The organism is Citrobacter sedlakii NBRC 105722 (assembly GCF_000759835.1).
GTDB classification, from domain to species: Bacteria; Pseudomonadota; Gammaproteobacteria; order Enterobacterales; family Enterobacteriaceae; genus Citrobacter_A; species Citrobacter_A sedlakii.
Genome location: NZ_BBNB01000013.1, coordinates 1 through 57,671 on the forward strand (window position 1 = coordinate 1; position 57,671 = coordinate 57,671).

54 protein-coding genes and 3 pseudogenes are annotated in these 57,671 nt (G+C 53.3%); 25 read left to right on the plus strand and 32 right to left on the minus strand.

Translation table 11 applies throughout. The features are described from left to right. From CSE01S_RS22470 to CSE01S_RS17175, 6 genes and pseudogenes are all read left to right on the plus strand, one after another. On the plus strand, window positions 1–523 hold a 523-nt coding region (locus CSE01S_RS22470), incomplete at its 5' end, for a polymorphic toxin type 30 domain-containing protein (RefSeq protein ID WP_233422710.1). After that, window positions 520–909: a hypothetical protein gene (locus CSE01S_RS17165; RefSeq protein WP_042290962.1), complete on the plus strand. Its 390-nt coding sequence runs from the start codon at window positions 520–522 to the stop codon at window positions 907–909. The genes CSE01S_RS22470 and CSE01S_RS17165, both read left to right, overlap by 4 nt. A gap of 34 nt (window positions 910–943) precedes the next feature. Beyond that, window positions 944–1,155 (plus strand): annotated as a pseudogene (locus tag CSE01S_RS23395) (ISAs1 family transposase); the annotation flags it as partial. Window positions 1,156–1,195: 40 nt separating this feature from the next. Next, window positions 1,196–1,384: pseudogene (locus CSE01S_RS23155) on the plus strand (RHS repeat-associated core domain-containing protein); the annotation flags it as partial. A 21-nt stretch (window positions 1,385–1,405) separates the two neighbouring features. Continuing rightward, window positions 1,406–1,618, plus strand: a complete 213-nt coding sequence (locus CSE01S_RS23160; protein ID WP_148365435.1) for a hypothetical protein — start codon at window positions 1,406–1,408, stop codon at window positions 1,616–1,618. A gap of 11 nt (window positions 1,619–1,629) precedes the next feature. Next, window positions 1,630–1,866: a hypothetical protein gene (locus CSE01S_RS17175; protein WP_042290964.1), complete on the plus strand. Its 237-nt coding sequence runs from the start codon at window positions 1,630–1,632 to the stop codon at window positions 1,864–1,866. Between the two features lie 46 nt (window positions 1,867–1,912). Here CSE01S_RS17175 and CSE01S_RS22480 read toward each other — a convergent pair. Further along, a pseudogene (locus tag CSE01S_RS22480) lies at window positions 1,913–2,200 on the minus strand (SymE family type I addiction module toxin); the annotation flags it as partial. Between the two features lie 177 nt (window positions 2,201–2,377). Between CSE01S_RS22480 and CSE01S_RS17185 the strand changes: the two are divergent. Continuing rightward, window positions 2,378–2,923 (plus strand): DUF4225 domain-containing protein, encoded by a 546-nt coding sequence (locus CSE01S_RS17185; RefSeq protein WP_042290966.1) that lies wholly within the window; start codon window positions 2,378–2,380, stop codon window positions 2,921–2,923. Between the two features lie 768 nt (window positions 2,924–3,691). On the opposite strand, the gene CSE01S_RS17190 is transcribed toward CSE01S_RS17185, so the two are convergent. Next, complete coding sequence (locus CSE01S_RS17190; protein ID WP_042290967.1) at window positions 3,692–4,078, minus strand: hypothetical protein; 387 nt, start codon at window positions 4,076–4,078, stop codon at window positions 3,692–3,694. Window positions 4,079–5,148: 1,070 nt separating this feature from the next. After that, a complete protein-coding gene (locus CSE01S_RS17195; protein WP_042290968.1) occupies window positions 5,149–5,541 on the minus strand; it encodes a FaeA/PapI family transcriptional regulator in 393 nt (130 codons plus the stop codon). 171 nt (window positions 5,542–5,712) lie between these two features. On the opposite strand from CSE01S_RS17195, the gene CSE01S_RS17200 reads away from it, so the two are divergent. From CSE01S_RS17200 to CSE01S_RS17210, 3 genes are read left to right on the plus strand one after another with little or no spacing between them, the layout of a single operon-like run. Continuing rightward, complete coding sequence (locus CSE01S_RS17200) at window positions 5,713–6,441, plus strand: winged helix-turn-helix domain-containing protein (protein WP_042290970.1); 729 nt, start codon at window positions 5,713–5,715, stop codon at window positions 6,439–6,441. Then, a complete protein-coding gene (locus CSE01S_RS17205) occupies window positions 6,434–6,901 on the plus strand; it encodes a FidL-like protein (protein ID WP_042290972.1) in 468 nt (155 codons plus the stop codon). Before CSE01S_RS17200 ends, CSE01S_RS17205 begins: the two co-directional genes overlap by 8 nt. Before the next feature lie 51 nt (window positions 6,902–6,952). Next, window positions 6,953–8,125 (plus strand): HD domain-containing protein, encoded by a 1,173-nt coding sequence (locus tag CSE01S_RS17210; protein WP_042290973.1) that lies wholly within the window; start codon window positions 6,953–6,955, stop codon window positions 8,123–8,125. A 36-nt stretch (window positions 8,126–8,161) separates the two neighbouring features. Here CSE01S_RS17210 and CSE01S_RS17215 read toward each other — a convergent pair whose 3' ends face one another. The 24 genes from CSE01S_RS17215 to CSE01S_RS17330 form a co-directional block, all read right to left on the minus strand. Next, on the minus strand, window positions 8,162–8,899 hold the full coding sequence (locus tag CSE01S_RS17215) for an SDR family oxidoreductase (RefSeq protein ID WP_042290974.1): 738 nt from the start codon (window positions 8,897–8,899) through the stop codon (window positions 8,162–8,164). 1 nt (window position 8,900) lies between these two features. Then, window positions 8,901–9,152 carry an acyl carrier protein gene (locus CSE01S_RS17220; RefSeq protein ID WP_042290976.1) on the minus strand — a complete coding sequence of 84 codons (252 nt, stop codon included), beginning with the start codon at window positions 9,150–9,152 and terminating at the stop codon, window positions 8,901–8,903. A gap of 1 nt (window position 9,153) precedes the next feature. Further along, a complete protein-coding gene (locus CSE01S_RS17225; protein WP_042290978.1) occupies window positions 9,154–9,942 on the minus strand; it encodes a hotdog family protein in 789 nt (262 codons plus the stop codon). Continuing rightward, window positions 9,939–11,192 (minus strand): beta-ketoacyl-[acyl-carrier-protein] synthase family protein, encoded by a 1,254-nt coding sequence (locus CSE01S_RS17230; RefSeq protein WP_042290979.1) that lies wholly within the window; start codon window positions 11,190–11,192, stop codon window positions 9,939–9,941. Before CSE01S_RS17230 ends, CSE01S_RS17225 begins: the two co-directional genes overlap by 4 nt. Continuing rightward, complete coding sequence (locus tag CSE01S_RS17235) at window positions 11,179–12,603, minus strand: TolC family protein (RefSeq protein WP_304501814.1); 1,425 nt, start codon at window positions 12,601–12,603, stop codon at window positions 11,179–11,181. The genes CSE01S_RS17230 and CSE01S_RS17235 overlap by 14 nt, the downstream gene beginning before the upstream one ends. 2 nt (window positions 12,604–12,605) lie before the next feature. Continuing rightward, a complete protein-coding gene (locus CSE01S_RS17240) occupies window positions 12,606–14,537 on the minus strand; it encodes a MacB family efflux pump subunit (RefSeq protein ID WP_042290981.1) in 1,932 nt (643 codons plus the stop codon). A gap of 3 nt (window positions 14,538–14,540) precedes the next feature. Then, entirely contained in the window at window positions 14,541–15,692 is a 1,152-nt protein-coding gene (locus CSE01S_RS17245) for an efflux RND transporter periplasmic adaptor subunit (RefSeq protein ID WP_042290982.1), read from the minus strand. Next, complete coding sequence (locus CSE01S_RS17250) at window positions 15,689–17,797, minus strand: peptidase domain-containing ABC transporter (protein WP_042290985.1); 2,109 nt, start codon at window positions 17,795–17,797, stop codon at window positions 15,689–15,691. Before CSE01S_RS17250 ends, CSE01S_RS17245 begins: the two co-directional genes overlap by 4 nt. Before the next feature lie 8 nt (window positions 17,798–17,805). Then, window positions 17,806–18,756 carry an ABC transporter gene (locus CSE01S_RS17255; protein ID WP_042290988.1) on the minus strand — a complete coding sequence of 317 codons (951 nt, stop codon included), beginning with the start codon at window positions 18,754–18,756 and terminating at the stop codon, window positions 17,806–17,808. Between the two features lie 5 nt (window positions 18,757–18,761). Further along, the gene (locus CSE01S_RS17260) at window positions 18,762–19,433 is read right to left on the minus strand and encodes a DsbA family protein (protein ID WP_042290990.1); all 672 of its coding nucleotides are present in this window, start codon (window positions 19,431–19,433) and stop codon (window positions 18,762–18,764) included. A 60-nt stretch (window positions 19,434–19,493) separates the two neighbouring features. Further along, window positions 19,494–19,694, minus strand: a complete 201-nt coding sequence (locus tag CSE01S_RS17265) for a DUF4762 family protein (protein ID WP_042290992.1) — start codon at window positions 19,692–19,694, stop codon at window positions 19,494–19,496. A gap of 88 nt (window positions 19,695–19,782) precedes the next feature. Then, on the minus strand, window positions 19,783–20,442 hold the full coding sequence (locus CSE01S_RS17270) for a helix-turn-helix domain-containing protein (protein WP_042290995.1): 660 nt from the start codon (window positions 20,440–20,442) through the stop codon (window positions 19,783–19,785). Window positions 20,443–20,464: 22 nt separating this feature from the next. Further along, window positions 20,465–21,013 carry a fimbrial protein gene (locus CSE01S_RS17275; RefSeq protein ID WP_042290997.1) on the minus strand — a complete coding sequence of 183 codons (549 nt, stop codon included), beginning with the start codon at window positions 21,011–21,013 and terminating at the stop codon, window positions 20,465–20,467. A gap of 9 nt (window positions 21,014–21,022) precedes the next feature. Further along, entirely contained in the window at window positions 21,023–22,084 is a 1,062-nt protein-coding gene (locus CSE01S_RS17280; RefSeq protein WP_042290999.1) for a fimbrial protein, read from the minus strand. Further along, window positions 22,084–22,707 carry a fimbrial protein gene (locus tag CSE01S_RS17285; protein ID WP_052406306.1) on the minus strand — a complete coding sequence of 208 codons (624 nt, stop codon included), beginning with the start codon at window positions 22,705–22,707 and terminating at the stop codon, window positions 22,084–22,086. The genes CSE01S_RS17280 and CSE01S_RS17285 overlap by 1 nt, the downstream gene beginning before the upstream one ends. A gap of 18 nt (window positions 22,708–22,725) precedes the next feature. Then, entirely contained in the window at window positions 22,726–23,469 is a 744-nt protein-coding gene (locus CSE01S_RS17290; protein WP_042291001.1) for a fimbrial biogenesis chaperone, read from the minus strand. A gap of 43 nt (window positions 23,470–23,512) precedes the next feature. Then, window positions 23,513–25,987 carry a fimbria/pilus outer membrane usher protein gene (locus CSE01S_RS17295; protein ID WP_042291328.1) on the minus strand — a complete coding sequence of 825 codons (2,475 nt, stop codon included), beginning with the start codon at window positions 25,985–25,987 and terminating at the stop codon, window positions 23,513–23,515. A gap of 63 nt (window positions 25,988–26,050) precedes the next feature. Beyond that, window positions 26,051–26,599, minus strand: coding sequence for a fimbrial protein (locus CSE01S_RS17300; protein ID WP_052406307.1), 549 nt, complete (start codon window positions 26,597–26,599; stop codon window positions 26,051–26,053). Between the two features lie 72 nt (window positions 26,600–26,671). Further along, window positions 26,672–27,205 carry a fimbrial protein gene (locus CSE01S_RS17305; protein WP_042291004.1) on the minus strand — a complete coding sequence of 178 codons (534 nt, stop codon included), beginning with the start codon at window positions 27,203–27,205 and terminating at the stop codon, window positions 26,672–26,674. A 456-nt stretch (window positions 27,206–27,661) separates the two neighbouring features. Next, entirely contained in the window at window positions 27,662–28,165 is a 504-nt protein-coding gene (napF, locus tag CSE01S_RS17310) for a ferredoxin-type protein NapF (protein WP_233422711.1), read from the minus strand. A gap of 29 nt (window positions 28,166–28,194) precedes the next feature. Next, the gene (locus CSE01S_RS17315; RefSeq protein WP_042291009.1) at window positions 28,195–28,791 is read right to left on the minus strand and encodes a molecular chaperone TorD family protein; all 597 of its coding nucleotides are present in this window, start codon (window positions 28,789–28,791) and stop codon (window positions 28,195–28,197) included. A gap of 90 nt (window positions 28,792–28,881) precedes the next feature. Then, window positions 28,882–29,652 carry a dimethyl sulfoxide reductase anchor subunit family protein gene (locus CSE01S_RS17320; RefSeq protein ID WP_042291011.1) on the minus strand — a complete coding sequence of 257 codons (771 nt, stop codon included), beginning with the start codon at window positions 29,650–29,652 and terminating at the stop codon, window positions 28,882–28,884. Further along, the gene (locus CSE01S_RS17325) at window positions 29,645–30,271 is read right to left on the minus strand and encodes a DMSO/selenate family reductase complex B subunit (RefSeq protein WP_042291014.1); all 627 of its coding nucleotides are present in this window, start codon (window positions 30,269–30,271) and stop codon (window positions 29,645–29,647) included. The genes CSE01S_RS17320 and CSE01S_RS17325 overlap by 8 nt, the downstream gene beginning before the upstream one ends. Window positions 30,272–30,284: 13 nt before the next feature. Next, window positions 30,285–32,717 (minus strand): DMSO/selenate family reductase complex A subunit, encoded by a 2,433-nt coding sequence (locus tag CSE01S_RS17330; protein ID WP_042291016.1) that lies wholly within the window; start codon window positions 32,715–32,717, stop codon window positions 30,285–30,287. A 212-nt stretch (window positions 32,718–32,929) separates the two neighbouring features. On the opposite strand from CSE01S_RS17330, the gene CSE01S_RS17335 reads away from it, so the two are divergent. The 5 genes from CSE01S_RS17335 (at window position 32,930) to fumA (ending at window position 40,052) form a co-directional block, all read left to right on the plus strand. Further along, window positions 32,930–33,889 carry a nickel/cobalt transporter gene (locus CSE01S_RS17335; RefSeq protein WP_042291018.1) on the plus strand — a complete coding sequence of 320 codons (960 nt, stop codon included), beginning with the start codon at window positions 32,930–32,932 and terminating at the stop codon, window positions 33,887–33,889. Window positions 33,890–34,009: 120 nt separating this feature from the next. Beyond that, window positions 34,010–35,641, plus strand: coding sequence for a sensor histidine kinase (locus tag CSE01S_RS17340; RefSeq protein ID WP_042291020.1), 1,632 nt, complete (start codon window positions 34,010–34,012; stop codon window positions 35,639–35,641). Beyond that, entirely contained in the window at window positions 35,638–36,357 is a 720-nt protein-coding gene (gene dcuR / locus CSE01S_RS17345) for a two-component system response regulator DcuR (protein ID WP_042291022.1), read from the plus strand. Before CSE01S_RS17340 ends, dcuR begins: the two co-directional genes overlap by 4 nt. A gap of 632 nt (window positions 36,358–36,989) precedes the next feature. Next, window positions 36,990–38,330 (plus strand): anaerobic C4-dicarboxylate transporter DcuB, encoded by a 1,341-nt coding sequence (dcuB, locus tag CSE01S_RS17350; RefSeq protein WP_042291024.1) that lies wholly within the window; start codon window positions 36,990–36,992, stop codon window positions 38,328–38,330. Between the two features lie 75 nt (window positions 38,331–38,405). After that, a complete protein-coding gene (gene fumA / locus CSE01S_RS17355) occupies window positions 38,406–40,052 on the plus strand; it encodes a class I fumarate hydratase FumA (RefSeq protein WP_042291025.1) in 1,647 nt (548 codons plus the stop codon). 145 nt (window positions 40,053–40,197) lie between these two features. On the opposite strand, the gene CSE01S_RS17360 is transcribed toward fumA, so the two are convergent. The 3 genes from CSE01S_RS17360 to melA all read right to left on the minus strand — a co-directional run bounded on the left by CSE01S_RS17360 (window position 40,198) and on the right by melA (window position 43,331). Next, window positions 40,198–40,452, minus strand: a complete 255-nt coding sequence (locus tag CSE01S_RS17360) for a SemiSWEET transporter (RefSeq protein ID WP_042291027.1) — start codon at window positions 40,450–40,452, stop codon at window positions 40,198–40,200. Window positions 40,453–40,454: 2 nt separating this feature from the next. Continuing rightward, on the minus strand, window positions 40,455–41,885 hold the full coding sequence (gene melB, locus CSE01S_RS17365; protein ID WP_042291029.1) for a melibiose:sodium transporter MelB: 1,431 nt from the start codon (window positions 41,883–41,885) through the stop codon (window positions 40,455–40,457). Between the two features lie 90 nt (window positions 41,886–41,975). Then, a complete protein-coding gene (gene melA / locus CSE01S_RS17370) occupies window positions 41,976–43,331 on the minus strand; it encodes an alpha-galactosidase (RefSeq protein WP_084589030.1) in 1,356 nt (451 codons plus the stop codon). Between the two features lie 269 nt (window positions 43,332–43,600). Here melA and melR point away from each other — a divergent pair, with 269 nt between their 5' ends. The 7 genes from melR to pmrB all read left to right on the plus strand — a co-directional run bounded on the left by melR (window position 43,601) and on the right by pmrB (window position 53,095). Continuing rightward, on the plus strand, window positions 43,601–44,533 hold the full coding sequence (melR, locus tag CSE01S_RS17375) for a transcriptional regulator MelR (RefSeq protein ID WP_042291035.1): 933 nt from the start codon (window positions 43,601–43,603) through the stop codon (window positions 44,531–44,533). Window positions 44,534–44,750: 217 nt separating this feature from the next. Next, window positions 44,751–47,018, plus strand: a complete 2,268-nt coding sequence (gene adiA, locus CSE01S_RS17380) for an arginine decarboxylase (protein ID WP_148365437.1) — start codon at window positions 44,751–44,753, stop codon at window positions 47,016–47,018. A 333-nt stretch (window positions 47,019–47,351) separates the two neighbouring features. Next, the gene (locus CSE01S_RS17385) at window positions 47,352–48,113 is read left to right on the plus strand and encodes an AraC family transcriptional regulator (protein ID WP_042291041.1); all 762 of its coding nucleotides are present in this window, start codon (window positions 47,352–47,354) and stop codon (window positions 48,111–48,113) included. 129 nt (window positions 48,114–48,242) lie between these two features. Then, window positions 48,243–49,580, plus strand: coding sequence for an arginine/agmatine antiporter (gene adiC, locus CSE01S_RS17390; RefSeq protein ID WP_042291043.1), 1,338 nt, complete (start codon window positions 48,243–48,245; stop codon window positions 49,578–49,580). A 120-nt stretch (window positions 49,581–49,700) separates the two neighbouring features. After that, the gene (gene eptA, locus CSE01S_RS17395; RefSeq protein WP_042291045.1) at window positions 49,701–51,344 is read left to right on the plus strand and encodes a phosphoethanolamine transferase EptA; all 1,644 of its coding nucleotides are present in this window, start codon (window positions 49,701–49,703) and stop codon (window positions 51,342–51,344) included. Then, window positions 51,341–52,015 carry a two-component system response regulator BasR gene (gene basR / locus CSE01S_RS17400; RefSeq protein WP_042291047.1) on the plus strand — a complete coding sequence of 225 codons (675 nt, stop codon included), beginning with the start codon at window positions 51,341–51,343 and terminating at the stop codon, window positions 52,013–52,015. Before eptA ends, basR begins: the two co-directional genes overlap by 4 nt. Then, complete coding sequence (pmrB, locus tag CSE01S_RS17405; protein ID WP_042291049.1) at window positions 52,016–53,095, plus strand: two-component system sensor histidine kinase PmrB; 1,080 nt, start codon at window positions 52,016–52,018, stop codon at window positions 53,093–53,095. Here pmrB and pmrR read toward each other — a convergent pair. Together pmrR and proP are read right to left on the minus strand one after the other, a co-directional pair. After that, window positions 53,092–53,184 (minus strand): LpxT activity modulator PmrR, encoded by a 93-nt coding sequence (pmrR, locus tag CSE01S_RS17410; protein ID WP_042291052.1) that lies wholly within the window; start codon window positions 53,182–53,184, stop codon window positions 53,092–53,094. The genes pmrB and pmrR overlap by 4 nt on opposite strands. A gap of 64 nt (window positions 53,185–53,248) precedes the next feature. Next, window positions 53,249–54,751 (minus strand): glycine betaine/L-proline transporter ProP, encoded by a 1,503-nt coding sequence (proP, locus tag CSE01S_RS17415; protein WP_042291054.1) that lies wholly within the window; start codon window positions 54,749–54,751, stop codon window positions 53,249–53,251. 701 nt (window positions 54,752–55,452) lie between these two features. On the opposite strand from proP, the gene kdgT reads away from it, so the two are divergent. The 3 genes from kdgT (at window position 55,453) to yjdN (ending at window position 57,546) form a co-directional block, all read left to right on the plus strand. Continuing rightward, window positions 55,453–56,451 carry a 2-keto-3-deoxygluconate transporter gene (gene kdgT / locus CSE01S_RS17420; RefSeq protein ID WP_042291058.1) on the plus strand — a complete coding sequence of 333 codons (999 nt, stop codon included), beginning with the start codon at window positions 55,453–55,455 and terminating at the stop codon, window positions 56,449–56,451. A gap of 218 nt (window positions 56,452–56,669) precedes the next feature. Next, window positions 56,670–57,005 carry a zinc ribbon domain-containing protein YjdM gene (locus CSE01S_RS17425; protein ID WP_042291061.1) on the plus strand — a complete coding sequence of 112 codons (336 nt, stop codon included), beginning with the start codon at window positions 56,670–56,672 and terminating at the stop codon, window positions 57,003–57,005. A 97-nt stretch (window positions 57,006–57,102) separates the two neighbouring features. Next, the gene (yjdN, locus tag CSE01S_RS17430; RefSeq protein WP_042291063.1) at window positions 57,103–57,546 is read left to right on the plus strand and encodes a VOC family metalloprotein YjdN; all 444 of its coding nucleotides are present in this window, start codon (window positions 57,103–57,105) and stop codon (window positions 57,544–57,546) included. Window positions 57,547–57,671: the final 125 nt, after the last annotated feature.

The window sequence follows — 57,671 nt, forward strand, 5'->3', positions numbered from 1 at the left end:
GATAGGGCTGGCGGGGGGGATTAACCCGTATGGATATGTTGTAAATCCACTAAATTATAGTGATCCACTTGGATTGGCTTGTGTATGTCCCGGGTTGTACGATTGGTATAAATATAATCGCTCTCAAGGTATAACAGCAATACAAGCGTACCAAGCGATAAAAAATTCTTCACCACTAGATATATTTAATTATGCTCTACACAGACAAGGTCTTTCAGGACACAATTATCCAATGAATTTTAAAGAAAAATTCACTGCAGGAAATTATAAATATGAAGTAAGAGCCCATGATGTGAACCCTAATGCTCCGCCAGGAAGCAATTCTGCTAATGGCCCTATATATAGAGTAGGTAGAAGCCAAAGTGGAACAAATCCTGCGACTAATCAAGGATATGGTTGGGAATATGGCTCACATGACGGGAATTGGCATCATACATCAACTTTGAAGCCAAATAGCCCGAATTATAATCCTGGTGCTGCAAATGATACGCATATACCGCTACCTACTAGAGTTGTCCCATGAGTGAAAAAAATATAATCGATGAGATAAAAGAACATAATTGGAAAGAAAGTTGGTTAGATTTCTCATTTTTTCTTTACGAAAGAAATCGCCTGATTATTGCAGGAAGTGATGATCTTTCTTACTATCATAATCTGGAAGTAATAATAGACAACCCCTCTTATATTAATGGTGTTATGGATTGGTCATGTGATCTTAACGAAGAGTTTATTAAATCATCAAATTATACTGAAAATAATTGTAATATGTCAGTACTGGAGTTTTATTCAGACTCTGAATTAAAACTCAAAGTTATTGCAGAAAAAATATCAGTTAATTTTGATGTCGTTTTTTACTATAAAAAAGAAAATTTAAACATTGGTGAGCGATTAGCCTATTGGGTTAAATAATAATAGCCGGAAAGTTCGCTGTACTTTCCGGCGTTTTATCGAATCACTATGCCACGAAGTTATTGAAGGAAAAATTATTGCAATAGATAGAAAAACCATAAGAGACTACTGTGATAAAGGAAAAGAAAAGGAGTCATCCATATAGTAAGTGAATTTTCAACCGAAAATGGGGTTGTACTGGGAAAGGTGAAATCTAACGCTAAAAGTAATGAGATTATGGCTATTCCTGAACTACTAGCAGTTCTAGGGCCGGGAAGAAAGCGTAAATGAGGGCAACCTTACATACAGGCTGCGCTTTCCGGGGCAGTATGAAGATGAAGAATCGGGGTTGTGTTATAACCGGTTCCGGTACTATGATTGCGGGATAGGGCAGTACCTGTGTGCGGACCCGATAGGACTGGTGGGGGGATTAAATCTTTATCAATATGTGCCTAATCCTCTCAGTTGGATCGATCCGTTGGGTCTTGCAAGGTGTAAACCAACGTCACCAGGTGCTATGCAAAAGCAGGTTGAACGAGGTCAGGCTCCAAAAGATATAATTCGAGTTGATCGCGGTCATATTCCAGGACAAGAACCTCATGTCCATTATAAAGATGGAACATCGTCCAATCAGAGTGGCGGTATTCATGATGCCCATAAAGTCACCCCAAACACTAGCAAAAAGGCTATTGATTGGCTTAAAGAGCATGGCTGGGAGCCCCCTAAATAAGGATTTTCTGGATGAATGTATATGGTTATGCTTCTGATAATGTTGATCTAATTTCTTTGAATGAAATTACATTGCAAGCATCAGTTGCTGAGCTAAGTAAATTGGTTGATTTTCTAAAAAATACAATTATTTTAATGGAAAAACATAAAGAAGATTTTGGGCATGAACATTTTAGTGATTTTTTAAAAAAGTCATCTGAGATTGATGTTGAAATAATAATAAGCAATGCAGATCTTGAATCAAAATAATAAAAAACCGGGAAAGACCCTCAAACCTTCCCAGCTTTTTATTTATCTAACCCTCGTTCAGCACACTAAATATCCCGTTTTTAATCACCTTAACTATCTGTTTAACATGATAAAGCTGCTCGCGCAGCTCCTACACCTCATTGTTGTCAGCGATGATAGTCAGGTATCCTTTCGAAATCTTCACCGTCACGCCGCACCCGGTCTCAAATCCCGCCTCTTTCAGCCAGTCGCCCTTAAGGTGCAGGCTGGGGTTGCGTGAATATCCGGTGGGGACTTTGGTTTTACGGTTGGTGTGGGAAATGTCGACATAGCCGCCTTTAAGACGGCGTTGGGTTTAAAAGGATGACTGAAACCGGATTACCAGGGGAACAGGTAATGACAGGTATTGATGAAGGGAGTATGTTGACCGGGCGTAAAAAGTCATCGGTGCCTTCATTTTAAATACATGTTCTACTAATTGGAGGTATTACCTTTTATCTGGAGAAAATGGTTTAATAAAAGAGGAATTTGTGTGGTTGGCTATCTACAAATCAGAAATGCTCGCAAAGGCATCATGAGAGATATTTACAGGATTCAGGGAGAATTTGAGGCTGGCACATTTAAAGGTCCGGCTATCACTGCCTCTGGTCTTATTCACACCGACCAGGTTCGATATCAGTTCATGAATAATATTCAGGCCTTTTTAGAAGCTCAACTCGAATGTATCAATGGTGGCGGTAAAACAGAAGATAAAAATCTAGCACTGCACTACTTAAGAATGGAACAAGAATATCCAGAAAAACAAATAATCTGGTTGCTATCCAAGCAGGCACAGCCAGCAGCATCTGTCGAAATAAATTTCATAAAGGGCATGATATCCTATATTGTTAAAAACATTGGGCTAATTGGTGAAATAGCTCAGGTTGCATCCGGAGTAACTCTTCTTTTTGCCGGTTCACCAACGATGGTAGGTACTGTTGTGGGAGGTTTGCTTATCTTACACGGTGTTAACAATATATTAGAGAATGCTCTGAGTTTATTTTATGGTAATGATAATGCTGAGGGGCCTGCAACTTAATTGCATAGAGATGCAACTGAGTATCTAGGATATGACCGGTTTTATAGGAGGTTAGTATTTGCAGGTATTGATCTAGCTTTATCAGCAACAACTCTATTTGAGGCTGGGTTAGCAGAAGTCCGAATCGGGACTGAGTTAGTGACCGCCCCTTCAGATTATTTCATAATATATCCGCAGATTATGAAACAAAATTTAGAACGATGAGTGTATTTGCTTTATATTTAGAAATATTTACTGACACAGCGATTTTATATTCAGGCACTCAGATTTACATTTTTTACCAGCAACCAGGTCTGATGAACTCCCATAAGCTCTCTTTTTATTCAATAACCATTAATAGAAAAAGTATATTAATCTAATGTAGGATTTTCACAACCACATGTTCCCTTCCTTATAATAGGAATCAACAATGAATAACGATGAACTAATAATAATGATGCGTAGGAATATTTTTCTGAAAAACAGATTAATAACCTAGATAAGTTACCAGAAAAATAATCAACACCATTATATGATACGGTTGCTGAACCAGCAAGACGCATCCACCATTCTTTATTTTCTAATATTTATTCCTTATTATAATTTATCAGTACGCTAATGATATCAAACAAGAATATTATACTTCACCACTGATTTTTCTTTATATTGGTACATCGCACCTTGTATATTCAAAACTTCATATATTTGCGCCATTACTCCAGGGATATAAGGCAAGAAAAGTCATAAAAGAAACGCAGAGAAAAGTAAAATCTTAGCAGGGTGCAGACATTAGATTTTATTTAAAAAAAATTTAATGGCTAGTGTTATGAGTTTATATTGCGTAGTCACCGACACATTTCTCAGCTTCCCGGATATATATACAACAAGGTAAATGAAAAATATACAAGCCAACGATAAAAATAAAAAATCAAGTCTTCTGACCAATACTTCTGTAACAATAAACGGGATATGGAAAAATAGCATGCCGAAAAATATCATCAAGGCATCCCGAAGCGCCCTCTTTGCTGAAACATAAATTTCCCTATAAACATCATTTACACAAACTTTAGAATGAGGGTTTTCAGCCTTTACTCTCTTTTTGAACATACAGAGCTCTTTCGAAGAAAACGCAACCTCTTTTATTTTATCTTTTAGCTTAAACTTTTTAAGTTCCATTTATTATTTCAACCTCTGGCAATAGTGACTTATTTTACTAATAATGTTCAGAGATGATAGCACACATGATTTCATATTTTGAAAGTAGATTTGACCCAGACCACATAAATTGCGAATATAAGTCAGTATATCCTCATAAAAGTCCTCAGTTCTGTTCAGCTATGGTTTTCATCATAAAACCCACGAATATAAAAAACTCTACAATTGATACAAGTTATAATTTATTAGCAAACCTTATAACTACAACAGGAGTAAAAAAAATCTTAGGTAATAAATAAATTACAAACCACAAACGTAAGAGTTAATTACACTGACCACTGACTATTTTATGAGTTTAACCGCACTTAAACACAGCCTGCCATTTCAGAATTTCTTTATTCCAACACTGGATAATGAAAATCCCCGGAAGACAGAAGATTGGTATGTGGTTAGATATTGATACATTAATCGGCATTAAAGATGCAGAACTGAAAAAACTTTGTTTGGAAAAGCTTTCCTACCGTGATATTGAGCTTGTACAGCACACTGAAAGATGAATGATCTGCCTAACAAGATAGAGTCACAGACACTAACATCAGTCTACCGTCACGTCGTATCTCTGATAAGCAGAGCAGCAATAGGTACTCGACTCAACGGAATTTTAATAATCTCTCCTGCCCCTTCTGACTATCGTTCCCTTCCAAATTTATACCCCCCAACATTCCTTAAAAAATCTCTGTATAAACTTTTGTCGATAATGTCTTTACTCACACGATCGCCACCTCAAAATTACATGAGGTTTATTTTTATGCGTAATAAAAATGAATTCTCAAACGTGAAAAATGTGATGTTAATCAACAAAGCAGGCTCTGAGCGCAGTAACAAAATTAAATATCAACAGACTTGTTATTTAATGTTAAATTTGTTAAACACCCATAGTAACATGACGAAATAAATTTAGATGTGATAATCACTGAATGCTGGACGTTATGGCTAAAACCAGGGCAATTAGACAATCACGCGAGAACAATCATTTTTTATTGGGAATATTCCGAATGCCTCGCGAGATGTTATTAATGCCTGACGGGCAATTAAAGGCTAACTTGTTGATTTAACCTTCTTTGTTGCAAACGATATCCCCCCTTGCTAGAATCTTCGATAACTTCTGTAGATTCTTTTGATAAAAACCATTGATGGTGCTTTTGCATTTTATCTCGTATAACTTGACCATATTTTTCCAGCGGAAGAAGTAAGTGTCTAACTTTATAAATTGAAATGCCGCAAAGATCGGCAATTTCCCGTGTAGACAGACCTTCAGCACTATGATCTTTTAATAGTTCAAGAATAAAAACTTGCTCGGGAACCCTGACCGTAGCAAAGCTGCTTATTCCCATTTCCGCCGCTATCATCTGCAGAGTGTTACACGGTGCGCTATACCGTACGGGTAACGCACCTGAAGGGTAAGAACTCAGCGAGAGTTTCATGGCACAGCCTCCTGGGTTACAAAGGAGTGCCCAGTATGCATTCACACCCGTTTAACTAGCAACATTAGCTGCAAATGATCATGAAAAAAGGTTTTTTATCTAACATTCACGTTGTTTTATTTTAAAAAACCTGCATGTTAGAGAAAAGCAGGGCTTAGCGCGGAGAGGAACATGAGGTTCGACATAGAGGGATTTATCACTTTTGATACCGAGGATGCGTCTCTCGTTAACCTGTTGACCGGTGATTGTATTGAATTATCTCAAACATCGACACGGCTTCTGGCGGAGTTGCTTAATCATCGCGGCGATATCCTCTCGCGCAATGAAATTTTCCAGTCTGTTTTCGATAAATATGGCGCCCGGGCGTCCAACAGCAATTTGAATCAGTATATTTCAACACTGCGCAGAAACCTGAACGATTTAGGCGTTGAAAAGGAAATCATCGTCACGGTGCCGCGTATAGGTTTTAAAATAGCGGAAGATGCGATCATCAATAACGATCGCGAGTATCGAACGCCCTTTCTTGAAGAAAAAGAACCTGAACCAGAACTGACTGAAGTACACCACTCGTTCCATCAGATGATTACCCGCGTTATCGCGCTGGCGATGGCCCTTTTGCTGCTGATCATAAAACCTGGCGCATACAAATCTGAACCCGACTTACATAAAATGGTTAAAGGTCAGTGTGTTATTTTTTCGTCTACGTCCTTGTCGTTGATGGATGTTAAAAACAGCTTTGACTTAACGCCGCAAGTCCTCGATTGTTCGAAGGCTAAAGAATTGTACGTTTACAAACAGCAGGTAACAGGCACCCTGGGTAATATTATGCAACTACTCCTCATTAAGTGTGACAACCGTGGTTGCGTAAGTTTTTATTACAGAGAAAAAAATAATGCCTAAGCGAATTATTTTACTTTTTATCAGTATCGTTGTGTTGTTTATCGGCGCAGTTTACGGTTTCACCCGCCCCCCGGCCTTTTCATGCAAGTCACAATTTTCGATTGTACAAAACATCAACAATGATACCATCCGTAGTGAAGGATTGATTTTTGCCAATCTCACAGATGACACGTTTCTGGTCAGCATTGACGGTTTGTTGGTCCATAATAAACAAAAGTATTTAATCTCGCGCACGCTCAAAATGAAATACCAGCCGTACAACGCCAGTGCGCATTTGTACAAAATAACCCGTGTGCAAATAGTTCGCGACAACACTGACAATGTTGATGATGAGATAGCTAATAGTTTACTGTTTGGCAAAGGGCCGGACGAAAAAATTATTTTTCTTAAAAAGCTCAATAACAATGTAATATTATTTGGTAACCACGCATTTCCGCAGTATGGTTGCAAACGAGATTAATTTGTGTGGTTTTCTTTCACGAAGCACAGCATATGTTAACTTTCTCATATCATGAATATAAACTTAATCGAATCTCTGGCTTGTATTTCAAAAATAATAGACATGATCAATCCCAGACTCAACCTGCATCATGTCAGAACGGCCTACATCGCCTGGCATTTAGCCAGGGAGTCGCAGTTTACCCCCGCGCAGTGTCGCAAGACCCTGCTGGCGGCGCTACTGCACGATATTGGCGGTCTGAATGAAGAGTCGCGCCTTCAACCGCTTAGCTACTATGACAATGAGCTCAATAACCATGCCGCGGTGGGCGCCGAACTGCTGGCCAGCGTGCCGTTATTGAACCCGTTAAGCCCTATTGTGCGCTACCATCACACCCGCTGGGATAATGGCCAGGGAGCAATGGTCAACGGGTCTAAAGTCCCAAAGGAAAGCCATGTGATCTACCTGGCGGATCGGATAGACGTTTTAATCGCGCGCTACCGCGCTAACGATATAATATCGGTCAAAGACGAAATTATTAATATTATTGCGGGCGGCGACAATCTTTTATATAAACCTGAATATATCTGCGCCTTCAGAAAAATAGCAAATTGTGAGCATTTTTGGTTAAAAATCAAATCGACAGACTTTGACGATTATATTAAAGATATTCCCCGGATTCATAACGACTCCGTCTCCTTGCATAATTTTCGTGACATCGCTGGCATGCTGGCGTTTATTATTGATGGGTTTAGCCAGCATGGCGTTCAGCATTCGCTGGTCGTGGGACGCATATCGGGTTATCTCGCCAAAGAGATGGGGATTACTCCAGTACAATGCCTGAAGATTGAAATTGGCGGTTTGCTGCACAATCTGACGTCCCTGACGTGCGGCTCAGCGCCAGCGCATACCGGTGATGAAAATGTGGTCTGGGATGAGCTTTACCCCATTGAAGCGATCAGAGATATCGCGGGCTGGTGCCACACGCATAAGACGGTAACGGCAAGATCCGCCGCGCCGCCAGAAGCCATGATTCTGCGGGCCAGCATCTGGCTGGCGTCATTGCTTCAGGGCGTAACCCTGTCGAGTGAATTCAAAGCGCGCGTAGGAGAAACGGCGGAAATCGCCCCGGAACTGGCAGGGATCGTGCAACAGCACAGTACGGTGTTGTTGCAAATCTTTCAGGAGTCGGTCAAAGAAAGGCGCGCATTAGTGCAAAGAATCAACCAGTTAAGTCTAACGTAAACCGCGAGAAGCCTCACTTCTCGCGGTTTTCGATCATCAGGCAGACAAACCGCCGTCCAGTATCAGCGTCTGCCCGGTGAGATAACTGCTTCCCTCCCCCGCCAGAAACGCCACTGCACGCGCAACGTCCTGCGTACGCCCGAGACGGCGCAGCGGAATATTCTGCTGCATCGTTTTCAGATGCGCCGCAGGAATAGCCTGTACCATCTCACCTTCAATCAAGCCCGGCGCCAGACAGTTAACCCGAATACCAAAGCGCCCCACTTCCCGCGCCAGCGAATGCGTCAACCCGATCATCGCCGCTTTACTGGCCGCGTAAGCCGTCTGCCCGCTATTGCCCTTTACCGCCGATACCGACGACATAAACACAATCGCACCGCTGCCCTGGGTCATCATGGCGGGCAACAGGATCCGGTTCCAGTTCACGACGGAAACAAGATTGTTATTCAGCACCTCCTGCCAGTCCTGCGCGTTCTGGTGAATGTGCAGACCATCACGGGTCATTCCGGCGTTATGGATGATAGCGGCTGGCGCGCCGCATTTTTCCAGCAGCGACGTTGCCAGTTGCGAAACACGTTCTTCATCGCTGCCGTCGCAGCAGTGCCCCTGCACCCAGGTTGCGGTGCGCAGACGCTGCGCGGCCTCCAGCGTCTGCGCGATCCTGGCCTCGTTGCGTCCGGTAAAGACAATATTCCAGTCCGGCAGCAGGTGGCTCACCAGCGCCTGACCAATCCCCCGGCTACCGCCGGTGATCAGCATCCATTTTTCCGCCATGTCAGTCCGCCATCGCCTTTTCAATACGCTGGCTCAGCTCGCGCAGCGTCATAAAGGGATTCTTCATGAACATTTCCGGATTCACCGTCACATTAAATTCACGTTTCGCCAGCACCATCAGCTCAACGTAGTCCAGGCTGTCCAGCTCCAGTTCCGGCAGCGTCGTCTCCGGGGTCAATGCGTCCGGCGTCATATCTTTTGCGTCGCAGATCATTTCGCTGATTTTTTTATAGATCGTTTCTTGTTGGCTCATTTTATTTTCCTTTTGTCAGCGCGCCGACCTTCAGGGTAACGGCGCTGCAAATGAAACGTTGTTGATAACAGGTTCGCGCCGCGATCCGCACCACCGCGCCCGTAGCGAGGTCGCCGACGACCAGCGCAGGGAGCGTGTCGATCACCAGCCGCGGCGGTAACGTATTCGCCCGCCACGGCTCAAGAAGCAGACTGTCGAAAATGACCTCCTGATGGGTCTGCATGACCGGGAAACGGTTAAAAAGCGCCTCCAGAGAAGGGCAGTCCGGCAACATCGCGGCGACAGAGGGTTGATGTAGCAGCGCATCGTCCTGTAGCAGATGGCGGAACAGCAGCGCGTCCAGGAAATGCCACTGCTGGGCGTCGGGCAGCAGCGGCTGAAATGACTGATGCAGCCCGGCAAGCGTGGCGGAGTCCAGCACTCGCTGGCTCAGGCCGTCGTCGCGCGGAAAGCCCTGTTCCGGCGTAAGCTGACAGGACAGACAGGTTTCTCCCCCCGCGCGCTCTTTCACCGACACCACGACGCGCTCGCTCGCTTCACGCATCAGAGAGTACGCCGTATCCCGCCACAGTGGTCTGCGCAGACGTACGGTGCATTTCAGAAACGGCGCGCTGTCGGCGGGCGGGCTGATAAAACGCTTCACATCGAGTAACGCGCGCATCCCGTGAACACTAAGCGCGTGTCCCCCGCGTGCTTTCACCCACGCTTCGTCAAAATGCACCGGGTTGTAATCACCGGAAAACGCCGCCCAGCGGCTGGCGTCCTGATGACCATAATGCAGGGGCATCATGCGTGTTTCTCCAGGATCAGCGCCGCATTCGCTCCGCCAAAGCCAAAGCTCAGATTCAGCGTGCGGCGAATGTCGCCCGCGCGGTGACCCTCGATCACATAATCCAGATCACAGCGTTCATCAGCCTGTTGGAAGTTGGCCGTCGCGGGCATCACGCCGTGGGCGATAGCCTGTAAGCAGACGATACTTTCGAATGTCCCTGCCGCGGAGATTAAGTGTCCGGAATAGGATTTGGTGCTGGAGACCGGGATAGCGTAAGCCGCGTCGCCCAACGCCATTTTGAGCGACTGGGTTTCGTTAATGTCGTTCAGCGGCGTTGAGGTCCCATGCGCATTAATGTAGTCCAGTTGTTCAGGCTCCAGCCCGGCCTGCTGCAGGGCATGGGTGATGGTTTGCACGCGGGCCAGACAGTCTTCCGCCGGCGAGGTGAAATCCCAGGCGTCCGAGAAGTTGGCGTAGCCGGTGATTTCGCCGAGGATCGTCGCCCCACGCGCCAGCGCCCCTTCGCGTTCCTCCAGACACAGCACCGCCGCCCCTTCAGAAAGCACAAACCCGCTGCGATGGGCGCTGAAAGGACAGCTTGCCCGCTGCGGGTCCGACGGCTCCTTGCTGAGCGCCCCCAGCACGTCAATGTTCCACACCGCACAGTGACTGGTGAGCGACTCGCCCGCGCCAGCCAGCATCATCTGCGCCCTGCCGCTGCGAATCACCTCATACGCGTCGCCAATAGCAATCGTGCCCGTCGCGCAGGCGGCAATCACCGTATTCTGATAGCCGTTCAGCCCCCAGAACTGACTGCATGCGGCAGTCGTCACGCTTGGCATAGCGTAAAAACAGTTGAACGGCGAGGCGACGCCCGTTGCGGCAAATTCGCTCTGCGCCTCGTAACTTTCATCCAGTCCTGCCCAGCCGGTGCCCATAATCACGCCGCAGTCCAGCGGGTTATAGAATTCCTGGGGGGGCTTATCGCCGAAGGCCATGCCCATCGCCTGACGCGCCGCGCCAACGGTCAGGCGGGCAAACCGCGGCAGCCGACGCCGGATGGCGGCAGGCACCCCCATCAGACTCGGCTCGTTATCCACCAGCCCGAGAAAATGGGTGTTGATATTCAAGGCGGTTTTGTCGACGTAGCGATAGCCATGTCGTTTGTCCATGATTGCCTGCCAGCTTTCCTCTGCCGTTGCGCCAAGCGGGGTCACGGCGCCATACCCGGTAACGACAACCCGCTTAAAGTCATTATTCAGCTTCATGTTCCATCATCCTGTATTGCGTTTCGCCACCCCCTTGCGCCAGCCAGAGCTGCAGCGTGGCGTAGAGGTAGTCGTATTGGGTTTGTGCAAGGGCGTTCTCTAACGTCAAGATGTCGTCCTGCGCATTGAGCAGCGTCTGAAAGTCCACGGCCCCGGCGCGATAACGGCTTTCCGTCAGCGTTAAGCGCTGCTGGCTCAGCGCCAGCGACTGATGCAGCCTTGCGCGCTGCTCGCTCGCGCTCAGCCGGTTTTCCATTGCCTCATCCACCTCGGCGAGCGCGGCATAGGCGGTCGAGCGAAAGGTAATCGCCGCCTGTTTAACCGCTAAATCCGCCTGCCGCACGGTAAGGCGCTGGGTGTTCCACTGGATAAACGGCAGGGCCAACGCGCCGCCCACGGTGCGTATCGGATCGCTGAACCATTGGTTAAATACCTGACTGCCGGCATTCAACGAGGCGTCAAGGGAGAGCGAAGGGTAAAAACGCAGCCGCGAGGCGTCGTATCCGGCAAGCGCCGCACGCAGACGGGACTCCGCCGCCTGAATATCCGGACGCTGAGCGATAACATACAGCGGCGTTTTTTGCGCAACCGGCACCTGTTGATTGACATCCAACGCAGGCGACTCGTCAGCGTGCTGTTCCGCCGGTCTGTTAAGCAGCAGCGCCAGCGCATTACGCGCGCTGCTTCGCTGTTGCTCCAGCGTACGCAGTTGGTTTCGCCGCTCCAGCAGCGCCTGCTGCGCTTGCAGGACGTCAAGCTGTCCCACTTTCCCGGCCTGAAACCACGACGTCACCTGCTGTAAGGTCTGCTGAGAAATGGTCAATGCTGCGCGCTGGTTGCGGATCTGCTGGTTATACAGCGCGATACGCCAATAAAGCTGGGCGGCCGTCCCTTGGGTGGAAAGCATCGTCGCGTGATAATCCTGTTCGCTTGCCACCGCCTCCCATTCGCTCTGTTCACGGATACGGGCCAGCTTTCCCCATAAATCCACTTCATAGCCAATAGTGATCCCACTGCTGTAATTCTCCTGCGACGCGCTACCGCGCCGCACATTTTTGCTGTTGCTGGCGGAACCGCTCACCGTGACGTCAGGGGTGAGGTTGGTATTGGTCAATCCTGCAGCCACGCGCGCCTGCTGGAGGGCGATCGCGGCAGCCGCAAGATCGTTATTGCTGATGAGTACCTGCCCGATAACCCGCGTCAGGCGCGGGTCGCCAAAACGCTGCCAGCCAAAAACCGCTACTGTATCCGGCGCCACTTGCCATTGCCGGGGCAGTGAGAGCAGCGGACGCTGGTAGTCGCTGCGGGTCAGTTGCCCACAGCCGGAAAGCAGTAGCGCTGTCAGAAAAACCGCGCCCCAGCGCAATTTTTTGCCGGATGGCGACGTACTACGTGGCGGTAATATCTTCATCGTCATTCGCGTGCCAGCGCCTCTGTCGGATTAAGGCGAGCCGCTCTGCGCGCCGGGAAATAGCCAAACGTCAGGCCTATAAGCGCGGAAAACCCACACGCCATCAGCACCGGAAAGGCGGTAAAGACCATCGTGAAGGCGTCGGTGGCGACAGCGAAGATATGCCCTGCCACCCACGAGCCCATTACCCCGAGCAGGCCGCCGAGAGCGCAGATCATCACCGCCTCGATCAGAAACTGATTCATAATGTCTGACGGCCTTGCGCCCACGGACAGGCGAATACCGATCTCATGGGTACGCTCGGTCACCGAAACCAACATGATGTTCATCACCCCCACGCCGCCCACCAACAGCGAAATAGCGGCGATTGCGGTGATCAACAGCGACATAGAGTCGGAGGTTTTTTGCAGGGCGTTTGCCAGTTGATCGTCGGTCTGGATAAAGAAGTCTTTTCTGCCATGCTCACGCAGCAGATGCCGTTCCGCGCGCTGCGCCGCGTCATGCGGTTCCAGCGTCGGCTGAAAACGCGCGATCAACGACTCCAGCGGTTTCTCGCCGGTTAGTCGCTGTTGTAAGGCCGTATGCGGCGCCCAGGCCGCCATAAAGCCGCCAACCACTTTCGGACCAGGGCGCGTGGCAACACCAATGACCCGCCACGGCGCACCGGCAATTTGCACGATCTCGCCGAGGGCGTTTTCACCGCCGGGAAACAGCGTATCGCGTCCGGTTTCATCAAGGATGAGCACCGGTTCGCCTTCGGCGACGTCACGCGCGGTAAAGCCATTTCCCTCGACGAAGCGCAATCCCTGCAGCGAGAAGAAGTCCTGCGACACGCCGGAAAGCATCAGCGAAGAATCCAGCCCCTTGCGGACCGCGAGCGTGGTGCTGCTCACCACTGGCGAGACGCCCATAATCCACGGCAGCGCTTGTAAACTCCGCACATCGTCCAGCGACAGCGCGCGTTCCATATCCGGGCGTTTGCTGCCCCATCCCGTTCCAGGACGGATCTCCAGCGTGGTGCTTCCCAGCTTGCCGATTTCGCTCATGATCGCCTGACGCGCCCCTTCGCCAACGGCCATCGACGACACGACTGACGCAATACCGATGATAATCCCGAGCATTGAGAGAAAGGCCCGCATCCGGTGCCCAAGCAACGATCGCCACGCCATGCGTACCGACTCATGCAGACTGCGCCCTAACGACGCGCGTCCGTTGTCCTGATCCGGTAACGCCGAAGCCTGCCTGACAGCAACATGCTGTTCATCGCTGATGATCCGCCCGTCGCTGATTTCAATAATGCGCTGCGCCTGACGGGCCACGTCGCGGTCATGGGTCACGATAATCACCGTGTGCCCGGCGGTATGCAGCTGATGCAGTACATCCATCAACGCCTTACCGCTCACGCTGTCGAGGGCGCCAGTCGGCTCATCGGCCAGAATGATATGGGCGCCGTTAATCAGCGCCCTGCAGACGCTCACACGCTGCTGCTGACCGCCGGAAAGCTGAGCAGGCCGATGTTGCAGGCGGTTCTCCAGACCGAGCTGGCGCGCCAGTCGCTGTATACGGGCTTTACGCTCTGGCTCCGGCATGGCGGTATAAAGCGCAGGAATCGCGATGTTCTCTTCTGCGGTCAGATACGGCATCAGGTGGTAGCGTTGAAAAATAAAGCCCAGATAGCGGCTGCGAAGGTCTGCCAGGCGCAGTTCGTCGGCCTCATGCACCGGCGTGCCGTTAATCAGCACTTCACCGGACGTGGGTTTGTCGAGGCAGCCAATAATGTTCATTAGCGTGGATTTCCCCGACCCGGACGCCCCGACAATCGCCACCATCTCGCCGGCGTGAAGGGTCAGTGAAATATCGCTGAGAACCGGAAGCACCTGCGTTCCGGCGTTAAACGCGCGGCAAACCTGACGTAAAACGATAATCGGCTCCATCCGCTATCCCCGCCCTGCATCCTGCGCCAGCACCACCTGTTCACCCGCCGTTAACCCCTCCAGCACTTCAGCATACTGCCTGTCATTAATGCCGATACGGATGATGCGGGTGCGCGTTTTGCCATTCTCATAAGTGGTAATGGCGTAACGCTCGGTGTCCTGTGCCTGCCCCAGCGCGGCGACCGGTACGCGCAGAACGTTTTTGGCTTTCGCAATCTGGATAAACACCTGCGCCGTCATTGACGTTTTGAGCTCGCGCTCCGCGTTAGGCACTTCAAACGTTCCGGTGTAGTAGACCGCCATCGCCTGCTGATTGCCGCCCATTCTGTTTTCCCCGGACGCCTCCAGCGCCTCCTGCGGCGCGGGCTGAACAAAGCCCATCGTGCTGCTATAGCGTTTTTCCGGGTTGGCAATGACGTAGAAACGCAGCGGCTGACCGGGGCGGATCTTCTGCACGTCCGCCTCTGAAATCCGCGTTTGCACCTGCATGGTGTCGAGATTCGCCAGCACCAGGATGGTCGGCGCGGTTTGCGAGGAGACGATGGTCTGCCCTTCCCGGGTCACAATCCCCAATACTTCGCCGTCGATCGGGGCGACGATGCGGGTATAGCTCAGGTTAGCCTGCGCGGATTTCACCGCCATCTCCGCCTGTACAATCTGCGCATCGCTCACAGCGATCTGCTGCACCTGCGCGTCGTACTGCGCCTGCGCCTGCTCAAATTCACTGCGCACGCCAGAGCCGTCGCGCATCATCATCCGCTGACGGTTAAGCTCCTGGCGATAACGTAACAGGGTCGCCTGCGCCGACAGCTTTTGCGCTTTGGCGCTGGCAAGCTGCGCGTGGGCGTTGTTAAGGTCAGACTCCTGAATGGTCGGGTCGATCTCCGCCAGCAGTTGCCCTTTTTTTACCTTGTCGCCCTGACGCACGTACAGCTTGCGAAGCTGTCCGTTGACCTGCGCCCCAACGTTGACCTGCACCGCCGGTTTCAGGACGCCGGTGACCAGCACGACTTTTTCGATATCCCCTGTACCAATGGTTTCCAGCGCCAGGTGTTCATCGGGAGAGTCAGAGGCCAGCGTCGTCCACGCCACGCTGCTGGCGACGACAAACACCAGTCCGAAAGCAGCCAACATCCAGCGGGTTTTACGCGTCATAGATCGGCCTCCAGAGGGCGCAACTGGCCTGCAATAAGCTGATAAACGCGCGGAAAATGCGACAGTACCTGTTCGCTGTGGGTTACAACAATCAATGATTTACCGGTTTCGTGACAGTGACGGCGGAGCGTCTCCATCACGGTCGCCGCCGTGTCGTCGTCAAGATTCGCGGTCGGTTCGTCGAGCAGCAACACCGGACGCGTACTGTACAGCGCCCGCGCCAGCAACAAGCGCTGACGTTGCCCAAGAGAAAGCGCCGCGTGGCTTTCCCGAATCAGGGCGTCAACACCGCCTGGCAGCCCGCGCACCACGTCACCCAGCGCGAGGGAATCAAGCAGCGCCTCAATGCGTCCGCGGTCGCGTTCACGGTACTGTGCGTCAAACAAAGTGATGTTTTCCCGCACCGAGGCGTTAAACAGGATGTCCTCCTGGCTTTGCAGACAGACAAGCCGCGTGAGCAATTCCGGAGACAGGCGCGTTTCGCCGGCATAACAGCCGCCCGCCTGAGGTGCCAGCAGTCCGGCGATCAGCCGCAACAGGGTACTCTTTCCGGCCCCGGACTCGCCGACGATCGCCATCTGCTCTCCGGCGTTCAGGGTGAACGATACTCCGTTCAGAATCGGCCTCGCCGGATCGTAATCGTAGCGCAGAGCATCAAAGTGAAGCGTGGGCACCGCGCCTGACGGCAGCGCCGGGGTCAACGGCACGGGCTCGGCTTCGTCTCTGCGGGCAAACAGGCTATGGGCGCGGGTATCAATAACGTTGAGCTGGGTTTTTTGAATAATGCCGTAGAAAATCCGCGTCACGTAAGAGGTAAAGATCTGGCGCAGAAAGCTGTAGGCAAAAAAGTCGCCCAGCGAGATGAGTTTGCTGTGTACCATCGGCAGCACCACCAGCATAAACACCACCATTTCCAGACTGCCAGTCAGCTGATACAACCCCTCTTTAACCTGCTGATAGACTTTCTGGCGCTGTAGGCAGGAAAAAAGATCGCGGCTGAACGCTGCAAACTGCCCTTGCCGCTGGCCTTCCAGCCCGGCGGTTTTGACGGTCAAAATGCCCTGGATAGTCTCCATAAAGAAGTCGTTCAGGGTGGCGCTTTTAAGCTGCAACTGCTGCGTGAACCAGCGGTCGCGGATCACCGCCCAGACGCTGATGATCCCCATCACCGTCACCCCCACCGCCGAGATCGCCGCCAGTACCGGGGCGATCCAGAACATCACCGCCAGCGCAATAACGCAGATCACCCAGTCGGAACGCAGACCGTTATCCAGTTCAATCTTTTGCAGCAGACCCACCTGCCAGGCGGTGAAGCGGCTGAAGATCTCCCCCGGCGCGCGTTTTTCAAAGAAGCGCAGCGGATTGCTGAGCAGACGGGAAAATCCAACCCCGCTGTGGATCAACACAAAGCGTTTAATGAAACGCTCGCTAATCACCCGTACGCCCAGCGCCATCAGCGAGGAAACCATAAACGCCAGGATAAACCAGCCGTAGGGAAAATCGCTGTTCCCAACGCTGGAAAACGCCTGATTAATGGCGTTGCTGACCATTGTCGGCATCAGAAACAGCGTGAGGGAAACCAGGAAGGTCAATAACATCAGCCGGTAAATCCCCGGCACCGCCGCGGTTTCCTGCATACTCATGGCGCGTGGCGCAGTCTGCGTCTCATCCGGTAACGACAGGCCAGGATCGGCCTCCAGCGGTCGATCCGGTTCGACAATCAACGCATAGCCGCTGATCTCCTGCTTCAGCGCGGAAAACGGCAACCACTGCTCGCCAATCGCCGGGTTCATCACGCACACTTGATTCCCCTTACGCCAGGCCAGCAGAACGTAATGGCTGGCGCCGTAGTGCAGAATAGCCGGCAGCGGCAGGTCATTCAGTTCGTGATGCTCAAACAGGACCGGCGTGGTGGCAATGCCCAGCCGCGCCAGAATTGTCATCAGCGTATCCAGCGACGTGCCGTGATCGGACGCCGGAAAAATGTCGCGCAACGTCTCCAGCGAAACGGTTTTCCCCTGCGTCTGCGCCAGCATCGCCACGCACGCCAGGCCGCATTCGTTGGTTTCTTCCTGAAAGATCTGATTCGGGATGGTGGTTTTCATTTTTATAATTAGTGATTAATAAAATAGAGAGAATGGCTGTGCCAGAGCAGCCACTCCTGCGGATAGTCGCGCAGGGTGGACTCAATAATTCCCGGCAGCGTCTGCGCGACGTCGCGGCTGGCGACCGGAGGATGAATGTGGATACGCAGGCCGTTGTCGTAACTCAGGTGGTAAAACACCACCTGGGCCTTGATCACCGCGGAAAGACGAACCACGCCGTTGTGCAGCTTCGCGCTGCGGTCAAATAAACGGCACGGCAATTTCGCCGCCAGCGCACCTTCGGCCTGCAAGGTATAGTCGGGCGAGATATCGGGAAATATGATCATGTTTTGCCGACCGCAGGCGACATCCGTAATGAGCGTCATCAGATCGCCTGCCAGCGCTTTGTTTTCCTGGTGAATTGAGCAGTACGAAAGCGCGACGCCCCCCAGCGCGCGGGTCTGGGCGTTATAGAGTTCCGCGCTTGCAGAGACCACAACACTGGCGCTTCCCGGCGTGACGCAGGCGCCAACCATCGCCGCCAGCACGTCCGAGACCGTATGCAGCGGCGCCAGAATATAAGGCGTGTTTTGTTGATGCAGCGGCGCGACCACGGCGTCGAGCTGCGCCGCGCAGGCGCGAATCTGTCGCAGCAGCGCCGGACTCTGCCCCCAGGTAGCGGCTTCTTCCAGCAAACGACGGCGGACGGCTATCCATACGGCGTCCACGCGCCCCGAATACCCTGTCAGACAGCGTGCGTTTTCATTGGCCACCGCGTGTTGACAGCGAAACGAGCGTCCCGCCAGACGCAGGGCGCAAAGCCCCCTCGCCACTGTCAGCACCGCGGGGAGGTATCCGTAGCGCAGAATTTTCCGCAGCGCAAACATCGCCGCCCGGGACAGTTCCCGGCGCAGGCGGCGCACTTGTCCCAGACGGTTGCGGATGCTAAAGACGCTCCAGATAATAAAAAACCTGACCACGGAGACTATTTATCCTCTTTAAGCAACTGCTGCATCCGCTGGGCAAATTGCGGAAACTCCCGATCCTGCGCCACCACATAACGTTTATTGATAATAAATATTGGCGTGGCGTTAATCGCATAATGTTCGGTAATTGCCGCCATTTCGCTGAGGCGTTTTTTTACAGCCTCGCTCTGACGGGCTGTATTGAATTTCGTCGTATCGATATTATTTTTTACCAGCCAGCCTTGCAGCGCATTGTTATCCGCCAGATCGACACCACGCGTTATCACCGCATTATAAGCGCTGTCGCGCACCTTCTTTTCAATGCCCATAACTTCCAGCGTGGCAAATAACGGCGCGTACGCCGCCAGACCGTTATTATCACCGGCGATGTGAATAGAGGTAAATGTGCTGCCGGGCGGTAACGACCGGCTAAATTCAGCGAGGTTATCTTCGTTTGCCGCACAGTAATGGCAACCGTAGGACATAACTTCAATAATACTGCGTTCTTCTTTTATCGGGCTGCTCGCCACCTGCTCAACGCTGACTTCACGAAACGCCTGCGTTTGAGAATCATCCGCTGAAAATGTATTGAAAACAAAAATATGATAACAAAGCACCGTCATCAGCGAAGAGATCACGATGAGAAACAGTGAATAACCAATAAGGGTAATACGTTTAAAATGCGTCGCCATAACATTCTCGCCACGGAAAAGAAAAGCCTGGGGGCATATCCTCCCCCAGGCTGAGCCCGATTAGAAACGGTTCGGGATACCGCCACATTTGCTGGAGTCAGCATCTTTCATGGTCGTGGTGCTGCCGTGTTTGTCGGTGCAGGTCGTCAGTTCCTTACAGGAGGTTACGCCACCGATAGTCACGTTCTGATAGGTTATTTCGCAGGTTTTGCAGGTTCCGCCCACAACCATTGCAGCTTCGATCGCAGTTAATGTTTTCATTTCTGTTTTCCTTCATTAAGGTTTAATAAGGTGCATTCATTTGCACCGGGAATTCGGCGAAAGCGTTCGCCAAAAATTTTCCACACGCTCAGGGCATAATTCCCTTAAACGCCGCGAACAGGGCAATATTGTTGCGGATATTCAGCCGCTTCATTAAATGGCGCTTGATATAACTCAGGCGACGCACGTCCACGTTCACTTCATCGGAAATCTGCGACAACGATTTCCCTTTGAATATTTCTTCCATTAGCCACCACTCATTACCGGAAATGGTGTAATCTTCTTCCCTGTTGTGCAGTTTTTGCCGTGTGTAGTTCACCAGCGAGTGGCTAAAGCAGCATCCCCGATGGCCTTTATCAAACAGATCCTGAAAAAAGGGACCGATATTGTCGATATTTTCACTTTTCAATAACCAGTGCGCACTCGGCAATATGGTATAGAGCGCAAAAAACAGCGGCAAATTATGCTCGCTCAATAAAATCACCAGACTTTTATCTTCCTGCTGATAAAAATCTTTCATCAGTTGCAGCGCGCGAAAACGCTCTTGCGGCAAACTGTCAAGATCGCAAAGAATCAGCAGTCGATGATTATCATCGACTTTTGTCTGGAGCACAGAAATCAGCTGGGCGTAATCATCGGTTAAGGAATATTGCGTCTCAGCCTGCTCGCCGACTAAACGGGCAATTACCGTTTTTAAGCCTTGCGAATAAAAGAAATTCTTATCATAAAGAAAACACTGATACACCATGCCTCAAATCCCTGTTGACGCGCTACTGATAGCTCAATGTGTAATTCGCCGTCGCGGTAAATGGCCCGGTGGTAAGGGTTCCGTTTGCTAAGGCATCTGGCTCCGCTTCAACGAACGCCTGAAAGTTCAGCCGTAAAATCGTGTCGTTAATGGCCACTGGAGTCGTGGCGGCGTTCAGCTGTACCGGGGTGTCGTCGACCTCCAGCAGACCAATACCCACGCCGCTTGCGTTACCTGGCGCGGTGGCGCTGATCGCCAACCGATCCGCGAGATTAGGGTTAGCCGTCCCGCTGAACGTCACCGTTACGCTGTTAAAAACGCTCGGGGTACAGCCCTGAAGCTTGATGGTGAAGGGCACGGGGACCGTTTTGCCGTTAATGTACAAAGACTTGGTTGATATGTTGCCAAAGTCGACCGGCACCCGCTCTGACTCAGGCGCGATGCTGCACGGATAGGCCATCACCACACCCTTAAAGCTCAAATCGCCGCCGATCAGCTGCCCCAGCGCCCATGCGGAGGGGGTGATAAGCGTCGTCACGAAACAGGCGAGGATCATCATAATGCGCTGCATATTCCCTCCTTACTGGAATTCAGCCACGACCGTGGCCGACGCGTGAAATTCGCCTTCCGGAACTGTCGACGTCGCGCTTTGGGCGATCGGTGCGGCAACCAGATTCCAGTCGCCCTCGTTATTCGCAAATCCGGGCACGTTATAAAAGGTGTTCGGCTTAATGAGATTGCGCTGAGCGTCGCGCAGCGCAATACCCAGCATCGAACGATCGACGCCGCCGGTGCCCTGCGTGCTCAGGTACGAGCCGTCCGTGAAGGCCGGGTTAGGCTGCTGGATACCAAGCTTGATATTCAGCGCCCCCTGGGAAAAGCTGCCGCCTTCGCACTTCACGTGAATCGGCACATGTTGGCTGAAATTATTGCCGTCCAGCGCGCTGCCGGTACCCGGAATAGTGCCGAAATCAACGACAATCGGCGTCCCCTGGTTCACCACGCACTTATCCGGTACGGTGATCACCCCGGAGGCGATGGTAATGCGCGATAACGGCGTGCCGCCGATGGCCCCTGGCCCGAGACGCCCAAACAGCTTAGCGATTTCGGACCCCTGTAAGTTCACGCCGTTGATAATGGGTTTGGTGATCATAAAGGTCACCCTTCCCTTAGTCCCGGAAGCAAACTCGTTATCCAGAATCGTACTCGGCACGTTGCAATAGTTTTGCTCAATCCCGTTGGACAGACCTGTAAACGGAACCACTTTATAGTCCCGCACCGTTCCGCCGATATAGATCTCAATTTTGACGTCCATATAGTCATTGAGCTTCAGATAATCCGGGTTGCTCCCCTGCTGGGTTAACGTCGCCTGCGCCGTGTAGTACACCGCCTGATTCGTCATCGGCACAGAACAGTAAGCGCGGCCCTGGAACATCCCGGCCAGGTCAAACGTATCCGTATAGGTTGACCCTGGCTGATTATTGGTAATGTTCGTATTGTTAATGTTGACCATATAGTCATAAGTGCCGCCGACCGGTTCAATTTCGCCATCCACCGCCGACCATGCGGCTCCCGGCATCCCGAGTGCGCAAGCCACCAGTACAGCCGACGCTTTGCGGCGCAACAGGCCTGATACATTCATTACAGATACTCCATCTTCAGGCGCACCAGGCTACTAAACTCACCGGCGCTGACGTGGGTGCCGGTAGACTCCAGCGCCGCCATAAAGCTCAGCTCGCTGTCGCCGTTTTTAATCAGCCAGGGGGCATGGGTCTGCCCGACGTCCAGCGCATTGCCGCTTTTATCCAGCAGGCGAACACCCGCGCCGCGGGTGGTACCGGTCGTGCGCAGCAGTTGCGTATTATTCACATCCGCCTCGCCGACAAACGTCATTTGCACGGCCTGCTCGCCAGTGCTATACGCGCGCCAGTCTTCGCCGGTGGTACGGGAAGCCAGGCTTCCCCGCGCCTGCGACGCCCCTTTCAGGCAATCTTTCAGATACAGCTTGAAGCGCACCGGCTGGCTGCGATCGCCCGCCTGATGAAAACGCTGGGCGCTAATGTCACCCAGTTCGACGTCCTGGATACGTCCCTGTGTCATAAACACGCAGGGAGAGGCATACACCGAGCCGTGAAACCGGACAATGCCGCTATCTTCGCCGACCTGCTCCAGCGCATTGTGCTGCGGCTGTACCGGTACGTCCGCCGAACTGGAAAACGTCACGCCCATCGCCAGGAGGGCAATACATGGAAAAGGATTTTGCATTGTCAGGTTCCTTCTTGATTAACCCTGTTGAGCAGGCGGCAACGCTTTACAGGTGTTGCCATCGCAACGGAATTTCAGTTCCGGGTGACCGCCATAGTCATTCACAAACATCATTGAGAACTGATTGACGCTTGCGTCTGTCACATCAAACTGCTTGCTTGATTTCGGCGCGACCATGATCCCCGGGAATTTGGTGATCTTCTGTCCGGCGCCTTTCGACAAGCCAAGAATGGTGATGTAGTAAGGCGTCGGGTTCTCTGCCGTCATCTTGCTGCCGTTCTTATGGAACACCACCTGATCCTGCCAGACTTCGCTTTTTGACTTCGGGATCACCGCCGCCGGGCGGTAAAACAGCTTGATGCGCGACTGCATCGCCAGCTGTAGCGTGTTCGGTTTGTCCGGCTTCGGCGGGATCTCCCGGACGTTGAGATAGAACAGGCTCTCTCTGTCCTTCGGCAGCTTTTCGATACCGTCGGTTTTGGTCACGCGCGCGATCCCTTTCTGCCCGCCGTTGATCCGCTGTAGCGGAGGTAACACCAGCAGCGGCGACGTGATCTTGTTCCCCTTCTCATCTTCCACCCATGACTGGGCGAGGAACGGAACATCCGGGCTGGTGTTGCTCAGATTGGCGCTCGACGACACATCTTTCTCCGTAATAATCACGCGGGTCCGATCCAGCGAGACGCCTGCCTGCGCATAGCCACCCACCGCGCTCAGCGCTAACGCCGCCAGCAGGTATCCGTTATGTCTTTTTTTGCTCATTTTTGGCCTTTTATTACAATGAGATAACTCGTTCTACCCGGAATTAACGACACGGCAGCAGCGTATCCGCGCGTCCATTTGTCGCGCCTGGTGGGATGGTGATCTTGCACTGCTGTTTCCCGCCCCACATCACGTTCAGCGTTTCGTCAGGGTTGACGCCCGCAAGCCAGGCTTTACCGTCTTCCAGCACCATCGCGACGCTGATACCGTCGGCGTTGTAGACTTCCGCGCCGAACGGCGGAACGCTGTTATCAGCGAGGCGCAGCGTGCCCATCATCTTCATCCCTTTCGCCATGCCGAAGGCCTGATAACCAATCGCCCCTTCGGTAAGCGTTGTGGTGCTGATGGCTTTAGACGGTTCGATGTCGCCGTCCATCGCGTCTACATCCACGCGGGTGTCAAAGCTGTTGTAGCTCACGACATCCGGCACCACGGCAATGCCGAAGCGGTTGGTCCGCGACTTCTCGCCGTTGAGCGGTACGCCGCCAATACCGTTGGTATCCACCATGACGCGAGCGGTGTTCAGCGTCGCGCCGCTGTTGTGAATGGCTGCGCCGTGTCGGGTCGCCGTAAAGCCGCCACGTAACGTGGTGCTCAGCGCCATGTATTCATTCTGGCGATAGCTGGCGTTGGTATTAATTTCCGCCACCTGCGAGCGATGGTTGTAATAACCGTCAACGCTGACGTTGCCTTGCTGGCTGGCGCCTGCGCGAACGCGCCACAGGTTGTTGTAATCGCTGTTGTCGGTATAGGACGCCATCGGGCTGGTTTTGCCGTTGTTGGTCTGGACATCCAGCCCCGCCCATCTGTTGTCGCCCACCGGCACTGACAGGGAGAAGGAAATCGAGTCGTCTTTACTTCCTTTATAGTCAGTACGATAAGCAGAGAGGTTGGCGGTAATACCGTTAATGTCTCCGATACGGAAAGAGCGTCCTACCGACATGCCGTAGCGGTCCTGGCTGCGCTTATCCCAGTAGTTCTGATGCGTCCAGGTCAGGAAGACCGTGGTCGCTTTGCCCGGTTCATCGGCCCAGAACGTTTTATTCCCGGTAATGGTATAAAGTTCTTTTTCGCGGCCCAGGTGGTCATAGCCTTCGTAGCGCTCATCGAGGTATTGCGCCATTGAGCGGAAATCTTCCTGCGAGAAGCGGTAGCCCGCGAAGGTGATGGAGCTGTGGTACTCATCAAACGTTTTCGCGTAGCTCAATTTGTAAGAGGTGCCTTTCTTGCGATCGCCTTCCCGCGTGCGGCTCCACGACTCGGTGGCGTCAACCGATATGGCGCCCAGCAGGTTAAGATCGCGGCCAATACCCAGCGAGGCGGCGGTGTACTCTTCACCAGCTGACTGCAGGCCGCCGTACAGCGACCACGCGTTGCTGACCCCCCAGGAGAAATCGCCGGAGAGGAACGTCGGTCCCTGCATTTTATGGTTGTAGCGCGACGGCGTACCGCCGGAAATGTTGTAGCGTACATAGCCCGGACGCGTCAGATACGGAATGTTGGCGGTGTTCACCTGGAAGGTCGACACCGACCCGTCCTGCTCTTCGACCCGCACATCAAGCGTACCGCGCACCGAACTGCGTAAATCCTGAAGGTTGAAAGGACCGGCGGGTACGGTAGTTTCATAGATAACGCGCCCGTTCTGGCTGACGGTCACTTTGGCGTTGGTACGGGCGATACCGTGGACTTCAGGAGCATAGCCCTGCAACGCTGGCGGCAGCATGCGCTCATCGCTGGCGAGGTTGATCCCGGTGAAGCGCACCGTGTCAAATACCTGCGAATTCAGGTAGATCTCACCGAGCGTCAGCTTCGCCGCCATCATCGGCAGCGGACGGTAGGCGTAGATTTGGTTCCAGTCGAAATCAAACTGATGGTTCTGGCTGTAGTAGCTGGTCTGATACTCGCCACGCACACGCCAGCCGCCAATGTTGGCGCCCGCCTGCCCATAACCTGACAGCGAACTGTAGTTTTTATCATCGGTGAACTGACGGGTAATCTGCCCGTTGAGGCTGTAGTCAAAAATCAGCCCGGCCACCCCGTCGTCCCAGCGCTCAGGCGGCGTCCAGTCGGGGTCGTTATATTTCATCCACGCCTGCGGTACGCTGATGTCCAGCACGCCGGCGTAGTTGGTTAATTTGCTTCCCGGAAGGCTCTGCAATACATAGCAGTTCTGATACAGCTGAGTGACCTGCTGCCGCGCGTCTTCTTTCAGCGCCAGCTTGTCGAGCAGGTCGCCAGTGATGCAGGGGATGGTGCGTTTGCCTTCAGGCGCTTCGACGTAACGAATCTTCTCCTGCCCCACCGGCTGGCCATTGATACGAATATCTAACAGGTAGTCGCCAGGGGTAACGTAGTTGTCCGTCGCAAAGCGCGACAGATCGATACGCGTACGATCTGCAGCATCCAGGACATCGGTATTAAATTCAACGCTTTCCTCAGCCCAGACCGGAGCAGCATAACAGCAGCTCATTACATGAAGGGCTATTATCGTTATCTTTGTTTTTAATTTTACCGACATGATTTTCATCCCGAATAAATCCGTAAAAAACGTCCTGCTTCCCGCTACGTTATTGTTATTTTGTTAGTTGTAATCCATAAAAAATTGCGCAACGGCTGTAAATTCACCCGCCTTTATATATTTCTCTACCGGCACCAGTGATGCGGTAAATTTCAAAACATTATCGCTCTCGCTCAGTTCATAACCGGGAGAGGGTTCGCCGAGCGTTAATATCGCGCCCTGACTGTCGCGTAAGCGAATGCCAAAGCCATCGGCCTTGCCGTTAACTAATAACGTGGTGGGATCGGAAGCTGCCGCGCTGCCAATAAAGGTGACTAAGGCATAAGGATAAAGTGAACCGTCATTGCCTCTTTTTACGATTGAGCAACCTGTGAGGCGAACCAGAAAAGGTCGCGTAATATTCCCTTCATCGTTGCGATTAATCTGACTGGCAGAAACTTCGCCAAATTCCACTTCAACATCACGACTTGACGGGTCAAGGCTGCATGCGGCTTCAATTAATTCGCCGCTCATGGCTAATTTGCCTGGCGTTATGGTAGAGCCTGAAGCAGAACCCGTCGCCACCAGGGCACACAAATAAAGCGACAATAAGCCTGCGTTGCCTGATTTCATGCTGTCCCTCCCTGGTACGAATGAATAATTTAAATGAGTGCGGGAAGCCCCGCACTCAGCACTTCAGTCCGATTACTGGTAAGCAATCTCGAAGTTAACCGTTGACTGGAAAGAACCGGCAGTCACAGTCGCGCCTGCGCTTTCTTCTTTCAGATAAGCAACAAACGGGATGGTGTTGGTGCCGTTAACCAGCTGTACTGCAGTCGTTGCCTGGCCCCATACTACGTCCTGGCTGGCGCTGTCGCGCAGGCCGATACCCGCGCCGGAAGCGGTGCCGGAGGTGAAGGCAGCCAGAGTGGCGTCAGTCGGGTTAACGCTGGTCGGGTTATAAGTGACTACAGCAGTGGTCGCCACGGTAGTGTCGCAATGCTGCAGTTCGATGTTCTTATGTACGTTTCCTGCATGATTACCGCCCGCCAGTGCTGAAACCGGAACCTGGCCGAAATCAACAATAACCGGGCTTGAATTCGGCGCCAGGCCGCAAGCGGTATTCACCAGTTCACCCTGGAATTCGATTTTGCCAGTTGTTGTATCAGCAGCTAATACAGACATAGAGCTCAGAGCAGCAGTGAAAGCAACAGCCATAGCAACTTTATTCATTTTCATAACAATATCCTGTTTGTACCAAATCCTGAGAAATAATAAAGAGTCTTCACGTCGCGATCGGTATTTCGCTACTTTTGTAAACAACTCTTGGTTTTGTTCCGGAAATGTTCTGGTAATAATTAAAGTTGAAATTATTCAATCTTAATTACCGCCATTCCTTCGAACTGTGCAAAATGCTATCAAATCAAAATTTCACCACAAAGCACTACATTTGCTATGGAAAAGATACGCATTGATAACTCGCAAAAACAAAAAACAGGATGTTATATCTCGCGAAGCTGTGTGATTAATCCTAAACACATGAGGAATTGAGGCGGGAATATTCCTAAGACATAAAAAAAAGACTTAGGATAATTCATATAAACGGCAGAAATAATTTTTCTAACAACACTCGTGAATAAGCGGAAACGCGATGAATAACGTTTAATTCAGGAACATCCTCGCTTATTTCAACCCCTACCGCTCCAGCCTAACGGCATCGTAACCGCACTGCACACGGCATTCTCCGCAGCCGTTACAGCGTTCGGCATCCACCGTGGGGACACCGCTGGCGCTGATAGCGCAGGCCTGTTCCGGGCACGCCTCCACACACTGATTACAGGCGCGCGCCGGGTTTACGCAGGCGTCGTGAAACACGGGACGCAAACCAGTGTCCGGACGCATTTGTGGACGCAGCGCGCCGGAGGCGCAGGCGGCGATGCACAACCCGCAGCCGTCGCAGCTGGCGTAGTCAATTGCCAGCTGTGGGAAGCCATCGTCGTGCGGCGACAGAATGCCCATCGGGCAGGCATCAATACAGTGATGACAGCGGGTACATTGCACGCTAAAAAGCGCGTCTGGCAACGCGCCCGGCGGCAGAGGGTGGGAAAGGTGAAAAGAGGCATCTTCGGGCGCGGTATGTTTTGCCGCGCTGACGAAGGCGCGAAACAGCCCCCGGCGGCTCACGTGCCGGTGAGTCATCAGTTCCTGATAATATTTCTCCGATTTATTCATCCGAAATAAAGCCGCTTCGCTGGCGGTTGCAACGCCTGCTGCTGTTCAACGTCCCGCAGATAACATTCCGCCACCGCAGCAAGACGGGAATAGAACGGACTGATTGCGTTGGCATGCAGCAGCGCGAGATAGCGATACCCCCACGGCAGTAAATGTGTTTCCAGCAGCGTATTCGCGGCGGCGTCATTCCCTTGCTCAAGCAGCGCGCTGTAGGCAAGCAGCATCAGTCCGAACTGATCTTCCGGTTCGGTATGGCGGGCGTCAAAGGCCATACCGTGAGACTGTAAAAACGCACGGTATTCTGCGGTTGTGTCGCCCATCAGCAGGTTATCCCGCTCCAGCCAGACCGATCCCCAGGGCGGTACAGGCATGTCGCCCTGCCCTTCAAACAGGACCGAAAACTGCCAGGCCAGCGCGTCCGCGTCGGGCTGCGGCCAGTCGGCGCATAAACGTGAGATCGGCGTCAGATCGCGCCACGGATACAGCTCCGGCAGCGTCGGCAGACAGTCGATAAGCGCCTTGACGTCTGGCTTTTCCGGCGACCAGTAAAACAGTGCGCCGAGGATACGCGGTAATACGGCACGGGTTGGCATAGTAAAGCTCCTGAAAAATGCCTGAGTATTGCCTGTTGGCGCTACGCTTGTCAGGCCCACAGGTTAGCGCCGCAGGCCTGACAGGTAGGGTTACATCGGCAGCGTCCAGAGATTGTAGAACGCGATACGGCCAACTAATTCCGCGGCGATCACCACCAGCGCCGTCGCCGCGAGAACCGCTACGTTCGTTTTCAGTCGCGACCAGACAACCACGCCCACGATACCCGCCGCCAGCAGCACCGCCTGCGCGGTGAACCAACTGGCTTGCGCCGCGGTCAGGGCGCCGTCAGCGCTCATAAGCGTCGACATATAGCCTGGACGCAGACAGAAGCTGACGAGGATCGCCAGCACGCTGATCAACAGTCCCAGGCGCAAACCAAACAGCCCGGCGAGAATACCGCCGCCAATGAGCGGCGTCAGCACCATCATCACGGTGGTATAAGAGGAACGCCACGTCACTACCGTTGGCAACTGGTAGATCTGCGGAATCGCCAGAATAAAGACCACGCCGACGATCGCCGCCAGCCACACCAGCCCCTTACACAACGCGGCGCCACGGTTGAGCAGCAGCCCGAGGGACCCCAACCCGCCCAGCGTAGCAAACACCGCCGACAGCACGATTTCATTGCTCATAGGCGAATGCCCGACACGCAACAGCATATTCAGCGCGCGCAGCGGCTGGCCGACATGGAAGATCCCCAGCAGGACGCCAACACCAAACAGACACATGACGGAAAACAGCCCCACCGCCATTCGTCGGGCGTCAATCTGCCCGAGCGTGCCGCCGATCAGCAGCAGAATAAACGCCCCAACCGCGCTTTGGGTAAAGACGGTAAAAAAGACCAGCGGTAACTCATGCATGGCGCACCTCCCCCATGTTCACAATTGCCCCTTCCTTGTCCCCCGACGCGCGCGCCTTCGGGTGCGGCTTAATAATCAGGTTAGGATGGGTAAACGACGCGGACGGCAGCGGCGCGATTTCGTTTTCACTGCCATATTTCGCGCGCAGCTCGTCGATCGGGCCGAAATCCAGCGCGCGCTGTGGGCAGGACTCCACGCAGATCGGGCGCAGATTACGCTCCAGGCGGTCGAGACAGCCGTCGCACTTGCGCATGACTTTCGCCTGCGCATCGAACTGCGGCGCGCCGTACGGGCAACGCATTTCGCAATATCGGCAACCCACGCAGACGCTATCATCCACCAGCACCAGACCGTCCTCTTCACGCTTGTGCATCGCCCCGGTCGGACAACCAGAGACGCACACCGGCTCGTCGCAATGGTTGCAGGCAATAGAGAGATAATAGGTAAAGGTGTCGTTGTGCCAGCTTTCGCCCTCTTTCACCCAACTGCCGCCGCCGTATTCATACACGCGACGGAATTTCGGGCCGACGTCCAGATCTTTGTTATCCTTGCAGCTGACCTGGCAGGTTTTACAGCCGGAGCAGCGCGAGGAGTCAACGTAAAAGCCATACTGTTTCATTGTGGTTCACTCCTTAAGCGCGTTTGATGTCGACCAGGTTGGTATGCTGTGGATTCCCTTTCGCCAGCGGCGACGGCAAATGGCTGGTCAGAGTGTTGATGCACCCGCCAACGTCCACGCCATTGCTGTCCAGCCGGGTCCACGCGCCCTGCGGCATCGCCACTACGCCCGGCAGAATGCGCTGCGTTACCTTGCAAGGGATCGCCACGGTCCCGCGATCGTTAAACACATGCACCAAGTCGCCGGACTTAAGCTGACGCGCGTTAGCGTCGATCGGGTTGATCCACACTTCGTCCGGAACCGCTTCATGCAGCATCAGCACGTTGGTATAGGTAGAGTGGGTATGGCCTTTGGTATGGAAGCCGCTCAACTGGAGCGGGTATTTTGCCGTCAACGCCTTGTTCAGGTGCGACTCTTTTACCACGCAGAACTCCGGAATCGCCGGAATACGATCGCCTTCCGGTAGTGTCCAGGCTTTCTCCAGATCCGCCAGCGCCTGAGAATAAATCTCAATCTTCCCGGATGGCGTGGTCAGCGGGTTCGCCTCGGCATCGGCGCGGAAGTCGGCAAACGCCAGGCTTTGTTTTTCTGTCGCGACGCGCTGATCGATCACGCCCATCTCTTTCGCCACCGACCACTCCGGCAGATACGGACGCTTTTCGCGGATCTGCTGATAATGCATTTCCGCCCACTGCGCTTGGGTTCGCCCTTCGGTATATTCCTCGCGCAGCCCCAGGTGTCCGGCAATATCGGCGCAGATGTCATAGGTGCTGCGCACTTCCCACATCGGGGTCACCGTTTTTTGGAGGGCGATCATATAGTTGTGCGACCCTGCCGCGTAAGAACTGTCAACCAGATCTTCCGCTTCCAGATAGCTGGTTTCCGGGAGCAGGATATCGGCGTACTTCGCGCTCGGCGTCATATGGTTTTCAATGACGATAATGGTTTCGCACAGCGTTTCGTCAGCGAGAATTTTACGCGTACGGTTGGTTTCACCGTGCTGATTCAGCAAAGTATTACCGGCCTGATTAAAGAACAATTTGATACCGGTTTTTAGCCGCTCGGCGTTTTTCACCCCCATCGTGGTGGCGGTCATTTTCTCCGGACTTTGAATGGCGTCGGTCCACAGATAACAGGGAATGGAGGTTTTTACCGGGTTGGTCAGAATCGGCAACAGCGGTACGCCGTACGGTGTACCGTATGGCCAGTTACCATTATTGGTGCCCGGCAGGCCGAAATGGCCGGTTAACGCGGGCAGCGTCTGGATCGCGCGCACGGTCTGTTCGCCATTGGCGTGACGCTGCGGTCCCCAACCCTGGCAAATGTAGCAGGCGCGCGCCGAGGCGATATCCCGCGCCAGTTGGCGGATGCGCGCCGCCGGAATACCGGTGATATCCGCCGCCCACTCTGGCGTTTTCGCTATCCCGTCATCGCCAGTGCCCAGCACGTAATCTTTATAGCTGGCATTCGGCGCCGCGCCTTCCGGTAGCGTACTGCTGTCGTAGCCGACGCAGTATTTATTGACCTGCGCTTCGTCAATAAGCTGCTCGCTAATCAGCGTATGGGCGATACCGGCCACCAGCGCGGCATCGGTGGTCGGGCGAATCGGCAGCCATTCCGCATGTTCCGTCACCACTGAGTCTGTATAGCGAGGATCGATAATGACTACTCGCGCTTTAGAGGTCTCCAGCGCGCGACGCAGTTCTTCCACCTGCCCGCCGCCGGACATACGCGTTTCAGACAGGTTAAGGCCAAACAGCACCACCAGATCGGAATGGGCTATTTGGGTGAAGTGGCTGCCCACGTAGGTGCCGTGGGTGTAAGGCGTCGCAGTGGCGATTTGCGCGGTGGAGTAGGTGTTGTGATAGTTCAGATAGCCGCCGGTAAGGTTAAGCAGACGCTTCCACGCTGGCGAACCCTGGGTGTGATAGTACGCGCCGGACTGATAGTTATAGTAAATCGCTTCGCGGCCATATTTCTCCGTCACGCGCTTCATTTCCGCAGCGATAAAGGCGGTCGCTTCGTCCCAGGAAATACGTTTGAATTTTCCTTCGCCACATTTACCCACGCGCTTCATCGGATACTTAATGCGATCCGGGCTGTAGACGCGCCAGCGGCTGGAACGGCCGCGCAGACAGGGACGTATCTGGTGCTCGCCAAAGACCGCGTCGTCTTTCGCATCTTCCGGTTCGATACGTACGATACGATCGTCTTTAACGATCACCTTTAGCGGGCAGCGGCTGCCGCAGTTAACGAGGCAAGCGCTATGGCGGACGGTTTCGCCATTTGCGGCGGGTGTCGCATCGGAAGGGGTATCGGCGTGGGCAGAGGTCGAAAAGGGAAGGGTTATCGCGTTACTCAGGGCAACAGCGACCCCCACTTTCGCCGTGCCGGTGACGGCATCTCGTCGGGACAATTTGGCGTTGAGCCACTCTTTTATTTCCATGTTTTATTTCCCACATTGCATCCATAGTTATTATTAATAAGTAATCATTTCTCATCATAAAGGAGTATGCTTGTCAGACGATTGACTATGATCAAGCGAAAAATCCCAGACGAAATAATCTTCCCCTCAGATTCCGCGCGGCTTAGCGAGAAATTTCCCTTTAGCGAATAGCAGCAGTTATACTTTTTACGTATTCATCACCGGGTTTAATTATGTCCCTGTTACAACGCACCCCCTTGCGACGTCTGACGCTGGCCTGGCTCCTGACCCTGACGCTGTTGATCATGGGCTATACCCTGCATCTACACTGGGGGGCGTTTATTCAGTGGTGTCTGGCCGCGCAAATCACGCTGCACCGTTATCTGGTGATGTACCTGCTCCAGTTAAATAATCATCAGTACAGCGGCGGGTTCTGGCTGCTTATCGGCGCGTTTATCTATGGCGTGCTGCATGCGGTGGGCCCGGGGCATGGGAAATTCATCGTCACCACGTATCTGAGCGCCAATAAAGAGAGTTTGCTGGCCGCGCGGGTTGTGCCGTTTATGGGCAGCCTGATGCAGGGGGTGAGCGCGATTCTGTTCGTGTTTATTCTGGCGATAGGCTTTAACTTCGCCTCCGGCGATCTCAGTACCAGCCGCTGGTATGTCGAAAAAATCAGCGCCGTGTTAATCGCCGGTTTTGGCGGATTTCTGATTTATCAGGCATTTCTGTCCCTGCGTCCCGTCACCTTTACACGTTTTACGCGCGTAACGCCCCAGCATCTCCATAATGAGAAGTGCGGATGTGGTCATCACGGAGTGGGACGCGACCTGACGGACAGCAACTGGAAAACCCGTCTGGGCGTAATTCTCGCCATCGGCGCCCGCCCCTGCAGCGGCGCCATCATGATCCTGCTTTTTTCCAATGCCCTCGGCATTATCAGTTGGGGGATCGCCGCGGTCATGACCATGTCCTTTGGCACCGCGCTGTCGATCATGGGATTGTCGCTGGCGGTACGCTATGCGCGTAGTCAGACATTGGCCTGGTTTGGTACAGGCCATCCCGTGGCGAAATGGCTCGCGCCCGCGGTAAAAATCATCGGCGGCGTGCTGCTGATCTTCTTTGCCGCCGTGTTGTTTTTAACGGTGATCCCGATTAGCGCGAACGGTGACTATATCGCCGCCGGTTGTTAACCTGCAGGGCGCAGAAAATATCTGATAGTGACTCCAGACCCTGCGCTTTTTCCCCACCACCTTTGAATTACGCGTCTCAATAGGGATAATAACCCCACGAATTGTGAATCCGGGACCACCATGAGATACCCCCTGCCCTACCGCAAGCTGCGTAAACGGCCGATGAAACTCGGTACGACGGTGATTTTGATGGTCAGCGCCGTCCTGTTTTCCGTGCTGCTGGTGGTACACCTGATTTACTTCTCGCAAATCAGCCACATGACGCGGGAAGCATTGGCTGATAAAGCGCTGGCGGTGGCGCGAACGCTGGCCGATTCTCCGGAAATTCGTCAGGGGTTGATGAAAAAACCCGAGGAGAGCGGGATTCAGGCCATCGCCGAAGCGGTGCGCAAGCGAAACGACATGCTGTTTATCGTCGTGACCGACATGCAAAGCCTGCGCTATTCCCATCCCGAAGCCCAGCGTATAGGGCAGCCGTTTAAGGGCGACGATATTTTGCTGGCGCTGGATGGCAAAGAGAATGTCGCCATCAATCGTGGCTTTCTCGCCAAAGCGCTGCGCGTTTTTACCCCCATTTATGACGAGCAACACCGGCAGATTGGCGTGGTGGCGATAGGCCTTGAACTGAGCCGGGTGACTGAGCAAATCAATGACAGTCGCGGCAGCATTATCTGGTCGATACTCTTTGGCGTGCTGGTTGGCCTGTTGGGGACGTGGGTGCTGGTGAAGGTGCTTAAGCGCATCCTTTTTGGCCTTGAGCCGTATGAAATCTCTACCCTCTTCGAGCAGCGCCAGGCGATGTTGCAATCCATAAAAGAAGGGGTAATTGCCGTAGACGCCAGCGGCGAAGTCACGCTAATCAACGCGGCCGCGCAGGAACTGCTCAGCTACCGCAAATCACAAGATGACGCGCAGTTGTCCACGCTCAGCCATGCCTGGTCGCAGGTGGTGGATTTAACGGAAGTGCTGCGCGACGGCACGCCCCATCGCGACGAGGAAATCAACATTAAAGATCGGCTGCTGCTGATCAACACCGTACCGGTGCGCAGCAACGGGAAAATTATCGGCGCGATCTCCACCTTCAGGGACAAAACCGAGGTCCGCCAGCTTATGCAGCGGCTCGACGGTATGGTTAACTATGCCGACTCACTCCGTGAACGCTCCCACGAATTTATGAATAAATTGCATGTGATTCTGGGTTTGTTACATCTGAAGCGTTATAAGCAACTTGAAGACTATATTATAAAGACTGCGAATAACTATCAGGAAGAAATCGGCTCGCTACTGGGTAAAATAAAATCACCGGTGATCGCCGGATTTTTACTCAGTAAGATTAATCGCACCTCCGATGCGGGGCACAAACTGCTGATTAGCCACGACAGCCAATTGCCGGACAGTGGTAATGAAAATCAGGTTGCGGTATTGATCACCGTGCTCGGAAATTTAATTGAAAACGCGCTCGACGCGTTAGCGGAACAGCCAGGAGGCGAAATCAGCGTCTCCTTATACTATCGCAATGGCTGGCTACATTGTGAGGTCAACGACGACGGTCCGGGCATTACGCCGGAGCGAATTGACTCGATTTTCGAAAAAGGCGTCTCGTCTAAAGGAACTGGACGCGGCGTAGGTTTAGCGCTTGTTAAACAACAGGTTGAAAGTCTTGGCGGCAATATTTTCGTGGAATCCGAACCCGGCGTTTTCACACAATTTTTCGTACAAATACCCTGGGATGGGGAGAGGGCCAGCACATGATCAATGTCTTTATTATCGATGACGATGCGATGGTTGCGGAGTTAAACCGCCGTTATGTCGCACAGATCCCCGGCTTTCAGTGCTGTGGCACCGCCCCGACGCTGGCGAAAGCCAAAGAGGTTATTTTTGACAGTGACACCCACATCGATCTGATTTTGCTGGATATCTACCTGCAAAAAGAGAACGGGCTGGATCTGCTCCCTCTCCTGCATGCCGCCGGATGTAAAAGCGACGTCATCGTCATCTCCTCCGCCGCCGATGCCGCCACCATTAAGGATTCGCTGCACTACGGGGTGGTGGATTATTTGATCAAACCCTTCCAGGCATCGCGCTTTGAAGAAGCGCTGACCGGCTGGCTGCAAAAGAAACGGGACATGGATAAGCACCAGTACTTCGAGCAGTCGGAACTGGACCAGTTGATCCACGGCAGCGCGTCAAACGAGCAGGACACCCGCCGCCTGCCGAAAGGGCTGACGCCGCAAACCCTGCGCACGCTCTGCCAGTGGATAGACGCCCATCAGGATTATGAGTTTTCCACCGACGAACTGGCCAACGCGGTGAATATTTCGCGTGTCTCCTGCCGTAAATACCTTATCTGGCTGGTTAATTGTCATATTCTGTTCACCAGCATCCATTACGGCGTGACCGGCCGTCCGGTATACCGTTACCGTATTCAGGCAGAACATTATTCTTTACTTAAGCAATATTGCCAGTAGAAGATAAATTCACCGTCGGCCATTATTACGTTATCTATTGGTAACAATTATTGCAATAATGAAAAATCGGCAACGTAAAAGTAAAAAGAAGAAAGAGAATACATTGTGCCAGATCAAAATGAATTTGCTGGCCGTATTTCTTTCGAGCCGAAATTATTGCCAGAGGTCACATTGTTTTTAATTTCAAAAACGCTAACAAAAGTTAATAAAGTATTCACTAACCAGTGGAGTGTGTATTTTTAACCACAAAGGAGTAGTCTGGAAATATAACCGGACGAATAAAAAAAGATAAACAGTGGCAATGGAATCGATGCTGCAGCTTAAGGATAAGCGCATTTCGTGAGCAGAGTAGATGTTCATAAATTTCATAACGATACAACAAGAAGCACACGCCTTGCCTCTGCTCTCCTTTTCAAACCTGCCCATCGCCGGGAAGCGCTGCTTCCTGAGTATCATAAAAGCCGATTCGCATCGTCCGCATAAACATGACGAATGCTTATCGAATGTTTAGAAATTAATCACGTTTCAGACGCAACGCATATTCGCCAGGCTCTGCGCCCAATTCACAAAAAACAGAACATGGCTGTGATCGATTTATCAAAATTGATGAGTTTTATCGCGAGGGTAAATAAATGCTATTTAGTATACAACTTCTAATAATATTAATATGTTTGTTTTATGGCGCCAGAAAGGGCGGTATCGCGCTGGGTTTGTTAGGCGGTATTGGCCTGGTCATTCTGGTGTTCGTTTTCCATCTCCAGCCGGGTAAACCGCCTGTCGATGTCATGCTGGTTATCATCGCCGTGGTCGCCGCCTCGGCAACGCTACAGGCTTCCGGCGGCCTGGACGTCATGTTGCAGATTGCTGAAAAGCTGCTGCGCCGCAACCCAAAATATGTCTCTATTGTCGCGCCGTTTGTGACCTGTACGCTAACCATTCTTTGCGGTACCGGTCACGTGGTGTACACCATTTTGCCGATCATCTACGACGTGGCGATCAAGAATAACATCCGCCCGGAACGCCCTATGGCCGCCAGCTCCATCGGCGCGCAGATGGGTATCATCGCCAGTCCGGTATCCGTAGCGGTGGTTTCGCTGGTCGCTATGCTGGGTAACTTCACCTTTAACGGTAAGCACCTGGAGTTCCTCGACCTGCTCTCCATCACCATTCCGTCCACCCTGCTGGGCATTCTGGCGATCGGGATTTTCAGCTGGTTCCGCGGTAAAGATCTGGACAAAGACGAAGATTTCCAGAAGTTCATCTCCGTACCCGAAAACCATCATTATGTGTATGGCGACACTGCCACGCTGCTGGACAAAAAACTGCCGAAAAGCAACTGGCTGGCGATGTGGATCTTCCTGGCGGCTATTGCTGTCGTCGCGCTGTTGGGCGCCTTCTCTGAGCTGCGTCCGGCGTTTAACGGAAAACCGCTGTCAATGGTGCTGGTCATTCAGATGTTCATGCTGCTGACTGGCGCGCTGATTATTATCCTGACGAAAACCAATCCCGCTTCAATCTCTAAAAACGAAGTCTTCCGCTCGGGTATGATCGCCATTGTAGCGGTGTACGGGATCGCGTGGATGGCGGAAACCATGTTCGGCGCGCACATGACCGAAATCGAAAGCGTGCTCGGTGAAATGGTGAAAGAGTATCCGTGGGCCTACGCCATTGTCCTGCTGCTGGTTTCCAAGTTTGTTAACTCGCAGGCGGCGGCGCTGGCAGCTATCGTTCCTCTGGCGCTGGCTATCGGCGTTGACCCGGCGTATATCGTAGCGTCTGCGCCGGCGTGCTACGGTTACTACATTCTGCCGACCTATCCAAGCGATCTGGCGGCGATTCAGTTCGACCGTTCCGGTACGACGCGCATTGGTCGCTTCGTCATTAACCACAGCTTTATTTTGCCAGGTTTGATTGGCGTCAGCGTTTCCTGCGTGTTTGGCTGGATCTTCGCCGCCATGTACGGATTCCTGTAAAGGTTCCCCCGTGCCGCTCCTTTTCGGGCGGCACGGGATTAATAATATTCAGAAAAATCAACAGGCTGGAAGCACATGTCAAACAAAGAATTCTTTTATCAGGCGCCTTTCCCGATGGGGGAAGACAAAACAGAGTACTATCTGCTCACTTCCGACTACGTCAGCGTGAGCGAATTTGAAGGAGAATCTATCCTGAAGGTGGAACCGCAAGCCCTGACGCTGCTGGCGCAACAAGCCTTCCACGACGCCTCTTTCCTGCTCCGCCCTGAACACCAGCAACAAGTCGCCTCCATTCTTCACGACCCCGACGCCAGCGAAAACGATAAATACGTGGCGCTGCAATTCCTGAGAAACTCCGAAATCGCCGCTAAAGGCGTTCTGCCGACCTGCCAGGACACCGGCACCGCGATTATCGTCGGTAAAAAAGGCCAGCGCGTCTGGACCGGCGGCGGTGATGAAGCGGCGCTTTCCAAAGGCGTTTACAACACCTACATCGAAGACAACCTGCGCTATTCCCAGAACGCGGCGCTGGATATGTACAAAGAGGTGAACACCGGCACCAACCTGCCTGCGCAGATCGACCTGTATACCGTCGACGGCGACGAGTACAAATTCCTTTGCGTGGCTAAAGGCGGCGGTTCGGCCAATAAGACCTATCTTTACCAGGAAACCAAAGCGCTACTCACTCCGGGCAAGCTGAAAAATTTCCTTGTTGAGAAAATGCGCACGCTCGGCACTGCGGCCTGCCCGCCGTACCATATCGCTTTCGTCATTGGCGGTACCTCCGCTGAGAGCACGCTGAAAACCGTGAAGCTCGCCAGCACGCATTATTACGACGGTCTGCCGACCGAAGGCAATGAGCACGGCCAGGCGTTCCGCGACACGCAGCTGGAGCAGGAACTGCTGGAAGAAGCGCAAAAACTCGGCCTCGGCGCGCAGTTTGGCGGGAAGTATTTCGCGCATGACATTCGCGTGATCCGCCTGCCGCGTCACGGCGCTTCCTGCCCGGTGGGAATGGGCGTCTCCTGTTCCGCTGACCGTAACATCAAAGCGAAAATCAACCGCGAAGGGATCTGGATTGAGAAACTGGAGCACAATCCGGGCCAGTACATTCCCGATGCCCTGCGCCAGGCGGGTGAAGGCGACGTGGTGAAAGTTGACCTTAACCGCCCAATGAAAGAGATCCTCGCCCAGCTTTCGCAGTACCCGGTCTCCACACGCCTGTCGCTGACCGGCACGATTATCGTGGGACGCGACATTGCCCACGCGAAGCTGAAAGAGCGCATTGAGTCTGGCGAAGGGCTGCCGCAATACATTAAAGATCATCCGATCTACTACGCGGGTCCGGCGAAAACCCCAACGGGCTACCCGTCCGGTTCATTAGGCCCAACCACCGCAGGCCGTATGGACTCCTATGTCGATCTGCTGCAGTCACACGGCGGTAGCATGATCATGCTGGCGAAAGGCAACCGCAGCCAGCAGGTGACGGACGCGTGCCATAAACACGGCGGCTTCTATCTGGGCAGCATCGGCGGCCCGGCGGCAGTGCTGGCGCAGCAGAGCATCAAACATCTGGAGTGCGTTGAATATCCGGAACTGGGTATGGAAGCAATCTGGAAGATCGACGTGGAAGACTTCCCGGCGTTTATCCTGGTAGATGACAAAGGCAACGATTTCTTCCAGCAGATCGTCAGCAAACAGTGCGCTAACTGCGCGAAGTAATCACAGCACCACGCCGGATGGCGGCTGCGTCTTATCCCTCCTGGACTCCCCTCCCCAGGCTGGATAAGCGCAGCGTCATCCGGCTTTCACTTTCCCATGCCGGCTGCGACAACGCATCCGGCAACATTACGTGCAGAACTCCCCATTATCCCCGGCGAAACGTCATAACCAGAATCGGCAGCGCGAATACCAGCGTCAGGAGATTCGCCATGCTGACGGCCATGTCGTCTATTAACAATCCGTAAATCAGCCACATCACTAACCCACAGACAAACATCACGTACATTACGCCAGAAATGCCCTGCGTGTTGCGGGTAGCGATCACTTTTATCGACTGGGGTAAAAAAGAGAGCGTCGTCAGGCTTGCCGCCAGATAACCCACCCACGAAATCCATTCCATGATTACGCCTTCGCTTCGCCTGTCACGCTAACCGGAATTGCCGGTAGCTCGGGCTGCTCAACGGTGGTCGGCGTCCGCCGATATTTATCCAGCAGATGGATCTGGATCTTGCGCAGCATATCGCCGTTCAGATGATAAAAACGGAAGTAGAGAATCAGCGTCAGGACGAAAAACAGGGTTGGCAGCGCGATCATAATAAACTGCATTCCTTGTAGCGTTTCGGCAGACTGCGCGACGTTTGGCGCGTAGCCAATCAGCCCTAACACAATAGCGATAAAGAACGACGCGAACGCGGAGCCGCCTTTTACCACCATGGTCTGTACCGAATAGGCAATGCTTTCGCAGCGAACGTGCAGCTTGTACTCGCCGTAGTCCACAGTATCCGCCACCATGATGACCTGTAGCACCCAAAAAAGCGCGGTGCCGATATTCATCAATACCCCAGCGAATACAATCAGCGCGGCATTATGGTATCCCGCCAGCGCCATTACCAGCAGCGCCGCGCAGCTCAGCACCGGTAAAACGGAAGCGCTTGCCCACAAAATTCGCCGTGACAGCAGTTTCACCAGTCGCGGGAAAAAGACCAACGTCAACAGGTTGGCGGCTCCGGCATAGGACATGTAATACGGAAACAGATCGGCATCGCCAATCACATAAGTGAAGTAGTAAATCGCAAAACCGTTGATGATGTTGGAGGCCACGTTATAAGCCAGCGCCATCCCCAGCAGGCAGGAGAGCTGATCGTTTTTATAAATCAGCGCGACGATGGCTTTTAAGGTCAGACGGCTGCCGTCGGCGTTCGCCGAGCTGTCGGAAGAATAAACCTCGTGTACGTTGCGCAGCGTAACGATCGTTGAAGCAATAAAAAACACAATCAGCACCAGCGTGAACATTTGAAAGCCAAATCCACGATCGGCGCCCCCCACATAATTGACAAACGGCAGCGTCACCCCGGCGGTGACAAACCCGGCGAGGCTGGCGAAAAAACGAGGGAATGGCACCAGTTGTTCGCGTTCGCGCTTGTCCAGAGTGATGGTTGGCACCAGCGACCAGAAGGGAATATCCATAATGGTATAGGTCATGCCCCACAGGATGTAGGTCACGCAAACAAACACTATCTGCGTTGTGCCTTCGAACAGGTGGGCGCTAAAAACCAGAAACAGCACCAGCGAGTTCGCCAGCGTGCCAATGAGGATCCACGGCTTAAACTTCCCCCAGCGCGTACGGGTGGCGTTGACGATCCACCCCATAATCGGGTCGTTGACCGCATCCCAGATTCGGGCGACCAAAAACAGCGTACCGATAAGCCCTACCGACAGTCCGACCACATCGGTGTAGTAATACATGAGGTACATGTAGACTATGCCAATCGCGAAATCCTTACCAAACGCCCCGAATCCATAACTGAGTTTTGTTGTCATTGATATGCTCATAGGGTACCGGGTCGCTGTTGCCAGCGCCCGCCTTCTGTAATGGGAAACGTCAGAGATAAAATGCCGGGGGCTTCCCCGGCGTCATGAACATTAACGATGTAGCCAGGCCGGTAACCAGTCGCCGTGTGCGGCGATCAGGTCATCCACCAGCGCATAGATTTCCTCAATGCCCAACACGGCGGCGGTATGCGGATCCATCATCGCCGCGTGGTAAACGCGATCGCGGTTTTCCGTCAGTATCGCTTCAGTAAGCAGTGTCTGAACGTTGATATTGGTCTGCATCATCGCCGCCAGATGCGACGGGAGCATTCCGGCCTTCGTCGGCTGGATACCGTTGGCATCGACCAGACAGGCCACTTCGACACAACACCCCTGCGGCAGATTGTCGATAAGCCCGTCATTGCGTACGTTGCCGTAAATCACGCTCGGTTCGCCGGTCCACAGGGCGTTCATGATTGTGCTGGCATATTCACGCGACGGCTTAATCTCAATGCGATCCGCCGTTTTGTACTCCTCCAGCTCTTTATGCCAGTTCGCCAACTGCTCGACGCAGCGTTTCGGGTATTCATCCAGCGGCACGCTGTACCGCGCGATCAGATCTTCACGCCCTGGCTTGATAAACCACGGGGTGTATTCGGCAAAATGCTCCGAGGATTCCGTTACGAAGTAGCCCAACTTTTTGAACATTTCGTAGCGCACGATGTTCTGACAGCGCGTATTACCGTGAATGTTTGGCTTCGGCGCCTGTCCTGCGTCATACGCCGCCAGCAATTCCGGATAAAGATTGACGTAGCGCCCCTCGGCGGTCTTTCGCTCCAGTTCCAGGTAAAACGCCATATGGTTAATGCCCGCGCAGCGATAGCGCAGCGAGGCCGGGTCGATATCCAGATCGCGCGCCAGCTCTTCCGCCGTACCCTGCACCGAATGACACAGCCCCACCTGCTTAATGTGCGGATAGCGAGCGTACATCGCCCAGGTATTCATCGCCATCGGGTTAACGTAGTTCAGCATGGTAGCGTCCGGGCATACCTCGGTCATATCCTCACAAATCCGCCAGAGATGCGGAATGGTACGCAGCGCCCGCATGATGCCGCCGGGGCCGAGTGTATCCGCGATCGTCTGCTCCAGCCCGTGGCGTTTACAGACTTCAAAATCGGTGACGGTACAGGGTTCATAACCGCCAATCTGGAACGCCACCACCACAAAGTCGGCATCCTGAAGCGCCGTTTTTTGATCGGTATGGCAGGTGATTTTTCCGGTTGCGCCCGCGGAATCCATCAGCTTGCGCACCACAATGTGGGACTCCTCAAGCCGTGTCGGATCGATATCCATCAGCGCGATATGGGCCGACTTCAGTGCCTGGCGATGAAAGACGTCGCCGAGGATATTTTTCACGAAAATCGTCGAACCGGCGCCGATAAAGGTAATTTTTGGTGCAGACATCATGACTCTCCAGATCGGTGTTGTACTGCACACATCGTGGCATGCGATCCGCGGGAAAACCTCCGTCTTCTCCAATGAGCATTCCCGAAAACTCAGATCGCCCGCCGCCGGGCATCAGATCTGAGCTTTTGGGAGTAAATAGCCAGTAAAGCAGAGTATCCGGCCTGTTTCGCCGACTATTATTGTTGTTAGCGGACCGACTTGTGCGCCTGTTCGCGGTATCTTTGCGCAGCCGCAGGCATGATTCTGATGATTCAGGAAAGGGAGAAAGTATGAGTACCCAACCGATAGCGTTTCTTCCGCCCGATCCGCATATGTGCAATGGCGATGAAAAGCAAACCCGTAGCCCGCTGTCGCTCTATTCTGAATACCAGCGAATGGACATTGAGCTACGGCGGCCTCACGCTATGGCAGCCAGTCACTGGCACGGTCAGGTGGAAGTCAACGTGCCGTTCGACGGCGACGTGGAGTATTTAATTAACAACGAAGTGGTGCGGATAGAACAAGGCCATATTACCCTGTTCTGGGCCTGTACGCCCCATCAGCTTACCCGTCCCGGTGAATGCAAACAGATGGCGATTTTTAGTTTACCCATGCACCTGTTTCTTTCCTGGCCGCTGGACCGCGAACTGATCAACCACGTCACCCACGGAATGGTGGTGAAATCGCTGGTCAGCCAGCAGCTCAGCACATTCGAAGTGGTGCGTTGGCAACAGGAGGCCAACAGCCCTAATGAACAGATTCGCCAGTTGGCGATCGATGAAATCGGTCTGATGCTAAAGCGCTTCTGCCTTTCCGGCTGGCAGCCCGTCCTGCTTAATAAAACCTCGCGCACGCATGAAAATAGCGTCTCTCGCCATGCGCAGTTTTACGTCAGCCAGATGCTCAGCTTTATTGCCGATAACTACGATCAGGCGTTGACCATCAACGACGTGGCGGATCACGTGAAGCTCAACGCTAATTACGCGATGGGGATATTCCAGCGCGTCATGCAACTCACCCTGAAGCAATATATTACGGCGATGCGCATCAATCACGTGCGCGCGTTATTAAGTGACACCGACAAAACGATCCTTGACGTCGCGCTGACCGCCGGGTTCCGCTCAAGCAGCCGTTTTTACAGCACCTTCAATAAATACGTCGGCATGTCGCCGCAGCAGTATCGCAAACTGAGCCAACAGCGCCGCCAGACAGCAACCGGGTGAGGGGGCGCAAAAGGCCGCCCGGTAATATCACTATCAGCCCCAAAAATAATCGACCTGTCGATAAAAACGCGCCAATTAACAGGATATTTCCCACATAACCCATTGATTAGTAATTTATTTATCGTAAAAACCCTGCCCTTGACGCCCTCTTTACTCTCTGTTTTGCCGGGACAATACTTGCCCGCGTCACACATTCCTTCACTACCGGGTAAAGATGATGAAAGTATTAATTGTTGAAAGTGAATTTCTGCATCAGGACACCTGGGTGGGCAGCGCCGTGGAACGTCTGGCTGACGCCTTAAGTCGGCAAAATGTTACCGTCATTAAGTCCACGTCTTTCGACGACGGCTACGCCATCCTTTCTGCCAACGAAGCCATTGATTGCCTGATGTTCAGCTATCAGATGGAACACGCGGATGAACATCTCAACGTCAGGCAACTGATCGGTAAGCTTCATGAGCGCCAGCAAAACGTGCCCGTCTTTCTGTTGGGCGACAGAGAGAAAGCCACCGCATCGCTGGACCGCGACCTGCTGGAGCTTGTCGATGAGTTCGCCTGGATCCTTGAAGATACCGCCGACTTTATTGCCGGGCGCGCCGTGGCGGCGATGACCCGCTATCATCAGCAACTGTTGCCGCCGCTGTTCAGCGCGCTGATGAAGTACAGCGACATTCATGAATACTCGTGGGCCGCCCCGGGCCACCAGGGCGGCGTGGGCTTTACCAAAACGCCTGCCGGTCGTTTCTATCATGACTTCTACGGCGAAAACCTGTTCCGCAGCGATATGGGCATTGAGCGTACCACGCTCGGTTCGCTGCTCGACCACACTGGCGCATTTGGCGAAAGCGAAAAATATGCCGCCCGCGTCTTTGGCGCAGACCGGTCATGGTCAGTGGTGGTCGGGACGTCCGGCTCCAATCGCACAATCATGCAGGCCTGTATGACCGACAATGATGTGGTGGTGATTGACCGTAACTGCCATAAATCCATCGAACAGGGGCTGATCCTGACCGGGGCGAAGCCGGTTTATATGGTGCCAAGCCGCAACCGCTATGGCATTATCGGGCCAATTTATCCGCAGGAGATGCAGCCGGAAACGTTGCGGAAAAAAATCGACGCCAGTCCTCTGACCCGCGAAAAAACCGGGCGACAGCCCACCTACAGCGTAGTGACCAACTGTACCTATGACGGCGTTTGCTATAACGCGAAAGCGGCGCAGGATCTGCTGGCGCAAACCACCGACCGCATCCATTTCGACGAAGCCTGGTACGGCTATGCCCGCTTTAACCCAATTTACGCCGATCATTTCGCCATGCGCGGCGAGCCGGGCGATCACCGCGGTCCTACCGTTTTCGCCACCCACTCCACTCACAAACTGCTGAACGCGCTTTCGCAGGCGTCGTATATTCATGTGCGTGAAGGGCGCGGCGCGGTGAATTTCTCCCGCTTTAACCAGGCGTACATGATGCATGCCACCACCTCGCCGCTGTACGCTATTTGCGCATCCAACGACGTGGCGGTTTCAATGATGGATGGCAACAGCGGCCTGTCGCTGACGCAGGAAGTGATCGATGAAGCGATAGATTTCCGTCAGGCGATGGCACGCCTGTACAAAGAGTACCGTGCCGACGGCGACTGGTTCTTCAAACCGTGGAATAAAGAGCAGGTTACCGATCCGCAAAGCGGAGAAACGTATGATTTTGCTGACGCGCCGGCGTCTTTACTGGCCACCGACCAGAACTGCTGGATAATGCGTCCGGGTGAAAGCTGGCATGGATTTACGGATTTACCGGATAACTGGAGCATGCTCGACCCGATCAAAGTCAGTATTCTCGCACCGGGTATGGGTGACGATGGCGAACTGGAAGAGACTGGGGTGCCTGCCGCGCTGGTTACCGCATGGCTGGGACGTCACGGCATCGTGCCGACCCGCACCACCGACTTCCAGATTATGTTTCTGTTCTCGATGGGGATCACCCGCGGGAAATGGGGCACGCTAATCAACACGCTGTGCTCGTTTAAACAGCATTATGACGCCAACACACCGCTGGCGCAGGTAATGCCGGAACAGGTGGAAGCGCATCCTGACGCTTATGCGAATATCGGGCTGCACGATCTGGGCGATCGGATGTTCGCCTGGCTGAAAGAGAATAACCCTGGTGCGCGCCTGAACGCGGCCTATTCCAGCCTGCCTGTTGCAGAAATGACGCCGCGTGACGCCTATAACGCCATTGTTAATGATGCAGTCGAAAGGGTGGCAATTGAGAATTTACCGGGGCGTATTGCCGCTAACTCGGTTATCCCTTACCCGCCAGGCATTCCCATGCTGCTTTCCGGGGAAAACTTTGGCGATGACAACAGTCCGCAGGTGGGGTATCTGCGCGCGCTACAGTCGTGGGATCGTCACTTCCCGGGCTTTGAACATGAAACGGAGGGGACGGAAATTATTGACGGTGTGTATCACGTCATGTGCGTGAAAGCCTGACGTCTGTTCCGACGACTGCGTCATGGCCCGGCCAGCGTGACGCAGCCAGATTTTGGCCAGAGGATGTGACAGCCTTTTCCTGAGTATTGTTGCAACATGAGCATTGTCATACCTTTTTGCGCGGGTCCCCCCCGCGCTTTTTTTATCTCTCATTCCGGTTTCCACCCTCGTAAAAAATTCTTTACATAAGAATCATCTGCTGACGCTTGAAATAGCAAATAAAAAGATTATTTTAATGCAGGATTGGATTCATCATACAAATTTTACGGCTTCCGTTATCTCTCTCCATTGGCGGGATCGGGTATTTTATGTTCATATTTCAGGAGTTGGGGTATGAGACTTTGCAGCACAGAACCCTGCATCGTGGTGTTAACAGAAAAAGATGTTTGGCTGAGGGTAAATGGAAAAGAGGCGATAAATTTAAAAGCACATCATATGGCGCTTATCGCCTGCGAAAATAACATCATTGATATCTCATCGCTTAATAACGCACTTGTCGCGCATATAAGTCGCGATATCATTAAAGAATACCTGCGTTTTTTGAATAAAGATTTATCTCACGTCCCCCTCTGGCAACGAAGCTCATCACCAGTGTTAACCGCATTATGCGTAACGCCAGACGTTTTTCGGGTCGCGGCGGAACACAGCGTCCAGCATACCAACAGTCCCGGCGAAAACGAGCGCACCCGCTCCCTGCTGTTCACCGTACTGTCGCGCTTTCTCGACAGCAAAAAGTTTATGTCGCTGTTAATGTTTATGCTGCGTGACCGAATCAGCGACAGCGTTTACCATATTATTGAAAGTGATATACATAAAGCGTGGAACCTCAGCCAGGTTGCCAGCTGTTTATGTCTGAGCCCCAGCCTGCTGAAGAAAAAATTAAAAAACGAAAATACCAGCTACAGCCAAATCATCACTACCTGCCGTATGCGCTATGCCGTTAATCAATTATTAATGGACGGTAAAAATATCTCTCAGGTTTCTGAACTGTGCGGATATAACAGCACATCCTATTTTATCTCGGTATTTAAAGAGTATTACGGCATGACGCCGTTGCATTATGTCAGCCAGTTTAAGAATCGCCCTGCGCCCTGACGCATTCCTGTTTTGTAATAAGCCACGATAATATCAGCATTAGCGATAAGCCTGTTCCGACATCATTCAGCGGCGCACTCCGGGCGTATTATACGACCTGATTTCACAGTCCTTTTCAGGAGTTGAATAATGTCTTCAGATGCTGATGCCCACAAAGTGGGCTTAATCCCCGTCACCCTTATGGTGTCGGGGAATATTATGGGATCAGGGGTTTTCCTGCTGCCAGCTAACCTCGCCGCCACCGGCGGGATTGCCATCTACGGATGGTTAGTGACCATTATCGGCGCGCTGGCGCTGTCGATGGTTTACGCCAAAATGTCGGCATTAGACCCCAGTCCTGGCGGCTCTTACGCTTACGCACGACGCTGCTTCGGCCCTTTCCTCGGGTATCAGACCAACGTGCTGTACTGGCTGGCCTGCTGGATCGGCAATATTGCCATGGTAGTCATTGGCGTTGGTTATCTCAGCTACTTCTTCCCGATCCTGAAAGATCCGTTGGTGCTCACTCTGACCTGCGTGGCGGTGCTGTGGATTTTCGTTCTGCTGAATATCGTCGGGCCGAAAATGATCACCCGCGTACAGGCCGTCGCCACCGTGCTGGCGCTGGTGCCGATTGTTGGCATCGCCGTGTTCGGTTGGTTCTGGTTTCGCGGTGAAACCTATATGGCGGCGTGGAACGTTAGCGGCATGAACACCTTTGGCGCGATTCAAAGTACCCTGAACGTCACGCTGTGGTCGTTTATTGGGGTAGAAAGCGCCTCGGTAGCGGCGGGGGTAGTTAAAAACCCGCAACGCAACGTGCCGATCGCCACCATTGGCGGAGTGCTGATAGCCGCCGTCTGCTACGTGCTCTCAACCACCGCGATCATGGGGATGATCCCGAACGCCGCGCTGCGCGTTTCCGCCTCGCCGTTTGGCGACGCCGCCCGCATGGCGCTGGGGAATACCGCAGGCGCGATTGTTTCCTTCTGCGCCGCGGCGGGTTGTTTAGGTTCGCTCGGCGGCTGGACGCTGCTGGCCGGTCAGACGGCGAAAGCCGCCGCCGACGACGGCCTGTTCCCGCCCATTTTCGCCCGCGTCAACAAAGCCGGTACCCCGGTCGCCGGGCTGATCATCGTCGGGATCTTAATGACCCTGTTTCAGTTCAGTAGCATGTCGCCAAACGCCGCCAAAGAGTTTGGTCTGGTGTCCTCTGTCTCGGTGATCTTTACCCTGGTGCCGTATCTGTATACCTGCGCCGCACTGCTGCTGCTCGGTCACGGACACTTCGGCAAAGCGCGCCCAATCTACCTGCTCGTCACCTTCGTGGCATTTGTTTACTGCATCTGGGCGGTGGTTGGCTCCGGCGCGAAAGAGGTGATGTGGTCGTTTGTCACCTTAATGATCATTACTGCACTGTATGCCCTGAACTACAACCGCATCCATAAAAACCCGTATCCGCTGGATGCGCCAGTGAGCAAAAATTAGTTCGCCTGCCGGGAAACGCCCAAGGGCGCGGCTTTTCAAAACAGCCAACCTTAATTTCTTAAGGTTGGCTTAATTTTACTCTGCGAAGATTGGCGCCACTTCGTTGATGGACCTCACCCCATGTTAAAGCGCATATTCAAAAGACCCTCTATCAGCCTGCTCACCTGGCTGCTGCTGGTTTCGTTTTATCTTTCCGTTTGCCTGAATCTCGCCTTTTATAAGCAGGTCATACAGGCTCTACCGCTGGACTCCGCGCGTAACGTGCTGGTCTTTCTGTCAATGCCGGTGGTGGCGTTCAGCGTGATCAACATCGTCCTGACGCTGGCCTCGTTTCTCTGGCTGAACCGCCCGCTGGCCTGCCTGTTTATTTTGATGGGCGCGGCGGCGCAATATTTCATCCTCACCTACGGCATCATCATCGACCGTTCGATGATCGCCAACATGATGGATACCACGCCCGCCGAAACATTCGCCCTGATGACCCCGCAGATGGTGCTTACCCTCGGTCTGAGCGGCATTGTAGCGGCCCTGATCGCCTGCGGGATCAGAATCAGACCCACTACGCCGCGTTTGCGCAGCGTACTGGCGCGTGGGATCAGCATTATTATCTCCGTCCTGCTGATCGTCCTGGTCGCCAGCTTTTTTTATAAAGATTACGCCTCGCTGTTTCGCAACAATAAGCAGTTGGTGAAAGCGCTCAGTCCCTCGAACAGTCTGGTGGCCTCCTGGTCCTGGTACGCGCACGAACGGCTGGCTAACCTGCCGCTGGTGCGCATTGGCGAAGATGCCCATCGCACTCCGCAGAGCGTGGACGGCGAACGTAAAAACCTGACCATTTTGATCGTCGGGGAAACCTCGCGGGCGGCAAACTTTTCGCTGGGCGGCTATCCGCGTGAAACCAATCCGCTGCTGACAAAAGATAACGTGGTCTACTTCCCGCGCACCACCTCATGCGGGACTTCTACCGCGGTCTCCGTGCCGTGTATGTTCTCCGGGATGCCGCGCAAGCAATATGACGCAGAGCTGGCGCACCATCAGGAAGGGTTGCTGGATATCATTCAACGCGCGGGTATCAGCGTGCTGTGGAACGATAATGACGGCGGCTGCAAAAGCGCCTGCGATCGCGTACCGCATCAGAATGTCACTACCCTCAACCTGAAAGGCCAGTGCATTGACGGCGAATGTTATGACGACGTGCTGTTTAACGGCCTGGAGTCGTATATCAACCAGTTACAAGGCGATGGGGTCATTGTGTTGCATACCATTGGCAGTCACGGCCCGACGTATTACCACCGCTACCCGCCGCAGTTCAGGAAATTTACCCCAACCTGCGACACCAATGAAATTCAAACCTGCTCACAGCAGCAGCTCATCAATACCTACGATAATACCGTTCTGTATGTCGACTATATTGTTGATAAAACGATTAATATCCTGAAGACGCATCAGGATAAATTTACTACCAGCCTGGTGTATCTTTCCGACCACGGCGAATCGCTGGGGGAAGATGGCGTGTATTTGCACGGTCTGCCTTACGCCATTGCGCCAGAAACGCAAAAGCATGTGCCGATGCTGCTGTGGCTGTCGCCGGATTATCAGCAACGCTACGGCGTAGACAATGATTGCCTGCAAAAACAGGCGCGGGAACAGGATTACTCGCAGGACAATCTTTTTTCGACCATGCTGGGACTGACCGGCGTGCAGACAACGCAATACCGGCCCGCGGATGACATTCTGCGGACCTGCAGGAGAACCGCTGAATGAAAATACTGATTGTGGAAGACGATACGCTGCTCTTACAGGGGTTGATCCTGGCGGCGCAAACCGAAGGATACGCCTGCGACGGCGTCTCCACCGCACGCGCGGCGGAGCAGTGTCTGGAAAGTGGTCATTACAGCCTGTTGGTGCTGGATCTCGGCCTGCCGGACGAGGACGGCCTGCATTTTCTGGCGCGTATCCGGCAGAAAAAATACACCCTGCCCGTGTTGATCCTGACCGCCCGCGATACGCTCAGCGACAAGATCGCCGGGCTGGACGTGGGCGCCGACGACTATCTGGTGAAACCCTTTGCGCTGGAAGAACTTCATGCCCGCATCCGCGCGCTGCTACGCCGCCACAATAACCAGGGCGAAAGCGAACTGGTGGTCGGCGGTCTGACTCTCAATATGGGGCGTCGCCAGGTCTGGAAAGCCGGCGAGGAGCTGGTGCTGACGCCAAAAGAGTACGCCCTGCTTTCCAGGCTAATGCTGAAAGCCGGCAGCCCGGTGCACCGGGAAATTCTTTATAACGACATTTATAACTGGGACAACGAGCCTTCGACCAACACGCTGGAAGTCCATATCCACAACCTGCGCGACAAGGTCGGTAAGTCGCGCATTCGCACCGTGCGTGGCTTTGGCTACATGCTGGTGGCGACCGCGACCGAGGAAGGCTAAGTGAACCTGACGCGTTTTCTGCGCCGGCCCATGACCCTGCGCCAGCGCCTGATGTTGACCATCGGCGTTATCCTGCTGGTTTTCCAGTTGATCAGCGCCTTCTGGCTCTGGCATGAAAGCACTGAGCAGATTGAGCTGTTTGAGCAGGCGCTACGGGATAACCGCAATAATGACCGCCACATCATGCATGAAATTCGCGAAGCGGTCGCCAGCCTGATCGTCCCCGGCGTGTTGATGGTCAGCCTGACGCTGCTGATCTGTTACCAGGCGGTGCGGCGTATCACCCGGCCGCTCGTCAGCCTGCAAAAAGAGCTGGAGAGCCGCACCGCGGATAACCTGACGCCGATCGACCTTCGCAGTTCAACGCTGGAAATTGAAGCGGTGGTTTCCGCGCTGAACCAACTGGTGAACCGGCTGACCGCGACGCTTGAGAACGAGCGCCTGTTTACCGCCGACGTGGCGCACGAACTGCGAACGCCGCTGGCCGGGGTACGTCTGCATCTCGAACTGCTGTCAAAAGCGCATAATATAGACGTCGCCCCGCTCGTTGCGCGGCTGGATCAGATGATGGACAGCGTCTCGCAGCTGTTACAGTTAGCGCGCGTCGGACAGTCGTTCTCGTCGGGTAATTATCAGCAGGTCCGGCTGCTGGAAGACGTCATCCTGCCGTCCTGGGATGAGCTTAGCACCATGCTGGAACAGCGCGATCAGGCCCTGCTGCTGCCCGAGAGGCGCGACGACGTGACGGTAAAAGGCGACGCCACGCTGCTGCGCATGCTGTTGCGTAACCTGGTGGAAAACGCCCATCGTTACAGTCCCAAAGGGACGACGATCGCGATCGCGCTGAACACGGATAAACAGGCCGTCATGGCGGTTGAAGATGAAGGGCCGGGGATCGATGAAAGTCAATGCGGCGAGCTAAGTAAAGCGTTCGTGCGTATGGACAGCCGTTTCGGCGGCGTCGGGCTGGGGCTGAGTATTGTCAGCCGCATCACGCAGTTGCATCGCGGCGAATTTTATTTGCAAAACCGGGTGGATGCGACGGGAACCCGCGCGTCGGTGAGGCTGGAGAAGATCTAATAAGTGGTGACCCAGACGTACAAAAAACTGGTGACAATCAACACGCTAAAGACAGTGGCGACACGTTCATAAAGACGCTTTTTCATCATACTCTCCTCCAGATTATGAAGGAGAGTATGCCCGTCAGAGATTAAGCAAACCTTAAGACGCCGTTTACTCGTCGATACGTGGATGCTGCTGAACCAGACGAGTCCGTTTCTCCTGGAGTTCAGCAATTTCCTGATCGATATCTTCGATTTTCTGCTCGATGTTATCGTAGTGCTCGCCGAGGATTTCTTTCGCTTCCTGAATGTCAGACGCGGCAGGCGTCGCCCCTTTCAGCGGACGGTTGGCGGTCTCTTTCATGGTCATACCGGTAATGAAACCAATCACCGCAATCACCATCAGGTAATAGGCCGGCATCATCAGGTCCCGGGAGCTTTCCACCAGCCAGGCGGCCAGCGTTGGCGTCAGACCGGCAATCAGCACCGAGATATTAAATGCCGCCGCCAGCGCGCTGTAGCGAATGTGCGTCGGGAACATCGCCGGGAGCGAGGAGGCCATCACGCCGGTAAAGCAGTTCAGGATCACCGCCAGCATCAGCAGACCCGCAAAAATCAGCCCGATCACGTTACTGTTAATCAGGATAAATGCCGGAATCGCCAGCGCAAACAGCGCGATACTGCCCAGAATCACAAACGGGCGGCGACCAAAACGGTCACTCAGCAGCCCCATCACCGGCTGCACAAACAGCATCCCGATCATAATGGCGATAATGATCAGCACGCCGTGATCTTCCGAATAGTGCAGGTTATGCGACAGGTAACTCGGCATATAGGTCAGCAGCATGTAATAGGTTACGTTGGTGGCAATCACCAGACCGATACACGCCAGCAGGCTGCGCCAGTGTTTGGTCGCAATCTCTTTAAACGAAACTTTTGGACCCTCCTGCAAGCCTTCGCGGTCACCCTGCTCCAGTTTTTCGACGTGCTGCTGAAACGCCGGAGTCTCTTCCAGCGCATGGCGCAGGTAAAGCCCGATAATCCCCAGCGGCAGCGCGATAAAGAACGGAATACGCCAGCCCCAATCAAGGAAGTTTGCTTCCCCCACCACCGTGGAGATCAGCACCACGACACCTGCGCCCAGCACGAATCCGGCAATCGAGCCAAAGTCCAGCCAACTGCCCATAAAGCCGCGTTTACGGTCCGGGGAATATTCCGCGACAAAGATCGACGCGCCGGTGTATTCGCCGCCGACCGAGAAGCCCTGCGCCATCTTGCACAGCAGCAGCAGGATAGGCGCCCAGATACCAATAGAAGCGTAGGACGGTATCAGGCCGATACAGAACGTACTGATCGACATAATGACGATGGTGATAGCCAGGATCTTCTGACGCCCATATTTATCGCCGAGCATACCGAAGAACAAACCGCCAAGTGGACGAATCAGGAAGGGAACAGAGAAAGTCGCGAGCGCGGCAATCATTTGCACGCTGGGGTCAGCCCCCGGGAAGAATACTTTACCTAACGCGTAGGCAACGAAGCCATAAACACCAAAATCAAACCATTCCATCGCGTTGCCGAGCGAGGCCGCGGTGATCGCTTTACGCAGTTTACCGTCATCAATAATGGTTACGTCGCGAAGCGTTATCGGTTTTACTTTTTTCCTTTTCAGCATAGCTGTCCTCATAGACTAAGCCCTGTCTCGCTGCATACCGCTTCATTGGCGCAAGCTGCGCGAACGTCACCGTCGAGCGTTGGAATTACGCAGGCGCAATTCCTTTACCAAGCGTAGCAGGTTTACTTACACTGACCGGTTAAGGACTGTACAACCGAACCTGTTGACGCCTGAAGTGGGCGGTTAATGACCTCTTTACCCTACCAGTGTTTAAATTTGTGATCAACTTCACATATATGTTTGTGTTTCGTCAAAGAACGTAAATAAGGTGATCCTCACTCTCTTTTTTGACGTGGCAACGTTGCGATTCTTTTTTGCTTTCGTTGCGATGACATTCATCGTCACGACCAAACATTTCCCGGCGACACTATTAATCTGCTATGCAAATTCCCCTGGCTTTTTTACACCTTGTTTACGTTTATTTTAAATAATCCAAAAGCCGCCGAATGTTTACATTAATTATGTGACAAAGATAACTAAAACACTGTTTCGTTTTCATTGAATCAATATTCCAATGAATGCAAGATAAGAGACGAGGCAACACCACCGGGGAGCGAAAGAGGCCGCCAGCAGGCGCAATCGCTACGTACAACGTAAAGGGAACGCAGTATTTTCTGCGCTTCGCTTCGATATAACAAACTGAATTCAATACCTTTTGCCACCTTGTCCGTTTGTTTCGCGGGTAAGAAGTGAGGACGTTTATGAAAATTAAAGCCACCATAGAACGCATCCCTGGTGGGATGATGTTGATTCCATTACTGCTCGGCGCCGTTTTAAATACCCTGGCGCCAGACACGGGCGCGTATTTCGGTTCATTTACTAAAGGAATGATAAGCGGCACGGTGCCCATTCTGGCGGTATGGTTCTTTTGTATTGGCGCTTCTATCGATCTGCGCGCAACCGGTACGGTATTACGTAAATCCGGTACGCTGGTGATCACGAAAATTGCCGTTGCGTGGGTGGTGGCGATGATCGCCGCCTCGTTTATTCCGGACACCGGCATTCAAACCGGTTTCTTCGCGGGTCTGTCTGTACTGGCGATTGTTTCCGCAATGGACATGACCAACGGCGGCCTGTACGCCAGCCTGATGAACCAGTACGGCACCAAAGAAGAGTCCGGCGCGTTCGTGCTGATGTCCCTGGAGTCCGGTCCGTTGATGACCATGGTCATTCTTGGTTCCGCTGGCCTCGCTTCTTTCGAGCCGCATCACTTTATCGGCGCCGTATTACCGTTCCTGATCGGCTTTGCCCTCGGCAACCTCGACCACGATCTGCGTGCGTTCTTCAGCAAGGCGACGCCAGTACTGATTCCGTTCTTCGGCTTTGCGCTGGGTAACACCATTAACCTGAGCGTGATTGTTGATACAGGTCTGCTGGGCATCATGCTGGGCGTGGCAGTCATCATTATCACCGGTATTCCGTTGATTATTGCCGACCGCGTGATCGGCGGCGGTAACGGTACAGCGGGCGTAGCGGCGTCTTCTGCGGCGGGCGCTGCGGTGGCGAACCCGGTCATTATCGCCCAGATCAACCCGGCGTTTGAGCCCGTCGCGGCTTCCGCGACGGCGCTGGTTGCCGCCAGCGTGATTGTCACCGCCATCCTTGTGCCGATCATCACTGCGCTGTACGCCAAACGCTTCGGCAACGTTCAGCCTCCGGTCAATGCGGAAGAAAAAACCGCTGAATCCATGAATCACTAACCTTCAGTCGCCCTCCCGCTCTGTGCGGGAGGGCGCGACGTCTAACGACTGCGTCCGCTTTTCTTCGCGCCTTTCACCTCGCTTTCTTCCAGCCCCCTTTCTTAAAACGCGAGTAGTCCCGACAACGTTGGGGATTTTGTGTATAATTGCCGCCTTTTTCGGCAATCTGCCATGCTTTTGGGGCGCGTTTGCCCCTGCTGACTTTTGAGGAACTCACCATGTCATTACCTAACTGCCCACAATGCAACTCCGAATACACCTACGAAGACAACGGCATGTATATCTGCCCGGAATGCGCCCACGAATGGAACGATGCCGAACCGGCGCAGGACAGCGATGAGCTGATTGTGAAAGACGCTAACGGCAACCTGCTGGCCGACGGCGACAGCGTGACCGTGATTAAAGATCTGAAGGTGAAAGGCAGTTCTTCGATGCTGAAGATCGGCACCAAAGTGAAAAACATCCGTCTGGTGGAAGGCGATCACAACATTGACTGCAAAATCGACGGTTTCGGCCCGATGAAGCTGAAATCGGAGTTTGTGAAAAAGAACTGATTGTTATCCTGCCTGCCTGATATTGCCCGGTGGCGCTTCGCTTACCGGGCCGGGGGTAACTACACTTAATGGGCTTCCCTTATCAGAGGTCCAGATCATGTCGTTAAGTCCCTATCTCTCTTTTGCTGGCAACTGTGCCGACGCCATTGCGTTTTATCAGCAAACGCTCGGCGCAGAACTGCTCTATAAAATCAGCTTCGGCGAAATGCCCCCGTCGGCGCAGGACAGTCAGGACGGCTGCCCTTCCGCAATGACCTTCCCCGATACCGCCATCGCCCATGCCAATGTGCGCATTGCGGGGAGCGACATTATGATGAGTGACGCCCTACCGTCAGGCACGGCGCACTATTCCGGCTTTACGCTGGTTCTTGACACGCAGGATGTCGACGAAGGAAAACGCTGGTTCGACCGCCTCGCTGCCGAAGGAAAAATTGAAATGGACTGGCAGGAAACCTTTTGGGCGCACGGCTTTGGCAAGGTCAGCGATCGTTACGGCGTCCCGTGGATGATCAACGTCGTTAAGCAGCAGGCAAACGGTTAACCTCGCGGGAGGCCCTGCCTCCCGCCCTGTCATCTGATTCCACTTAATTCTTCATCATCAGGTCATCACAACTTAACCCAAACGTCACATTAATCCGCCACGATGGGGCCACTTTTTTCAGAGAG

Coding starts and splice junctions, on each gene's coding strand:
- CSE01S_RS17235 (WP_304501814.1), bottom strand. CDS start 12,603: ATGAAGATATTACCGCCACGTAGTACGTCGCCATCCGGCAAAAAATTG.
- CSE01S_RS17215 (WP_042290974.1), bottom strand. CDS start 8,899: ATGGCGGAAAAATGGATGCTGATCACCGGCGGTAGCCGGGGGATTGGT.
- CSE01S_RS17385 (WP_042291041.1), top strand. CDS start 47,352: ATGAGACTTTGCAGCACAGAACCCTGCATCGTGGTGTTAACAGAAAAA.
- CSE01S_RS17285 (WP_052406306.1), bottom strand. CDS start 22,707: ATGCAAAATCCTTTTCCATGTATTGCCCTCCTGGCGATGGGCGTGACG.
- CSE01S_RS17335 (WP_042291018.1), top strand. CDS start 32,930: ATGTCCCTGTTACAACGCACCCCCTTGCGACGTCTGACGCTGGCCTGG.
- CSE01S_RS17425 (WP_042291061.1), top strand. CDS start 56,670: ATGTCATTACCTAACTGCCCACAATGCAACTCCGAATACACCTACGAA.
- pmrR (WP_042291052.1), bottom strand. CDS start 53,184: ATGATGAAAAAGCGTCTTTATGAACGTGTCGCCACTGTCTTTAGCGTG.
- CSE01S_RS17175 (WP_042290964.1), top strand. CDS start 1,630: ATGAATGTATATGGTTATGCTTCTGATAATGTTGATCTAATTTCTTTG.
- CSE01S_RS17260 (WP_042290990.1), bottom strand. CDS start 19,433: ATGGCGACGCATTTTAAACGTATTACCCTTATTGGTTATTCACTGTTT.
- CSE01S_RS17305 (WP_042291004.1), bottom strand. CDS start 27,205: ATGAAAATGAATAAAGTTGCTATGGCTGTTGCTTTCACTGCTGCTCTG.
- CSE01S_RS17230 (WP_042290979.1), bottom strand. CDS start 11,192: ATGAAGCTGAATAATGACTTTAAGCGGGTTGTCGTTACCGGGTATGGC.
- CSE01S_RS17330 (WP_042291016.1), bottom strand. CDS start 32,717: ATGGAAATAAAAGAGTGGCTCAACGCCAAATTGTCCCGACGAGATGCC.
- CSE01S_RS17270 (WP_042290995.1), bottom strand. CDS start 20,442: ATGGTGTATCAGTGTTTTCTTTATGATAAGAATTTCTTTTATTCGCAA.
- adiA (WP_148365437.1), top strand. CDS start 44,751: ATGAAAGTATTAATTGTTGAAAGTGAATTTCTGCATCAGGACACCTGG.
- CSE01S_RS17280 (WP_042290999.1), bottom strand. CDS start 22,084: ATGAATGTATCAGGCCTGTTGCGCCGCAAAGCGTCGGCTGTACTGGTG.
- CSE01S_RS17340 (WP_042291020.1), top strand. CDS start 34,010: ATGAGATACCCCCTGCCCTACCGCAAGCTGCGTAAACGGCCGATGAAA.
- CSE01S_RS17165 (WP_042290962.1), top strand. CDS start 520: ATGAGTGAAAAAAATATAATCGATGAGATAAAAGAACATAATTGGAAA.
- fumA (WP_042291025.1), top strand. CDS start 38,406: ATGTCAAACAAAGAATTCTTTTATCAGGCGCCTTTCCCGATGGGGGAA.
- melR (WP_042291035.1), top strand. CDS start 43,601: ATGAGTACCCAACCGATAGCGTTTCTTCCGCCCGATCCGCATATGTGC.
- dcuR (WP_042291022.1), top strand. CDS start 35,638: ATGATCAATGTCTTTATTATCGATGACGATGCGATGGTTGCGGAGTTA.
- eptA (WP_042291045.1), top strand. CDS start 49,701: ATGTTAAAGCGCATATTCAAAAGACCCTCTATCAGCCTGCTCACCTGG.
- CSE01S_RS17240 (WP_042290981.1), bottom strand. CDS start 14,537: ATGGAGCCGATTATCGTTTTACGTCAGGTTTGCCGCGCGTTTAACGCC.
- yjdN (WP_042291063.1), top strand. CDS start 57,103: ATGTCGTTAAGTCCCTATCTCTCTTTTGCTGGCAACTGTGCCGACGCC.
- kdgT (WP_042291058.1), top strand. CDS start 55,453: ATGAAAATTAAAGCCACCATAGAACGCATCCCTGGTGGGATGATGTTG.
- CSE01S_RS17360 (WP_042291027.1), bottom strand. CDS start 40,452: ATGGAATGGATTTCGTGGGTGGGTTATCTGGCGGCAAGCCTGACGACG.
- napF (WP_233422711.1), bottom strand. CDS start 28,165: ATGACTCACCGGCACGTGAGCCGCCGGGGGCTGTTTCGCGCCTTCGTC.
- CSE01S_RS17275 (WP_042290997.1), bottom strand. CDS start 21,013: ATGCAGCGCATTATGATGATCCTCGCCTGTTTCGTGACGACGCTTATC.
- CSE01S_RS17210 (WP_042290973.1), top strand. CDS start 6,953: ATGAATATAAACTTAATCGAATCTCTGGCTTGTATTTCAAAAATAATA.
- CSE01S_RS17290 (WP_042291001.1), bottom strand. CDS start 23,469: ATGAGCAAAAAAAGACATAACGGATACCTGCTGGCGGCGTTAGCGCTG.
- CSE01S_RS17295 (WP_042291328.1), bottom strand. CDS start 25,987: ATGTCGGTAAAATTAAAAACAAAGATAACGATAATAGCCCTTCATGTA.
- CSE01S_RS17320 (WP_042291011.1), bottom strand. CDS start 29,652: ATGCATGAGTTACCGCTGGTCTTTTTTACCGTCTTTACCCAAAGCGCG.
- basR (WP_042291047.1), top strand. CDS start 51,341: ATGAAAATACTGATTGTGGAAGACGATACGCTGCTCTTACAGGGGTTG.
- melA (WP_084589030.1), bottom strand. CDS start 43,331: ATGATGTCTGCACCAAAAATTACCTTTATCGGCGCCGGTTCGACGATT.
- CSE01S_RS17195 (WP_042290968.1), bottom strand. CDS start 5,541: ATGAAACTCTCGCTGAGTTCTTACCCTTCAGGTGCGTTACCCGTACGG.
- CSE01S_RS17190 (WP_042290967.1), bottom strand. CDS start 4,078: ATGGAACTTAAAAAGTTTAAGCTAAAAGATAAAATAAAAGAGGTTGCG.
- CSE01S_RS17250 (WP_042290985.1), bottom strand. CDS start 17,797: ATGAAAACCACCATCCCGAATCAGATCTTTCAGGAAGAAACCAACGAA.
- CSE01S_RS17220 (WP_042290976.1), bottom strand. CDS start 9,152: ATGAGCCAACAAGAAACGATCTATAAAAAAATCAGCGAAATGATCTGC.
- CSE01S_RS17265 (WP_042290992.1), bottom strand. CDS start 19,694: ATGAAAACATTAACTGCGATCGAAGCTGCAATGGTTGTGGGCGGAACC.
- dcuB (WP_042291024.1), top strand. CDS start 36,990: ATGCTATTTAGTATACAACTTCTAATAATATTAATATGTTTGTTTTAT.
- CSE01S_RS17325 (WP_042291014.1), bottom strand. CDS start 30,271: ATGAAACAGTATGGCTTTTACGTTGACTCCTCGCGCTGCTCCGGCTGT.
- CSE01S_RS17300 (WP_052406307.1), bottom strand. CDS start 26,599: ATGAAATCAGGCAACGCAGGCTTATTGTCGCTTTATTTGTGTGCCCTG.
- adiC (WP_042291043.1), top strand. CDS start 48,243: ATGTCTTCAGATGCTGATGCCCACAAAGTGGGCTTAATCCCCGTCACC.
- CSE01S_RS17205 (WP_042290972.1), top strand. CDS start 6,434: ATGCCTAAGCGAATTATTTTACTTTTTATCAGTATCGTTGTGTTGTTT.
- melB (WP_042291029.1), bottom strand. CDS start 41,885: ATGAGCATATCAATGACAACAAAACTCAGTTATGGATTCGGGGCGTTT.
- CSE01S_RS17200 (WP_042290970.1), top strand. CDS start 5,713: ATGAGGTTCGACATAGAGGGATTTATCACTTTTGATACCGAGGATGCG.
- CSE01S_RS17225 (WP_042290978.1), bottom strand. CDS start 9,942: ATGATGCCCCTGCATTATGGTCATCAGGACGCCAGCCGCTGGGCGGCG.
- CSE01S_RS23160 (WP_148365435.1), top strand. CDS start 1,406: ATGCAAAAGCAGGTTGAACGAGGTCAGGCTCCAAAAGATATAATTCGA.
- CSE01S_RS17315 (WP_042291009.1), bottom strand. CDS start 28,791: ATGCCAACCCGTGCCGTATTACCGCGTATCCTCGGCGCACTGTTTTAC.
- proP (WP_042291054.1), bottom strand. CDS start 54,751: ATGCTGAAAAGGAAAAAAGTAAAACCGATAACGCTTCGCGACGTAACC.
- CSE01S_RS17245 (WP_042290982.1), bottom strand. CDS start 15,692: ATGACGCGTAAAACCCGCTGGATGTTGGCTGCTTTCGGACTGGTGTTT.